The sequence below is a fragment of the Noviherbaspirillum pedocola genome (assembly GCF_016632335.1).
GTDB lineage: Bacteria > Pseudomonadota > Gammaproteobacteria > Burkholderiales > Burkholderiaceae_D > Noviherbaspirillum_A > Noviherbaspirillum_A pedocola.
In genome coordinates this window covers 168,114-224,383 of the sequence record NZ_JAEPBG010000001.1, presented here as the reverse complement: position 1 = coordinate 224,383, position 56,270 = coordinate 168,114, and the positions used below count along the sequence as shown (strand labels likewise).

Annotated in this window: 51 protein-coding genes (2 of these 51 cut by a window edge); 24 read left to right on the top strand and 27 right to left on the bottom strand. The window is 63.5% G+C overall.

Translation table 11 applies throughout. The features are described from left to right. The 3 genes in view from JJB74_RS01020 to pgi are tightly spaced (at most 18 nt apart) and all read right to left on the bottom strand, a layout consistent with a single transcriptional unit that may run on beyond the window. Positions 1 to 200, bottom strand: the 5' portion of a protein-coding gene (locus tag JJB74_RS01020) for an SIS domain-containing protein (RefSeq protein ID WP_200589794.1). The gene continues 688 nt to the left of window position 1, outside the view; only the first 200 of its 888 coding nucleotides appear in the window; the start codon lies at positions 198 to 200; its stop codon lies beyond the left edge, outside the window. A gap of 7 nt (positions 201 to 207) precedes the next feature. Next, entirely contained in the window at positions 208 to 1,683 is a 1,476-nt protein-coding gene (gene zwf, locus JJB74_RS01015; protein WP_200589792.1) for a glucose-6-phosphate dehydrogenase, read from the bottom strand. An 18-nt stretch (positions 1,684 to 1,701) separates the two neighbouring features. After that, entirely contained in the window at positions 1,702 to 3,396 is a 1,695-nt protein-coding gene (gene pgi / locus JJB74_RS01010; protein WP_200589791.1) for a glucose-6-phosphate isomerase, read from the bottom strand. 248 nt (positions 3,397 to 3,644) lie between these two features. On the opposite strand from pgi, the gene edd reads away from it, so the two are divergent. The 3 genes from edd (at position 3,645) to JJB74_RS00995 (ending at position 8,706) form a co-directional block, all read left to right on the top strand. After that, a complete protein-coding gene (edd, locus tag JJB74_RS01005) occupies positions 3,645 to 5,576 on the top strand; it encodes a phosphogluconate dehydratase (RefSeq protein ID WP_200589790.1) in 1,932 nt (643 codons plus the stop codon). A 33-nt stretch (positions 5,577 to 5,609) separates the two neighbouring features. Beyond that, positions 5,610 to 6,257, top strand: coding sequence for a bifunctional 4-hydroxy-2-oxoglutarate aldolase/2-dehydro-3-deoxy-phosphogluconate aldolase (gene eda / locus JJB74_RS01000; protein ID WP_407672246.1), 648 nt, complete (start codon positions 5,610 to 5,612; stop codon positions 6,255 to 6,257). A 289-nt stretch (positions 6,258 to 6,546) separates the two neighbouring features. Further along, on the top strand, positions 6,547 to 8,706 hold the full coding sequence (locus JJB74_RS00995) for a sensor histidine kinase (protein ID WP_200589788.1): 2,160 nt from the start codon (positions 6,547 to 6,549) through the stop codon (positions 8,704 to 8,706). Between the two features lie 11 nt (positions 8,707 to 8,717). Here JJB74_RS00995 and JJB74_RS00990 read toward each other — a convergent pair whose 3' ends face one another. Beyond that, entirely contained in the window at positions 8,718 to 9,140 is a 423-nt protein-coding gene (locus JJB74_RS00990) for a VOC family protein (protein WP_200589785.1), read from the bottom strand. Positions 9,141 to 9,290: 150 nt separating this feature from the next. On the opposite strand from JJB74_RS00990, the gene JJB74_RS00985 reads away from it, so the two are divergent. From JJB74_RS00985 to JJB74_RS33640, 5 genes are all read left to right on the top strand, one after another. After that, complete coding sequence (locus JJB74_RS00985) at positions 9,291 to 10,625, top strand: hemolysin family protein (protein WP_200589783.1); 1,335 nt, start codon at positions 9,291 to 9,293, stop codon at positions 10,623 to 10,625. Positions 10,626 to 10,739: 114 nt separating this feature from the next. Beyond that, the gene (gene rpiA, locus JJB74_RS00980; RefSeq protein WP_200589781.1) at positions 10,740 to 11,411 is read left to right on the top strand and encodes a ribose-5-phosphate isomerase RpiA; all 672 of its coding nucleotides are present in this window, start codon (positions 10,740 to 10,742) and stop codon (positions 11,409 to 11,411) included. Positions 11,412 to 11,610: 199 nt separating this feature from the next. Then, positions 11,611 to 11,940: an ankyrin repeat domain-containing protein gene (locus tag JJB74_RS00975; RefSeq protein WP_200589778.1), complete on the top strand. Its 330-nt coding sequence runs from the start codon at positions 11,611 to 11,613 to the stop codon at positions 11,938 to 11,940. Beyond that, positions 11,873 to 12,103, top strand: coding sequence for an ankyrin repeat domain-containing protein (locus JJB74_RS34135; protein ID WP_407672245.1), 231 nt, complete (start codon positions 11,873 to 11,875; stop codon positions 12,101 to 12,103). Before JJB74_RS00975 ends, JJB74_RS34135 begins: the two co-directional genes overlap by 68 nt. An 88-nt stretch (positions 12,104 to 12,191) precedes the next feature. Then, positions 12,192 to 12,320, top strand: a complete 129-nt coding sequence (locus JJB74_RS33640; RefSeq protein ID WP_267913118.1) for a hypothetical protein — start codon at positions 12,192 to 12,194, stop codon at positions 12,318 to 12,320. Here the strand turns inward: JJB74_RS33640 and JJB74_RS00965 are convergent. Both JJB74_RS00965 and argA read right to left on the bottom strand, forming a co-directional pair. Beyond that, positions 12,299 to 12,571, bottom strand: a complete 273-nt coding sequence (locus JJB74_RS00965) for an oxidative damage protection protein (RefSeq protein WP_200589774.1) — start codon at positions 12,569 to 12,571, stop codon at positions 12,299 to 12,301. The two genes, JJB74_RS33640 and JJB74_RS00965, sit on opposite strands and share 22 nt — an antisense overlap. A 15-nt stretch (positions 12,572 to 12,586) precedes the next feature. Continuing rightward, positions 12,587 to 13,897 (bottom strand): amino-acid N-acetyltransferase, encoded by a 1,311-nt coding sequence (gene argA / locus JJB74_RS00960; RefSeq protein WP_200589772.1) that lies wholly within the window; start codon positions 13,895 to 13,897, stop codon positions 12,587 to 12,589. Between the two features lie 391 nt (positions 13,898 to 14,288). Here argA and hrpA point away from each other — a divergent pair, with 391 nt between their 5' ends. The 3 genes from hrpA to JJB74_RS00945 all read left to right on the top strand — a co-directional run bounded on the left by hrpA (position 14,289) and on the right by JJB74_RS00945 (position 18,991). Then, entirely contained in the window at positions 14,289 to 18,215 is a 3,927-nt protein-coding gene (gene hrpA, locus JJB74_RS00955; protein ID WP_200589769.1) for an ATP-dependent RNA helicase HrpA, read from the top strand. Positions 18,216 to 18,367: 152 nt separating this feature from the next. Further along, positions 18,368 to 18,598: a hypothetical protein gene (locus JJB74_RS00950; RefSeq protein WP_200589767.1), complete on the top strand. Its 231-nt coding sequence runs from the start codon at positions 18,368 to 18,370 to the stop codon at positions 18,596 to 18,598. 6 nt (positions 18,599 to 18,604) lie between these two features. Further along, positions 18,605 to 18,991: a type II toxin-antitoxin system death-on-curing family toxin gene (locus JJB74_RS00945; RefSeq protein WP_200589765.1), complete on the top strand. Its 387-nt coding sequence runs from the start codon at positions 18,605 to 18,607 to the stop codon at positions 18,989 to 18,991. A gap of 6 nt (positions 18,992 to 18,997) precedes the next feature. On the opposite strand, the gene JJB74_RS00940 is transcribed toward JJB74_RS00945, so the two are convergent. From JJB74_RS00940 to JJB74_RS00925, 4 genes are all read right to left on the bottom strand, one after another. Further along, positions 18,998 to 19,747, bottom strand: coding sequence for an ABC transporter ATP-binding protein (locus JJB74_RS00940; RefSeq protein ID WP_200589762.1), 750 nt, complete (start codon positions 19,745 to 19,747; stop codon positions 18,998 to 19,000). Positions 19,748 to 19,758: 11 nt separating this feature from the next. Next, positions 19,759 to 21,546 (bottom strand): branched-chain amino acid ABC transporter ATP-binding protein/permease, encoded by a 1,788-nt coding sequence (locus tag JJB74_RS00935; protein WP_200589759.1) that lies wholly within the window; start codon positions 21,544 to 21,546, stop codon positions 19,759 to 19,761. Next, positions 21,543 to 22,598, bottom strand: coding sequence for a branched-chain amino acid ABC transporter permease (locus JJB74_RS00930; protein ID WP_200589757.1), 1,056 nt, complete (start codon positions 22,596 to 22,598; stop codon positions 21,543 to 21,545). Before JJB74_RS00930 ends, JJB74_RS00935 begins: the two co-directional genes overlap by 4 nt. Before the next feature lie 81 nt (positions 22,599 to 22,679). Then, entirely contained in the window at positions 22,680 to 23,843 is a 1,164-nt protein-coding gene (locus JJB74_RS00925) for an ABC transporter substrate-binding protein (protein ID WP_200589754.1), read from the bottom strand. 279 nt (positions 23,844 to 24,122) lie between these two features. Here JJB74_RS00925 and JJB74_RS00920 point away from each other — a divergent pair, with 279 nt between their 5' ends. Together JJB74_RS00920 and JJB74_RS00915 are read left to right on the top strand one after the other, a co-directional pair. After that, positions 24,123 to 24,509: a COG4315 family predicted lipoprotein gene (locus JJB74_RS00920; protein WP_234483452.1), complete on the top strand. Its 387-nt coding sequence runs from the start codon at positions 24,123 to 24,125 to the stop codon at positions 24,507 to 24,509. A gap of 127 nt (positions 24,510 to 24,636) precedes the next feature. Next, entirely contained in the window at positions 24,637 to 25,122 is a 486-nt protein-coding gene (locus tag JJB74_RS00915; protein ID WP_200589751.1) for a hypothetical protein, read from the top strand. 212 nt (positions 25,123 to 25,334) lie between these two features. Here JJB74_RS00915 and JJB74_RS00910 read toward each other — a convergent pair whose 3' ends face one another. After that, a complete protein-coding gene (locus tag JJB74_RS00910) occupies positions 25,335 to 26,900 on the bottom strand; it encodes a PAS domain-containing sensor histidine kinase (protein ID WP_200589748.1) in 1,566 nt (521 codons plus the stop codon). Positions 26,901 to 27,048: 148 nt separating this feature from the next. Continuing rightward, on the bottom strand, positions 27,049 to 27,948 hold the full coding sequence (gene uvsE / locus JJB74_RS00905; RefSeq protein ID WP_200589745.1) for a UV DNA damage repair endonuclease UvsE: 900 nt from the start codon (positions 27,946 to 27,948) through the stop codon (positions 27,049 to 27,051). 144 nt (positions 27,949 to 28,092) lie between these two features. Here uvsE and JJB74_RS00900 point away from each other — a divergent pair, with 144 nt between their 5' ends. Beyond that, entirely contained in the window at positions 28,093 to 28,587 is a 495-nt protein-coding gene (locus tag JJB74_RS00900; RefSeq protein ID WP_200589740.1) for a hypothetical protein, read from the top strand. Here JJB74_RS00900 and JJB74_RS00895 read toward each other — a convergent pair. Further along, positions 28,566 to 28,832 carry a cupin domain-containing protein gene (locus JJB74_RS00895; protein WP_200589737.1) on the bottom strand — a complete coding sequence of 89 codons (267 nt, stop codon included), beginning with the start codon at positions 28,830 to 28,832 and terminating at the stop codon, positions 28,566 to 28,568. The two genes, JJB74_RS00900 and JJB74_RS00895, sit on opposite strands and share 22 nt — an antisense overlap. Positions 28,833 to 29,055: 223 nt before the next feature. Between JJB74_RS00895 and JJB74_RS00890 the strand changes: the two genes are divergently transcribed. Beyond that, positions 29,056 to 29,376, top strand: a complete 321-nt coding sequence (locus tag JJB74_RS00890) for a hypothetical protein (RefSeq protein WP_200589735.1) — start codon at positions 29,056 to 29,058, stop codon at positions 29,374 to 29,376. On the opposite strand, the gene JJB74_RS00885 is transcribed toward JJB74_RS00890, so the two are convergent. Then, positions 29,354 to 30,274, bottom strand: a complete 921-nt coding sequence (locus JJB74_RS00885; RefSeq protein WP_200589733.1) for a LysR family transcriptional regulator — start codon at positions 30,272 to 30,274, stop codon at positions 29,354 to 29,356. The two genes, JJB74_RS00890 and JJB74_RS00885, sit on opposite strands and share 23 nt — an antisense overlap. 225 nt (positions 30,275 to 30,499) lie before the next feature. Here JJB74_RS00885 and JJB74_RS00880 point away from each other — a divergent pair, with 225 nt between their 5' ends. The 7 genes from JJB74_RS00880 (at position 30,500) to JJB74_RS00850 (ending at position 37,896) form a co-directional block, all read left to right on the top strand. Continuing rightward, on the top strand, positions 30,500 to 31,360 hold the full coding sequence (locus JJB74_RS00880) for an FAS1-like dehydratase domain-containing protein (protein WP_200589730.1): 861 nt from the start codon (positions 30,500 to 30,502) through the stop codon (positions 31,358 to 31,360). A 22-nt stretch (positions 31,361 to 31,382) separates the two neighbouring features. After that, positions 31,383 to 32,543: an acyl-CoA dehydrogenase family protein gene (locus JJB74_RS00875; protein ID WP_200589728.1), complete on the top strand. Its 1,161-nt coding sequence runs from the start codon at positions 31,383 to 31,385 to the stop codon at positions 32,541 to 32,543. A gap of 11 nt (positions 32,544 to 32,554) precedes the next feature. Continuing rightward, positions 32,555 to 33,733, top strand: coding sequence for a CaiB/BaiF CoA transferase family protein (locus JJB74_RS00870; protein WP_200590708.1), 1,179 nt, complete (start codon positions 32,555 to 32,557; stop codon positions 33,731 to 33,733). Positions 33,734 to 33,760: 27 nt separating this feature from the next. After that, positions 33,761 to 35,116, top strand: coding sequence for an MmgE/PrpD family protein (locus tag JJB74_RS00865; RefSeq protein WP_200590707.1), 1,356 nt, complete (start codon positions 33,761 to 33,763; stop codon positions 35,114 to 35,116). Further along, the gene (locus JJB74_RS00860; protein ID WP_200589725.1) at positions 35,113 to 35,931 is read left to right on the top strand and encodes an HpcH/HpaI aldolase/citrate lyase family protein; all 819 of its coding nucleotides are present in this window, start codon (positions 35,113 to 35,115) and stop codon (positions 35,929 to 35,931) included. Before JJB74_RS00865 ends, JJB74_RS00860 begins: the two co-directional genes overlap by 4 nt. A 45-nt stretch (positions 35,932 to 35,976) precedes the next feature. Further along, positions 35,977 to 36,975, top strand: coding sequence for a TRAP transporter substrate-binding protein (locus JJB74_RS00855; RefSeq protein ID WP_200589722.1), 999 nt, complete (start codon positions 35,977 to 35,979; stop codon positions 36,973 to 36,975). A gap of 120 nt (positions 36,976 to 37,095) precedes the next feature. Then, the gene (locus JJB74_RS00850) at positions 37,096 to 37,896 is read left to right on the top strand and encodes an FRG domain-containing protein (protein WP_200589719.1); all 801 of its coding nucleotides are present in this window, start codon (positions 37,096 to 37,098) and stop codon (positions 37,894 to 37,896) included. A gap of 126 nt (positions 37,897 to 38,022) precedes the next feature. Here the strand turns inward: JJB74_RS00850 and JJB74_RS00845 are convergent, their stop codons facing one another. The 4 genes from JJB74_RS00845 to JJB74_RS00830 all read right to left on the bottom strand — a co-directional run bounded on the left by JJB74_RS00845 (position 38,023) and on the right by JJB74_RS00830 (position 42,151). Next, positions 38,023 to 38,301: a type II toxin-antitoxin system RelE/ParE family toxin gene (locus JJB74_RS00845; RefSeq protein WP_200589717.1), complete on the bottom strand. Its 279-nt coding sequence runs from the start codon at positions 38,299 to 38,301 to the stop codon at positions 38,023 to 38,025. Beyond that, positions 38,298 to 38,567: a type II toxin-antitoxin system Phd/YefM family antitoxin gene (locus JJB74_RS00840; protein ID WP_200589715.1), complete on the bottom strand. Its 270-nt coding sequence runs from the start codon at positions 38,565 to 38,567 to the stop codon at positions 38,298 to 38,300. Before JJB74_RS00840 ends, JJB74_RS00845 begins: the two co-directional genes overlap by 4 nt. 109 nt (positions 38,568 to 38,676) lie before the next feature. Next, positions 38,677 to 41,730: a bifunctional diguanylate cyclase/phosphodiesterase gene (locus tag JJB74_RS00835; protein WP_200589713.1), complete on the bottom strand. Its 3,054-nt coding sequence runs from the start codon at positions 41,728 to 41,730 to the stop codon at positions 38,677 to 38,679. Between the two features lie 166 nt (positions 41,731 to 41,896). Beyond that, on the bottom strand, positions 41,897 to 42,151 hold the full coding sequence (locus JJB74_RS00830; protein ID WP_200589710.1) for a DUF1488 family protein: 255 nt from the start codon (positions 42,149 to 42,151) through the stop codon (positions 41,897 to 41,899). A 156-nt stretch (positions 42,152 to 42,307) separates the two neighbouring features. On the opposite strand from JJB74_RS00830, the gene JJB74_RS00825 reads away from it, so the two are divergent. Further along, positions 42,308 to 43,837, top strand: a complete 1,530-nt coding sequence (locus tag JJB74_RS00825) for an MDR family MFS transporter (protein WP_200589707.1) — start codon at positions 42,308 to 42,310, stop codon at positions 43,835 to 43,837. A 148-nt stretch (positions 43,838 to 43,985) separates the two neighbouring features. Continuing rightward, complete coding sequence (locus tag JJB74_RS00820; protein WP_200589705.1) at positions 43,986 to 47,201, top strand: hypothetical protein; 3,216 nt, start codon at positions 43,986 to 43,988, stop codon at positions 47,199 to 47,201. Between the two features lie 12 nt (positions 47,202 to 47,213). On the opposite strand, the gene JJB74_RS00815 is transcribed toward JJB74_RS00820, so the two are convergent. The 9 genes from JJB74_RS00815 to xdhB form a co-directional block, all read right to left on the bottom strand. Continuing rightward, a complete protein-coding gene (locus tag JJB74_RS00815; RefSeq protein ID WP_200589701.1) occupies positions 47,214 to 47,636 on the bottom strand; it encodes a hypothetical protein in 423 nt (140 codons plus the stop codon). Positions 47,637 to 47,676: 40 nt separating this feature from the next. Further along, entirely contained in the window at positions 47,677 to 47,949 is a 273-nt protein-coding gene (locus JJB74_RS00810) for a hypothetical protein (protein ID WP_200589698.1), read from the bottom strand. 110 nt (positions 47,950 to 48,059) lie between these two features. Further along, on the bottom strand, positions 48,060 to 49,430 hold the full coding sequence (locus JJB74_RS00805) for an 8-oxoguanine deaminase (protein ID WP_200589696.1): 1,371 nt from the start codon (positions 49,428 to 49,430) through the stop codon (positions 48,060 to 48,062). 41 nt (positions 49,431 to 49,471) lie between these two features. Beyond that, positions 49,472 to 50,410 (bottom strand): LysR family transcriptional regulator, encoded by a 939-nt coding sequence (locus JJB74_RS00800; protein ID WP_200589694.1) that lies wholly within the window; start codon positions 50,408 to 50,410, stop codon positions 49,472 to 49,474. A gap of 694 nt (positions 50,411 to 51,104) precedes the next feature. Further along, complete coding sequence (locus JJB74_RS00795; protein WP_200589692.1) at positions 51,105 to 51,299, bottom strand: hypothetical protein; 195 nt, start codon at positions 51,297 to 51,299, stop codon at positions 51,105 to 51,107. A gap of 44 nt (positions 51,300 to 51,343) precedes the next feature. Continuing rightward, entirely contained in the window at positions 51,344 to 52,429 is a 1,086-nt protein-coding gene (locus JJB74_RS00790; protein ID WP_200589690.1) for a porin, read from the bottom strand. 263 nt (positions 52,430 to 52,692) lie between these two features. Further along, on the bottom strand, positions 52,693 to 54,000 hold the full coding sequence (guaD, locus tag JJB74_RS00785; protein WP_200589688.1) for a guanine deaminase: 1,308 nt from the start codon (positions 53,998 to 54,000) through the stop codon (positions 52,693 to 52,695). 32 nt (positions 54,001 to 54,032) lie between these two features. After that, entirely contained in the window at positions 54,033 to 54,992 is a 960-nt protein-coding gene (gene xdhC, locus JJB74_RS00780; RefSeq protein ID WP_200589686.1) for a xanthine dehydrogenase accessory protein XdhC, read from the bottom strand. An 11-nt stretch (positions 54,993 to 55,003) separates the two neighbouring features. Continuing rightward, positions 55,004 to 56,270, bottom strand: the 3' portion of a protein-coding gene (gene xdhB, locus JJB74_RS00775; protein ID WP_200589683.1) for a xanthine dehydrogenase molybdopterin binding subunit. It continues 1,076 nt past the right edge of the window; the window shows 1,267 of its 2,343 coding nt (coding positions 1,077–2,343); the start codon falls outside the window, past its right edge; its stop codon occupies positions 55,004 to 55,006.

The window sequence follows — 56,270 nt, the reverse complement described above, 5'->3', positions numbered from 1 at the left end:
AGCTTGAACTCATGCCAGCCGTCATAGCCGATCGCGCGGCAGAAGCGCACCACGGTCGGCTCGGACACCTGCGCGCTTCTGGCCAGCGCGCTGATGTTTTCCGAGATGGTCAGCTCCGGGTTTTCCAGCACCGCCAGCGCGACCTTGCGCTCGGACTTGGACAGGCTGCCGAGTCGGGTGCGTATGGCATCGAGCAACATCGGCGGCTCACATCTCCGGCAGCGCTTCTTCGCGCCACTGCAAACCGTCGCGCCCGATCAGAGCGCTGGCCGCGCCCGGTCCCCAGGAACCGGCGCTGTAGAACACCGGCTCGTTGTCTTCCTGGTCCCAGAATTCGAGGATGGGTTCGACCCATTCCCAGGCCGCTTCCAGCTCGTCGCTGCGCATGAACAGCGTCAATTGATTGCGCAGCACATCCATCAGCAGGCGCTCGTAGGCTTCCATGCGCGGCTTCTTGAAGGTTTCGCGGAAGTCCAGGCCGAGGTCGGCCGGACGCAGGCGCATGCCGTCGCCGGGCATCTTTGCCATCAGCGATAGCGACAGGCCTTCATCCGGCTGCAGGCGGATCACCAGCGAATTCGGCTGGAAGCTGCTGATCGGCTGCGCAAAGATCGAATGCGGTATCGACTTGAAGCGCACCACGATCTCGGCCAGCGAATCGGCCATGCGCTTGCCGGTGCGCAGGAAGAAGGGCACGCCGGACCAGCGCCAGGTATCGATCTCGGCCTTGACCGCGACGAAGGTCTCGGTGCGCGATTGCGGATTCGCATCCGGCTCGCGCCGATAGGCCGGCACCGGCTCGCCATGCACATGGCCGCTGCGGTACTGGCCGCGCACCACGTTCTGCACCAGGGTGTTGGGCGTGAAGCGGCGCAGCGCGCGCAGGACCTTCAGCTTTTCATCGCGCACCGCGTCCGGAGTGCTGTCTACCGGCGGTTCCATGGCGACGATGCACAGGAGCTGCAGCAGATGGTTCTGCAGCATGTCGCGCAGCGCGCCCGAGGTTTCGTAATAGCCCATGCGATTGCCCACGCCGAGCTCTTCGGCGATGGTGATCTGCACATCCGAAATCCATTCGCGCCGCCACAGCGGCTCGAACAGGATATTGCCGAAGCGCAGCGCCAAGAGGTTCTGCACCGCTTCCTTGCCGAGGTAATGGTCGATGCGGAATATCTGCTTTTCCTCGAATACCTTGCCGACTTCGGCATTGATCTGGCGCGCGCTGGCCAGGTCGCGGCCCAGCGGCTTTTCCAGCACCACGCGCGACTCCGGCGTGACCAGGCCGGCCTGCTTCAGGTTCTGGCAGATCACCGAGAACAATGCCGGCGGCGTGGCGAGGTAATACACCCGCGAGATGCCGGGCTCGCTGCGCATGTCTTCCTTCAGCGCGGCATAGGTGCCGGGATCGGTGGCATCGACCGACACATAGGAGATGCGGTCGCAGAAAGCGCTCCAGGCTTCCTTGCTCAGGCATTCGGGCGCGATATGGCACTTGGCCTGCTCGTCGAGCATCGCGATGTACTCTTCCTTGCTGAACGGATGCCGGCCCACGCTGACGATGCGCGCCGACGGTGGAAAGCCGCCCTTGGAGCGGGCCAGCATGTACAGCGCCGGAATCAGCTTGCGCATTGCCAGATCGCCGCCGCCGCCGAAGAGGACGAAATCGAAATCGTTGATTGCCATGGTTGAGTAAGGGTTCGCTCAGTTGGAAGGCTGCGACAGCGCGGCGCGGGCGCGCGCGATCAGGCCATTGGTGGAAGCGTCGTGGGCCTTCGTATTCGGGCCGGCGACCAGCTCGTTCATGATGGTCTTGGCCAACACCTTGCCGAGTTCGACGCCCCATTGATCGAAGCTGTTCACGCCCCAGATCACGCCCTGCACGAAGACCTTGTGCTCGTACAGCGCGATCAGCGCGCCCAGGCTGGCCGGGGTCAGCGCATCGAGCAGCAGCATGGTGCTCGGCCGGTTGCCGGGGAAGGTGCGGTGCGGCGCGAGCGCGGCGATGCGCTCGGCGGACATGTTCTGGCCGGCGAGTTCTGCGCGCACCTCGTCCTCGGTCTTGCCGCGCATCAGCGCTTCGGACTGCGCGAAGCAGTTCGCCAGCAGCGCTTCCTGGTGGCCGGGCAGCGCATGCGCAGCGGCGAGCGAGGCGATGAAATCGACCGGAATCACGTCCGTGCCCTGGTGCAGCAATTGGAAGTAGGCGTGCTGGCCATTGGTGCCGGTGTCGCCCCAGATCACCGGGCAGGTGGCAACGGTTAGCGGCTTGCCGTCGGCGTCGACGTGCTTGCCATTGCTTTCCATCTCGAGCTGCTGCAGATAGCCGGGCAGGCTGGCCAGATCCTGGTGGTAGGGCGCGATCGAGATCGAGCTCATGCCGAGGAAGTTGCGGTTCCAGATGCCGATCAGGGCCAGGATCGCGGGCAGATTGCGCTCCAGCGGCGCGGCGCGGAAATGCTCGTCCATCGCATGCGCGCCGGCCAGGAATTCGCGGAAGCCGTCGGCGCCCACCGCGATCGCCACCGGCAGGCCGATCGCGGACCACACCGAATAACGTCCGCCGACCCAGTCCCAGAAGCCGAACATGTTGGCCGGATCGATGCCGAAGGCGGTGACGGCCTCGGTGTTGGTCGATACCGCAACGAAATGTTTTGCCAAGTCCTTTTCTTCGCCATGCTGCAGAAACCAGGAGCGCGCCGATTGCGCATTCATCATGGTTTCCTGGGTAGTAAAGGTCTTGGAGGCAATAATGAAAAGCGTGGTCTCGGGATTTACCCGGGTGAGCAGCGCATCGAGGTCGTGGCCATCGACGTTGGACACGAAGTGCATGGAGAGGCGCGGATGCGCGAACGTGCGCAGCGCCTGGCACACCATCTTCGGTCCGAGGTAGGAGCCGCCGATGCCGATGTTGACCACGTCGGTGATCGCTTTGCCGGTGTAGCCGGTCCAGGCGCCGGAACGGATGGATTCGGCGCACTGTCCAAGTCGGTCCAGCACCGCGTGCACCTCGGCGCCGACCGGGCGTCCATCGACAGTGGCGCCGGCTACTTCACGGGGCGCGCGCAGCGCGGCATGCAGCACTGCGCGGTCTTCGGTGTTGTTGATGCGCTCGCCGCCGAACATCGCGTCACGCCGCGCTTCCACGCCGCGCTCGCGCGCCAGCGAAAACAGCAGACGCATGGTGTCTTCAGTGACCAGGTTCTTGGAATAGTCGAGGAAGATGCCCGCGGCCTGCTCGGACAGCGCATCGAAGCGCTCGGGATGCTCGGCGAAAGCCTGCCGCAATTGCAGGCCGCGCGTTGCATCGGCATGTTGCTGCAGCGCCTGCCAGGCGACGGAAGAGGCGGCGGTCGGGGAGGCGGATGGTGTGCTGCTGGCGAAGCTGGAATCGGACATGATCGGCAATGAAAATGATATTTCGATAACTATACAGCAACTTTAGGTAATTTCACTACATGAGGAATTTTTACCGGCTTTGTTGTCGAACAGGTAGCTTGCCCGGCAAATATAGAGGGAAGAGAGAAGATTGACAAGGCTGCTGTTATTTCTTGCGATCGATCAAGGTTTCGTTGCCTCAGACATGATGCGACGGACCTCGTCATTTTTGTAGTATTATTTCAGTACCTTTTTTGCACGGAACCATCATGCCGAAGAATCCCGTCCTGATTGCGGTCACGAACCGCATCGCCCAGCGCAGCCGACCCTGGCGCAGCGCCTATCTGCAGCGCTTGGAACTGGCGCGCAGGAATGGCCCGCAGCGCGGCGCGCTCGGCTGCACGAATCTCGCCCACGGCTTTGCTGCCTTCCCGAAGAACGACAAGCTGGTGCTGCGCGAGCAGAAGCAGCCGTCGGTGGCGATTGTTTCCTCGTACAACGACATGCTCTCCGCGCACCAGCCTTTCGAGCATTTTCCGAAGATCATCAAGGAAGCCGCGCGCGAAGCTGGCGGCGTGGCCCAGTTCGCCGGCGGCACCCCGGCCATGTGCGACGGTGTCACGCAAGGCCAGCCGGGCATGGAGCTGTCGCTGTTCTCGCGCGACACGATCGCGATGGCCACCGCCGTGGCCCTGAGTCACAACATGTTCGATGCGGCGCTCTACCTCGGCATCTGCGACAAGATCGTGCCGGGCCTGCTGATCGGCGCGCTGCACTTCGGACATCTGCCGGCGATCTTCGTGCCGGGCGGACCGATGAGCACCGGCATGGCCAATTCCGAGAAGTCGCGCATTCGCCAGTTGTATGCGCAGGGCAAGCTCTCGCGCGAGGAATTACTCGACGCCGAATCGCAGTCCTATCACGGTCCCGGCACCTGCACCTTCTACGGCACCGCCAACAGCAACCAGATGCTGATGGAAGTCATGGGCCTGCATCTGCCGGGCGCAGCCTTCATTCCGCCGTACACCGAGATGCGCGATGCGCTGACCGCCGAGGCGGCGCGGCGCGCGGTGCGCATTGCCGACGGCGGCGGCGAATATCTGCCGGTCGGCCATGTCGTCGATGAAAAGGCCATCGTCAATGCCATCGTCGCGCTGCATGCCACCGGCGGCTCGACCAATCACACGATGCACCTGGTAGCGATCGCCCGCGCGGCCGGCATCGTCATCGACTGGAACGACTTCAGCGAACTCTCGGCGATCGTGCCGCTGCTGGCGCGGGTGTACCCGAACGGCGAAGCCGATGTGAACCATTTCCATGCCGCCGGCAGCACAGGCTTTGTCATCCGCGAACTGCTTGACGCCGGCCTGCTGCACGAGGATGTGAAGACCATCCTCGGCGAAGGGCTGCGCCGCCACGCGACGGAACCGCTCTTCATCGACGGCCGACTGCAGTGGCGTGACGCGCCGGAAAAGAGCGGCGATGAGAACGTGCTGCGTCCGGCGGCTAACCCATTCTCGAGCGAAGGCGGGCTGCGGCTCATGACGGGCAACCTCGGCCGCTCGGTAATCAAGGTGTCGGCGGTCAAGCCGCAATACCGGGTCATCGAAGCGCCGGCCATTGTGTTCCATTCGCAGGACGCATTCCTGCAGGACTTCCACGACGGCAAGCTCGACCGCGATTTCGTCGCCGTGGTGACCTTCCAGGGTCCGCGCGCCAACGGCATGCCGGAACTGCATTCGCTCACGCCGGCGCTCGGCGTGCTGCAGGACAAGGGTCGCAAGGTAGCGCTGGTGACGGATGGCCGCATGTCCGGCGCGTCCGGCAAGGTGCCGGCGGCGATCCATGTGTCGCCGGAAGTATTGGCCGGCGGTCCGCTCGGCCGGGTACGCACCGGCGACATGATCCGGCTCGACGCCGAGGCCGGCACGCTCGAAGCCCTGGTGCCGCAGGAGCAATGGGCGGCGCGCGGCAGCGAAGCGGCGGACCTGTCGTCGAACCATACCGGCTTTGGCCGCGAGCTGTTTGCCGTGTTCCGCCAGCATGTGTCCAGCGCGGAAGAGGGCGCGGCCAACTTCAGCCTGCCGCCGCTGGAAGAGCCTTCGGATCTGCTGATCAACCAGCCGGGCGGCAACAACAGCGAAAAGGAATTCAGCGACGAAGACACCGTCGTGACCAATTCCGCAATCAATCCGCGTTGAGCAGAAAACGCAACCAGACAACGAGAGCGAACAATGAAAGAGAAGATGAGCGTCATCGACATCATGAAGGCCTGCCCCGTGATCCCCGTGATCGCGATCGATGAACTGGCCCACGCCGTGCCGCTGGCGCGCGCGCTGGTCGAAGGCGGCATCCGCGTGCTGGAAGTCACGCTGCGCACGCCGCATGGCTTGCCGGCGATCCGCGCGATTTCCGAGGCGGTGCCGGAGGCGATCGTCGGCGTCGGCACGTTGACCCGGCCAGAAGAATTCGATGCGGCGCTGGCTGCTGGTGCGGTGTTTGGCGTATCGCCGGGCTTGACGCCCACGCTGATCGGCGCAGCCCGCTCCAGCGGTCTGCCGCTGTTGCCTGGCGTAATGACGCCGTCCGAAGTAATGGCCGCGCGCGAAGCAGGCTTTCGACAATTGAAGCTGTTTCCCGCGGTGCCGGCCGGCGGCATCGGCATGCTCAATGCGATCGCCGGCCCCCTGCCGGACGTGGCGTTCTGTCCCACTGGCGGCATCTCGCAAGCCACGGCTGCGGAATTCCTCGCCTGCAGCAATGTCGCCTGCGTCGGCGGTTCCTGGCTTACGCCCAAGGCCGCGGTGCAGGCCGGCGACTGGGACAAGATCACCGCGCTGGCACGTGCCGCAGCCGGTTTGCGCATGTCCGGTACGGTATGAAACCGCGCGGGCGGCCGCTCTGCCGCGCCGCCCGCGATAATGTGCAATGCGCACGACTGATCGATTTTCGTAGGTGCGCATGCAAGCAATGCGCGGATGCGCAACATTTCGCATAAAAAAGTCCCTAGTCCGGGCATTCCGGTAGAGAGACCGTTTTTCCTGCCCTACAATCCAGCCTCAATCTCCCGCCAGCGATGGCGCAGCCAGCCTTGCAATGTATTTGCGCCGCTGCTGCGACGCTCATGTTCGACGCCCATGTTTGAAGCCTTCAGCGCCATTGGAGGAATTCATGTTGCGATCAGGTTTGCGCTTTGCGCGGTTTCCATTGCCGGCCCTGTTCGCGCTGCTGGCTGGGCTTTCCGCCAACGCTACGCTGTTTGTTCTCGTCAGCCGGCTCGAATACCAGCAGGAAGAAAGTCAGTTCAAGGAATATGCGGCGCGCCGTTTCACGGCGGTACAAATCGGTGTGAACAATGCGATGGAGGCGATTCATTCGGTCAACCGCTGGTTCGCGACGGTTGACAATGTCACGCCGGAGCAATTTCAGGCCTTCGTGCGCCCGGTTCGGGAAGTCCATCCTTACTTCATCGCCTTCGCTTATCAGCGCATCATTCCCGATAGCGAAAGAGCCGCGTTCGAAAGGCGCATGCGTCGGCGTTATCCGAATTATGTGATCAGGGACCGGTTGCAGGACGGCACATATATGCCAGCTCGACCCGAGAGTTCGTACCGGGTGATCGAAGAGATCGAACCGGCCACTGGCAATGAAATCCTGCTCGGTTTGAACACCCGGTCAGTGGGCGTGCAGGATGAGGCGGCGCATCGGGCGCAGCAGACGGGCATGCCGGCGTCGACGCGGCTGTTCGGCATGATCCAGATGCCCGTTAAACCCCAGGGTTTCCTGGTGTTTGCGCCGGTGTACCGCAAGGGCGCGCACCGTCATTCCGAGCAGGCCGCGCATGGTGACATCACTGGCTTTACCGTTGCCGGGTTTCATGCGCCGGAATTCTTCGAGCGTGTGCTGGCCTCGGCCAGTTTGCTGGAGGGGCCTAGCATTTCCATCAGCCTGTATGCCGGCGCACCGAACCCGAACGAAAGTCTCGTGTATCAATGGAAAACCACGGAACACGAAGACAGCTCCCGCTATGCCGGCTGGCTTTATGACACGCCGACTCATGAGCTTGCGCATGAGCTCAGGATTGCCGACGCCAGCTGGCGCGTCGTGGTTTCCGGTCGGGCCAAGTCCTGCCTCAAGTCACATATTGGTTCGCTGCTGTTGCTCGCGGTAGGGACTTTGGCCACGCTCATGGCAATGAGCTATCTGATCGTGCTGCACCGGCGCGCCCGGCAATTGGCCGATGTCAACGCCAGGCTGCGCGACAGCGAGGAACGTTTTCGACACCTGGTCGACATGTCTTCCGACTGGTACTGGGAACAGGATGCGGGCTTGCGCTTCACGATGATGGCCGGAAGGATGGTGCGGGAAAATCCCGGCCTGCTGGACCTGGTGATTGGCCGGACCCGCTGGGAAATCGTCGAAGCCGGCTTTTCCGCGCCGGAGATGGCCACGCACCGCAAGCTGGTCGAAGCGCGGCAGCCATTTCGCAACTTCGAATATCCGGTGCGCAGCCAGACCGAAAGGATGTTCTGGGTCAGCGTCAGCGGCGAGCCGCTGTTTGATGACGCCGGCGCATTTCTTGGCTATCGCGGCATCACAAAGGACATCAGCGAGCGCAAGGCTGCGGAGCTGAGCCTGCGCCAGCTGGCCGAGCATCGGGAAGCGATCAAGGAACAGGAACGCAAGCGCATCGCGCGCGAAATTCACGACGACCTGGGACAGACCCTGCTGGCACTGCGCCTGGACGCGGCCATGCTGCACGCCCGCACGCCCGCACATGCGCTGCTGCATGCACGCACAGCCCTCGCTCTGCAGCAGATCGACAGCACCATGGCAGCCATGCGCGCCATCATCAATGACTTGCGCCCGCCGGTGCTCGACCTGGGCATCGACGCCGCCATCGAATGGCAGGTGCAGCAATTCCAGCAGCGCACCGGCATCCAATGCGATCTGCTGTGGGCGAGCGATGCCATCACGCTTGACGAGCGCATTGCCACCGCGCTGTTTCGCATCGTGCAGGAGTCACTGAACAATGTGCTCAAGCATGCGTCTGCCAGTCGGGTGCAGATCGCACTCGAGCGCGCCGGGGACGAACTGATGATGACGATCACCGACGATGGCGTCGGCGCACTGGCGCACGCCTGCCGCAAGCCGAATGCATTCGGCCTGGCCGGCATCGGCGAGCGAGTGCATGCGCTTGGCGGTCAGTTCGATCTCATTACCGCGCCCGGCCAGGGCATGACCCTGCGTATCCGCCTGCGTGTTGGCGGGGCTTTCGCCCCGGCTGCCGACACGCAGGCGGATGCCTTCAATCTGTTCGATCCTTCCTGATGGGATGGGTATTACTTCGCAAACAGCTGGCTCATGTCGGCGAAGGCCTTGAACTCGAGCGCATTGTGGCTGGGATCATAGAAGAACATCGTCGCCTGCTCGCCGACCTGGCCCTGGAAGCGGATGTAGGGCTCGATCTCGAACTTCACGCCTGCCTTGCCGAGACGATCGGCCAGTTGCCGCCATTCCTCCATGCCGAGCACCACGCCGAAATGCGGCACCGGCACATGCTTGCCATCGACCTCGTTGGAATCGGGCGCATCATGCCGGGCCGGCGCCAGGTGCGCGACGATCTGGTGGCCATAGAAATCGAAGTCGATCCATTCCTCCGAACTGCGGCCTTCGGCGCAGCCCATGACGCCGCCGTAAAAGCGGCGCGCTTCCTCGAGATCGCGCACCGGGAAGGCCAGGTGAAACGGTTTCAGGTTCTCCATCGTGGTTCCTTGTTGTAAGTGTGTTGCGAATTTTAGAGCGTTTCCGGCGGTACCGGCCCCGCTTGCGCGCAAACGGCGCCGACGCGCGGAAAACGAGCAAACCCTCGCGAAGTCCCGGATAATGCGCATTTTTCAACACGCCTTTCCTGCATGTTCAATCTTTTGCTGGTCGTGCTGGCGCTGCTGCTCGTGGCGCTGAACGGCTTTTTCGTGGCGGCCGAATTCGCGCTGGTGAAGATGCGCCAGACCCGGGTGCGTGCCATCGCCAAGACCCAGGGCGTGCGCGGCCGTCTGCTGGCCCGTGTGCATGGGCAACTCGATGCCTATCTGTCGGCCTGCCAGCTCGGCATCACGCTGGCTTCGCTCGGCCTGGGCTGGATCGGCGAGCCGGCCTTCGCCGACCTGTTGAGCGGCGCGTTCACGGCCCTGGGCGTGACCTCGCAGCAGATCATCCACGGCGTGTCCTTCTTCTTCGCCTTCTTCGTCATTTCCTTCCTGCACATCGTCGTCGGCGAACTTGCGCCGAAGTCGATGTCGATCCGCTATCCGGAGCACATCGGCCTGTGGACCGCCACGCCGCTGTACGGCTTCTACTGGCTGATGTATCCGATCATTTGGATATTGAATGCCAGCGCCAACGGCGTGCTGCGCCTGTTCGGCCTGCATGCCTCGCCCGGGCACGATGCGCAATATTCCGCCGATGAACTGAAGCTGATCCTGCGCAGCAGCCGCAGCGGCAGCAAGTTCAACCGTGATGAATGGAATGTGCTGGCGCAGACGCTGGATTTCGGCGAGCTCGAGGTTTCCGACCTGATGCGGCCCATCCATGAAATCGCCTCGCTGCGACGCGGCCGCGCGCTTGAGGAAAACCTGGCCACGGTCTACCGCACCCGCTACAGCCGCTATCCGTATTTCGCCGAGAACGGCGTCGACGTGCTCGGCGTGATCCACCTGAAGGACCTGTTCCTGGCCGAGCAGGATGGCAAGCGGGTCACCGAGCTCGACAGCTTCCTGCGCCCGGTAGTGCATGTGTCGCCGCGCATGCCGGCGGTGGAACTGATGCGCCGCTTCCGCACCGGCGCGCCGCATTTTGCCGTGGTCGGCAGAAAGGGCCAGAAGCCGGTCGGTTTCCTGACGCTGGACAATCTGCTCGGCGCGCTGGTCGGCGAGATTCGCGACGAGTTCCGGCAAAGCGACAACGACTGGACCCGCCTGGACGACGGCACGCTGATGGGCAAGGGCAGCCTGCCGATCTTCACGCTCGAGCGCGCGCTCGGCATCGATGTCGAGAACGAGGAAGTCGATCTGGAAGAAGCCGACTCGGTCGGCGGCCTGATCATGGAAAAGCTCGGCGAAATACCGCGCGAGGGTCAGAAGATCGCGTTTTCGCAGTTCGACCTGGTGGTGAAGAAGATGAACGGCCCGCGCATCGTGCTGGTACGGGTGTATCCGCGCATCGGGCATGAGGAAGATACAGGCATATAGGGCGGTATGGATTCCTGTATGCCGTCATCGGTCCGTATGGGTGGGTAGGTCGGGAGGTCGTGCAGCGTACAATGCCGGCTTTTCCCCTTTTCCCCTAGTGCAGCAACGACAATCATGACCCAGGACGAACTGAAGCAGGCAGTGGCGCGCGCGGCGCTCGAGTACGTGGTGGAAGGCGCCATCATCGGCGTGGGCACCGGTTCCACCGCGAACTATTTCATCGATGAGCTCGGCGCCATGCGCGGCCGCATAGCCGGCGCCGTGGCATCGTCCGAGGCGACCGCCGCTAGGCTGCGCTCGCATGGCATACCGGTTCTGGACCTGAATGAAGTCAGCACGATGCCGGTGTACATCGACGGCGCTGATGAAATTGTCGAGTCGGGTGCGATGATCAAGGGCGGCGGCGGCGCATTGACGCGCGAGAAGATCGTCGCCTCGGTTGCCGACCAGTTCGTCTGCATCGCCGACGGCTCGAAGCTGGTGAAGACGCTGGGCAAGTTTCCCTTGCCGGTGGAAGTGATACCGATGGCTGGCGCAGTGGTCGCGCGCCGCCTGGGCGCGCTTGGCGGACAGGTGAAGCTGCGCATGAAGGATGGCCAGCCGCTGGTCACCGATAACGGCAACCACATCCTCGACGTTTCGGGGTTGTCCATCACCGATCCGGCCGCAATGGAAAACGACATCAATAACATCGTCGGTGTGGTCACCGTAGGCCTGTTCGCACGACGCGGCGCGGATGTCGCGCTGCTGGGCATGGAAGACGGCGTGAAAACCCTGCAGTTCTGATCGATGCCATTTCTACTCTGAACGCACGGCGCCGGCCATATCTCCGCATGGCCGCGCGCTGAACGCTCCCCCGCGCTGCGCCCGCAGCGCCTCGTTTCAACGCGCCTCCTCCTCCGATCACTCAGGCCCGCCTCGCCGCTACCGCGATGCGGACGCGTTGGCATTCCACGAACCCTGACCAGGCGGAGGAGCACCGATCATGCAAGCCAGCCGCACGCAGCCGCAGTATTCCTCGAACATCCTTCCCGCCGCGAGTCAGCAACGCGCGGCCAATCCCCCGCCGGCGGGCGCACCGCAACTGCAAATCCGCTCGGTCGAAACGCCGCAAGCCTTCTTCGATGCCGCGCGCAATGGCGACGTCGGCCTGCTCGCGACGATGCTGGCCACGCGCCAGGCGAGCGCGGCGGCGGTGGAGGCGAAGAGCGGCTTGACGGCATTGATGCTGGCGGCGAAACGCGGTCATGCCGATGCCGCGCGCTTTGCTGAAGGCGGGCGCCAAGGTGGAGTTGAGGGCGGGGGGCATCGGTAATAAGGAAGGCTTGACCCCCTTGATGCAGGCGGCGTACAGCGGACATGCCGAGGTCGTCAAGGCGCTGCTTGCGGCGAAGGCGAATGTGCATGCAAGGCTATCGAATTACGTTGAGAAAGGCCGGACCGCTCTGATGCACGCCGCGCAAGCAGGGCCACCATGAGGTCGCGGCGCTGTCGCAGAGCCATATGTAGAGAGCGTGGCCTATTGCTAAGCCAGCAGTGAGCGCCACTGTTTCAAGGCCTGCGCAGATGACGAAGACGCTGCGCAACAACAAGGGCCGCGAGGAAGAAAGGGCGGCCCTGTTCGGAGAAGATTCAAAAGACCCGTCCATTGCGAACGGGCCGGTGCGGCAGGCTCAGTCCGCCGGCGGCACGTAGCCTTGCGCCATGTCCGCGCCTTCGCCGAAGAAGTGGCGTTCCATCTGCGTGGCCAGGTATTTGCGCGCGCGCACGTCGGCCAGGTTCAGGCGGTTTTCATTGATCAGCATCGTCTGATGCTTGATCCAGCCGGCCCAGGCTTCCTTGGACACGTTGTCATAGATGCGCTTGCCGAGCTCGCCCGGGTAGGGTGGGAAATCCAGGCCTTCGGCTTCGCGGTTGAGTTTGATGCAGTGGACCATGCGGGCCATCGTATTCTCCATCGGTTAAAGATTCTTGATCAGCACCTGTGAGCGGCGCTGCCAGTTGTACATGTGCTTGCGGTTCTTCGGCAGGTCTTCGACGCCGGCCAGCACGAAGCCGCGTTTCAAAAACCAGTGCGCGGTGCGCGTGGTCAGGACGAACAGCTTCCTGAAGCCGGCGGCGCGGGCCCGGCTTTCCATGTGGCTCAGCATGCGCTCGCCATCGCCTTGTCCCTGCACTTCGGGATTGACGATCAGGCATGCCATCTCCGCCATCTTCTCTTCGGGGAAGGGATACAGCGCGGCGCAGGCGAAGATCACCCCATCGTGCTCGATCACGGAAAAGTAACCGATCTCGCGCTCGATCAGCTCGCGGCCGCGCTTGACCAGCGTGCCATCGGCTTCCAGCGGTTCGATCAGCTTGATGATGCCGCCGACGTCGTCGATGTCCGCATCGCGCAGCGTCTCGAGTCGCTCGGAAGAGATCATCGTGCCCACGCCGTCATGGGTGAACAGTTCCAGCAGCGCCGAGCCATCCATTGCATACGGCACGATATGCGCCCGCGGCACGCCCTTCATGCAGGCCTGTATCGCATGCTCGAGGTAGAAGGCCGCGTCCGGCGGCAGGCAGCCGCTTTCGATGATGGCGCGCGCCTGATGCGCCGAGACTTCGCGGATTTCCGCGCCGGTGGCGTCGCACATCAGCGGCGTCTCGGTGATGAAGATCAGCTTGTCCGCGCGCAGCGCGATCGCGGCCGACATCGCCACGTCTTCCATCGTCAGGTTGAACACTTCGCCGGTCGGCGAAAAGCCCAGCGGCGACAGCATCACCAGGCCGCCGGCATTGAGAATCGGGTGAATGGTCTCATATGCGATCTTGCGCGTAACCCCGGTCAGCTGCAGATCGACGCCGTCGATGATGCCGACCGGCCGCGCGGTGACGAAGTTGCCGGAGATGATGCTGATTTCCGCATGCGCCATCGGCGTGTTCGGCAGGCCCTGGCTGAAAGCGCCTTCGATATCCAGGCGCAATTCGCCGGCGGCTTCCTTGGCGCATTCCATCGCCGCGGCATCGGTGATGCGTATGCCGTTGTGATAATGCGGCTGCACATTGCGCAGCGCCAGTTGTTCCTCGACCTGCGGCCGGCTCCCGTGCACGATCACCACGCGTATGCCGAGCGCATGCAGCAGCGACAGATCATGCGCCAGCACGGGCAAGGCGCCAGCGGTCACCAGCTCGCCGGGAAAGGCGACGACGAAGGTCTTGCCGCGGAAGGCATGTATGTAAGGCGCGACCGAGCGCAGCCACTGTACGAACTGAAGGGGGTTATCCATGGGCGGCATTATAATTCGGCCGGGCGAGGTCAGGCCTCGGGCAAGCAAGTCAGTAAGGCAATCGCGCAAGACATGGCTCCAGGCAATCGACGCCTTTGCGCATGGACCTTTGGCTGATTGCATGAGTCTCGGGTTCAATGCGAACGAACAGGAAGGCCTTTACGCCAAAATGAAACGGCGGCCATCAGGTTTTCCATTGGCGCGATCATGGAGGTCTCCATCGTAGGGTGGGCGCAGGCCACGCGTTACCCAGACCGATTTTTACGCGTGGGCTGCGCCCGCCCTACACACCGCGAAACAGAGCCCTTGCTTCGCCAGAAAGAACAAACCCGTTTTTCAATCAGAGCGAGGATGCCAGCCAACAAGCCCGCATCCGGTATTCAGGAATTTCATGCAGAACCAAGCTCAGGGCGAAGCGCTCCGGAAAACCTCCGCATCGCCAGTCCGCAATCCACTGCCTGCCATCACCTTTCCCGAAGAGCTGCCAGTCTCCGGCCGCCGTGAGGAAATCATGGCGGCGCTGGACAAGCACCAGGTCATCATCGTCTCCGGCGAGACCGGCTCGGGCAAGACCACGCAATTGCCGAAGATCTGTCTCGCGCTCGGTCGCGGCGAGCGGGGCTTGATCGGCCATACGCAGCCGCGCCGCATCGCCGCATCGTCCACCGCGCGCCGCATCGCGCAGGAACTCGGCACGCCTTTGGGCGAGCATGTCGGCTTCAAGGTGCGCTTCAATGACAACCTGACCCGCGGCGCCTGGGTCAAGCTGATGACGGACGGCATCCTGCTGGCCGAGACGCAGACCGATCCGCTCCTGAAGGCCTACGACACCATCATCATCGACGAGGCCCACGAGCGCAGCCTGAACATCGATTTCCTGCTCGGCTATCTGCGGCAATTGCTGCCGCGCCGGCCGGACCTGAAGATCATCATCACCTCGGCCACCATCGATGCCGAGCGCTTCGCGCGCCACTTTGGTTCACCCGAGCGGCCGGCCCCAGTCATCGAAGTCTCGGGCCGGCTGTATCCGGTCGAGATTCGTTACCGCCCGGTCGAGCCGGAAGAGGCCGCAAACCGGCCCGGCGCGGCGCAGCAGACCGCAGCCCAGAAGGAGCGCGGCGCGCGCGAGCTGATGGATGCCATCGCCGACGCGGTCGATGAGCTGTGCCGCCTCGGTCCCGGCGATGTGCTGGTGTTCCTGCCCGGCGAGCGCGAGATCCGCGATGCCGCCGAGACGCTGCGCAAGCATCATCCGCCGCATGTCGAGATCCTGCCGCTGTTCGCGCGGCTATCCGCGCAAGAGCAGGAGCGGGTGTTCAAGCCGTCGAACGCGCGCCGCATCGTGCTGGCCACCAACGTCGCCGAAACTTCGCTGACGGTGCCGGGCATACGCTACGTGGTCGACGTCGGCACCGCGCGCGTGAAGCGCTACAGCTACCGCAACAAGGTCGAGCAATTGCAGATCGAGCCGGTGGCGCAATCGGCGGCGAACCAGCGCGCCGGCCGCTGCGGCCGCGTCGCCGCGGGCGTGTGCATACGGCTGTATGACGAAGAGGATTTCGGGAAGCGCCCGAAATTCACCGACCCCGAGATCCTGCGCTCGTCCCTGGCCGCGGTCATCCTGCGCATGAAGTCGCTGCGCCTGACGGATGTCGAGACCTTCCCCTTCATCGAGCCGCCGCCGGGCCGCGCGATCGCCGACGGCTATCAATTGCTGCAGGAACTGGGCGCAGTCGATGAAGCCAATGCGCTCACGCCGCTGGGCAAGCAGCTTGCCAAGCTGCCGCTCGATCCGCGCGTGGGCCGCATGATCCTCGCCGCGCAAGCCAGCGATTGCCTGACTGAGATGCTGATCATTGCCTCAGCGCTGTCGGTGCAGGACCCGCGCGACAGGCCGATCGAAGCCCAGGCCGCGGCGGACCAGGCGCATAAGAAGTTCGCCGACGACAAGTCCGAGTTCAACAGCTTTCTGAAGATCTGGGCCTGGTTCGAGGACGCGATCGACCACAAGAAGAGCAACCGCCAACTGCAGGACAATTGCCGCGCCAACTTCCTGTCGCAATTGCGGCTGCGCGAATGGCGCGATGTGCACAGCCAGCTGATGACGCTGGTGAAAGAGCAGGGCTGGCGCTTGAACGGCGCACCGGCGACCTATGAGCAATTGCACACGGCGCTGCTGACGGGCCTGTTGGGCAACATCGGCTTCAAGTCGGAAGAGGATGGCATTTACCTCGGCGCGCGCGGCATCAAGTTCCATATCTGGCCCGGCTCGCCGCTGCAGAAGAAGGCAGGCCGCTGGATGATGGCGGCCGAGCTGGTGGAAACCTCGCGGCTGTATGCGCGCACTGTGGCGCAGATCCAGCCGGAGTGGCTGGAGCGCATCGGCGGCCATCTGCTCAAGCGCTCGCATGGCGAGCCGCGCTGGGAAAAGCGCGGCGCGCAGGTGGTGGCTTCGGAGCGCGCGACGCTGTATGGCCTGGTGGTCTACAGCCAGCGCCGGGTACGCTACGGCGCGTTCAATCCGCAGCATGCGCGTGAAATCTTCATCCGCGAAGCGCTGGTCGGCGGCGAGTTCGACACGCGCGCGCCTTTCCTCGCGCACAACCTGAAGCTGATGCGCGAGATCGAAAATCTCGAGCACAAGTCACGACGCCTTGATGTGCTGGTGGATGAGCACCTGATCGAAGCCTTCTACGATCAGCATCTGCCCGAGCATGTGCATGCCGGCGCGACTTTTGAATCCTGGTATCGCAAGGAAGCGGCCGAGAATCCGAAGCTGTTGTACCTGAACCGCGAAGACCTGATGCGGCATGAAGCGGCCGGCATCACTACCGAGCTGTTTCCGAAGAACTTGCGTGTGGCCGGCATCGAAATGGGACTGTCGTACCACTTCGAGCCCGGCGCGCCGCGCGATGGCGTCACGCTCACCGTGCCTCTGTATGCGCTGAACCAGGTTTCAGCCGAGCGCGCCGGCTGGCTGGTGCCGGGCATGCTGAAGGAGAAGGTGCATCTGCTGATCAAGTCGCTGCCGCAAAAGCTGCGGCGGCATTGCGTGCCGCTGCCCGAGTATGCGGCCGGCTTCGTCGACCGCATCGAAGCGCGCAAGCTCTACGGCCGCGGCGAACTGCTCGACGCATTGATTGCCGATATCCGCGAGCAGACCGGCGTGATGGTAAAGATTGCCGACTTCAAGCTCGAGACGCTGCCGGCCCATCACTTCATGAACTTCAAGGTGATCGACGAGCATGGCCGTCAGCTCGACATGGGCCGCAACCTGGCCGCGCTGCAGGCCGAACTCGGCGGCCGCGCGCGCGAGCAATTCCAGAAACTCACCGCCGAGGCCGCGATCACGGATGGCGATGCGGATGGCACGGCGCAGGTTACGGTACCGAACGGCAAGCCGGGCAAGGGCGGGCAGAGCGCCAAAGCCGGCAGAGTCGAAGCGACCAGGGATGACGGCAAGCCCGGCGCCTATCAGAACCTGATCTCATGGACCTTCGGCGAACTGCCCGAGCTGCTGGAAATCCAGCAGGGCAAGCAGACTTTGATCGGCTTTCCGGCATTGGTGGATCGGGGCAGCCATTGCGAACTCGAAGTTTTTGACGATCCGGCTGAAGCCGCGCGCATCCACCACGACGGCCTGCTGCGCTTGTTCGCGTTGCAGTTGAAGGAGCAGATCCGCTTCCTGGAAAAAAACATTCCGGGGCTGCAGGCGATGGGCATGCAATTCATGGCCCTGGGCACGCAGGAGGAGTTGCGCGACCAGATCATCCGCGCCGGCATCGAGCGCGCCTGCATGCAGGACCCGCTGCCGAAGAATGCCGAGGAATTCAATGCCAGGAAGGAAGCGGGCAAGGGCAGGGTCGGTCTGCTGGTCAACGAGATCGCGCGGCTGGCGTCGCAGATCCTGGCCGAATACCATGCGCTGCCGAAGAAGCTGCAGGGCGCGCGCGCGCATGCGCAGGCCGTGGCTGATATGCAGTCGCAGCTCGCGGCGCTGGTGGCCAAGCGCTTCATCGCCGACAACGACTATGCGCAGCTCGCGCATTTCCCGCGTTATCTGAAGGCGATCAATGTGCGCCTGGACAAGCTGCGCGCCGACCCGGCGCGTGATGCGAAGCTCATGGCCGAATGGCAGGCTGCTGCCGCGCCCTGGCAGCGCGCGCAGAAGGGCGCGGCGGCGCGCGATCCGAAGATGGTCGAGTACCGCTGGCTGCTGGAAGAATTGCGGGTGTCGCTGTACGCGCAGGAGCTGAGGACGCCGATGCCGGTGTCGACGAAGCGGCTGCAGAAGGTGTGGGAGGCGATGCAGAGGTAGGCGGCGCTGGGAAACCGCTCACCTCTGCGCCTTACAGGTTGGTGGACGAATGACCGTTGCCTTGGCCTTGGCCTGCTGTGAGGCCCATGCCGCAAGCCAACGACCACCCGTTTGAATTATCATGGCCCGTCGATCCAAGAATGGAGATACCCATGGCAAACCCGGTGCGCGAAAGCTTTGTTTCTCAAGCTGAGCCAGAACTCCTGGAGAAGTTGCGGCAGATAGCGAAGGATCAGGGACGCGAAGTTCAGGCTGTGATGGATGATGCCCTGCGCGAGTATGTCGAGCGCCAGCAGGAGGGCGGGGGACGCAAGCATGTGATGGACGCTTTTGCATCCAGCCTGGAAGAATTCGATAGCCTGTATCGAGAACTCGCCAAGTAAACCACCATGTCCCGCCGCGATTACCTCAGGGTTAGCGATGTATTGGGCATGCACGCGCTGCTTTTGCAGCGCTACGGCGGAGCAAAGGGCTTGCGCGATCCTGCTGCATTGGAAGCTGCGCTGTTCCGTCCTCAGTCCGGCTACTACGCCGATATCCTTGCCGAAGCAGCTGCCCTGTTCGAGAGTCTCGCGATCAATCATCCTTTCGTGGACGGCAACAAGCGCATTGCCTTTGCGGTCGTGGACGTCTTTCTAAGAATCAATGGCTGGCGTTTGCGCAGGGCGCCTTTGCAAATCCACGCCGAGATGATTGCAATGCTGGAAGCCGGGACCTTCGATCTTGCTCATATCGACCCCTGGTTGCGAGAGTTTGCGCAACAGCTGGGGTCGTAGAACCGCTCACCCTTCCGCTTTCCGCGTCAACCCAAGATAGGTATCAATCACTTTCGGATCATTCGCCAGCTGCGCCGCCGGGCCTTCCATGGCGATGTCGCCGGTCTCCAGCACATAGGCATGATCGGCCGCCTGCAACGCCGCGCGCGCATTCTGCTCGACCAGCAGGATGCCAACGCCGGTGGCCTTGAGGCCAACGATGATGTGGAAAATTTCCTTCACGATCAGCGGCGCCAGACCCAGCGACGGCTCGTCCAGCATCAGCAGCTTCGGCTTGGCCATCAGCGCGCGGCCCACGGCAAGCATCTGCCGCTCGCCGCCGGACAGGGTGCCGGCGTCCTGCTTGCGCCGCTCCTTCAGGCGCGGGAACAGGCGATAGACTTCATCGAGCTGATCCATGTGGCCGCGCTCGCGCGCGCGGTAGCGCCGGTAGCTGCCGAGCTGCAGATTGTCTTCCACGCTCATCGTGGCAAACAGTTCGCGCGTCTCGGGCACCAGGCACATGCCGCGCGCAACGCGGCTTTCTATGGCCACGCCGGCCATATCATGTCCATCCAGCCGTACCGAGCCGCGCATGGCGCCGTTGGCTGGCAGCGCGCCGGCAATCGCGTTCATCATCGTCGACTTGCCCGCGCCGTTGGGGCCGATCACGGTGACGATCTGGCCCGGATGCACGGTGAGATTGGCGCCGTGCAGCGCTTCGACCTTGCCATAGGCCACATGCAGGTCGGTCACTTCGAGTATGGGTGTGCTCATTGCTTGTGCGTTCAATCTATGCCGCCGAGATAGGCTTCCAGCACCGCCGGGCTCTGACGCACTTCTTCAGGCAGACCCTCGGCGATCTTGGTGCCGAATTCCATCACCACCAGGCGGTCGGTCAAATTCATCACGAAATCCATGTCATGCTCGACCAGCAGAATGCTCATGCCTTCGGCGCGCAGCTTCCTCAGCAATTCCGCCAGCGCCACCTTTTCCTTGTAGCGCAGGCCCGCGGCCGGCTCGTCGAGCAGCAGCAGCGTCGGATCGCAGCACAGCGCGCGGGCGATCTCGAGGATGCGCTGCTGGCCCAGCGCCAGGCTGCCGGCTTCCTCATACAGCATGTGCCCAAGACCGACGCGCTCGAGCTGCGTCTTCGCTTCGAACAGCAGCGCGTCTTCTTCGGCGCGGTTCAAACGCAGGATGCCGGTGGCAAGGCCCGCGACATCGCCATGGCTGCCGCGCAGATGCGCGCCGATGGCCACGTTTTCCAGCACCGTCATGCCCGGCATCAGGCGCACATGCTGGAAGGTGCGTGCAATACCGAGGCGCACGATGCTGCGCGAAGGCATGCGGTCGATGCGGCGCAGCGCGCCGTCGCTGGCGAAGCGGATTTCGCCGCTGGTCACCGGCAGTACGCCGGTGACCAGGTTGAACATGGTCGACTTGCCGGCGCCGTTCGGGCCGATCAGGCCCATGATCTCGCCGGAGCGCACTTCGAACTGCATGTCGTTGACCGCGACCAGGCCGCCGAACTGCTTGCGCGCGCGGTCCACCTGCAGTACCACGCCGCCCGGCTCAGGTTGGGCGCGTTTCTTCAGCGCAGGCGCGGCTTCCGGCGCCACGGCCTGCGGCCGCTGTGGAAACAGCCGGCGCACATACGGCCACAGGCCTTCGCGCGCGCGTTGCAGCAGCAGCACCATCAGGAGGCCGAACACGATGGTTTCGAAGTTGCCGTTCGCGCCCAGCAGGCGCGGCAGCACGGTTTGCAGCTGGTCCTTCAGGATCGTGAGCACAGTCGCGCCGAGCACCGCGCCCCACAGGTGGCCGGCGCCGCCGATGACGGCCATGAATAAGTACTCGATGCCCTGGTTCAGGCCGAAGGGCGTCGGGTTCACCGCGCGCTGTAGGTGCGCATACAGCCAGCCGGAAATGCTTGCCAAAAGCGCCGCGATCACGAAGCTCGCGACCTTCATCCACGCGGTGTTCACGCCCATGGCTTCGGCCATCACGCCGCCGCCGCGCAGCGCGCGGATTGCGCGCCCCGGGCGCGAGTTAAGCAGGTTGGCCAGCGCGATCACGGCGACGATCACCACGAACCAGATCAGGTAAAACATTTCACGGCCGCTGTTCATGTCGTGGCCGAAGAGCGTGATCGGCGGGATGCCGTTGATGCCGTCGTACTTGCCGAGGAAGTCGAGATTGCCGAACAGGAAGAACAGCGACAGGCCCCAGGCGATGGTGCCCAGCGGCAGATAGTGGCCTGACAGCCGCATCGTGATCGCGCCTATGGTGAGCGCGGCGATAGCGGTGATGGCCAGTCCAGCCAGCAGGCCCAGCCAGGGCGAGACGCCGAACTGCGTGCCGAGCCACGCGGTGGCATAGGCGCCAAGGCCGACGAAGGCCGCCTGGCCAAAGGAGGTGAGGCCGGCCACGCCGGTCAGCAGCACCAGGCCGAGCGCGACGATGGCGTACAGGCCGATGTAATTGGCCAGCGTGATCCAGAATTCCGGCGTCGGCAGCACCGGCAGCAGCGCCATGACGATGACGAAGGCAAGGAAGGCGATGCGGTTCATCATTCGTCCTCCTCTTCGACATGCTTGGAGGTCAGCGAGCGCCACAGCAGCACCGGGATGATCAGGGTGAACACGATGACTTCCTTCAGCGCCGAAGCCCAGAACGAGGAAAACGATTCCAGTAGGCCGACCAGCAGCGCGCCGGCCGCGGCGATCGGATAGCTGCCGAGCCCGCCGATGATGGCGCCGACGAAGCCCTTCAGGCCGATCAGGAATCCGCTGTCGTAATACACCGTGGTCAGCGGCGCGATCAGCACGCCGCACAGCGCGCCCATTGCGGCAGCCACGGTGAAGGCGAGCCGTCCGGCTTCCTTGGTGCCGATGCCGACCAGGCGCGCGCCGAGCCGGTTCACCGCGGTGGCGCGCAAGGCCTTGCCCGACAGGGTGCGCTCGAAATACAGGTAGAGCGCAGCGATCAGGATCGCCGCCACCGCCAGGATCACGATGCTCTGGCCCGAAATCGCCAGCGAGCCGATCGTGATCTGCGCATCGGAAAACGCCGCGGTGCGCGAGCCTTCGGCGCCGAACATCACCAGACCCAGGCCGGTCATGGCGAAATGCACGCCGACCGACACGATCAACAGCACCAGCACGCTCGATTCGGCCAGCGGCTGGAAGGCCAGGCGATAGATCATCGGGCCCATCGGCGTGACGATGGCCAGCGTCAGCAGCACCTGCAGCGGCATCGGCAGCGACGCATGGCCGAAGGCGCGGGTGGCGAACCAGACTGCCGCCGGCAGCACCAGGAACTTGATGATGGCCAGCGGCAGCGTCCTGCCGGCGCCGCGGCGCAGCTCGGCATTGGACAGCGTGTTCCAGGCTTGCTGCACGAAGCTCACCAGTCCAAGCGCAACCAGCAGGCTGGCCGTTTGCGGAAAGCGGTCCGACTGCAGCGCGGCAATGGTCAGCGCGCCATAGGAAACGAATTCGCCCTGCGGGATGAAGATCACGCGCGTGACCGAAAACACCAGCACCAGCGCCAGCGCCAGCAGCGCATAGACCGCGCCGCTGGTAATGCCGTCCTGCGCCAGGATGGCGGCGATAGAGAAATCCATGTTCAGATCCTCATGTCGAGGAAAGAGGTTGAAACAAAAAAGGGCGCGACTCGCATCGCGCCCGGAACGATCTAGAACACCTTATTGCGCATCGCCGCCCAGCTTCCACTTGCCGTTGACGATTTCCACCATCACGCGGGCGCGCTGGTCCAGGCCGAGGTGATCGGTCGGGCTCAGGTTGAACACGCCATGGGCGCCGGCGACATCCTTCGTATGCTCGATGGCGTCGCGCAGGCCGGCGCGGAATTCCTTCGTGCCCGGCTGGCCAGCCTTGAGCGCGGCGGGCACGGCGTTGGCCAGCAGCTTGCCGGCATCCCAGGCATGGCCGCCAAAGGTCGATACCGAACCGGCGCCATAAGCCTTTTCATAGGTTGCCTTGTATTCCAGCGCCGATTTCCTTACCGGGTTCGATGCCGGCAATTGCTCGGCCACCAGGATCGGACCGGACGGCAGCCAGGTGCCTTCGCAATCCTTGCCGCACACGCGCAGGAAGTCGTTGTTGGCCACGCCATGGGTCTGGTAGATCTTGCCCTTGTAGCCGCGCTCCTTCAGCGTCTTCTGCGGCAGCGCGGCCGGCGTGCCGGATCCGGCGATCAGCACCGCGTCAGGGTTGGCGCTCATGATCTTCAGGATCTGGCCCGTGACCGAGGTGTCCGGGCGGGCGAAGCGCTCGTTGGCCACGACCTTGATCTTGCGGGTGTCGGCCAGCTTGCTCAGTTCGCGATACCAGCCTTCGCCGTAGGCGTCATTGAAACCGATGAAGCCCACGGTCTTCACGCCGTGGTCGGCCATATGGGACAGGATCGCGGTGGTCATCTGCGAATCGTTCTGCGGCGTCTTGAATACCCAGTGGCGCTTGGCATCCAGCGGCTCGACGATGGAAGCCGAGGCGGCCATCGAGATCATCGGCGTGCCGGACTCGGCTGCGACGTCGATCATGGCCAGCGAATTCGGGGTGACGGTGGAGCCGATCAGCAAGTCGACATGGTCTTCACTGACCAGCTTGCGCGCGTTCTTGACCGCGGTAGTCGGATCGGTCGCATCGTCGAGCACGATGTATTCCACGGTCTTGCCGGCGATGGTCTTGGGCAGCAGCGCGATGGTGTTCTTCTCGGGGATGCCCAGCGAGGCAGCCGGGCCGGTGGCCGAAACGCTGACGCCAACCTTGATCTGCGCATGGGCGGCGCCGGAAAAGGCGAGCGCGAGCAAGGCGGGAAGGGCAGCGATGGCGAACTTTATTTTCATGAATGTCTCCGAAGCTTCGGGGATGACCGGTGGTCCGGTCTCGAATGGATTGCGGGTGGTTCGGTTCCGGTTGCGCCGCGGTCGCCATGATGAAACCGGCGCCGCGAGCGTTACGCCACCCGCGAAATTTGCAGGCAGCACTATAGCATCAAAGACAAGGGCTTCCGCATGCTGTGCGGAATCATGTCGCGCTTGGTGGAACCGTCGTCACCTGTGAACGCTGAGACTTGGTTTTGTGGTCTGCAGAACCGTCGTTGCGCTTATGAAAAGGGAACTCCAATGCAATTCAATGAAACGCGGCCCGTGGCTGGTCGCATCGTCGCCATGCTCGCAGCCGTGCTCGCGCTCGCAACCGAGGCGCATGCCGCCGAGCCGGCGTCCATGCGTGATGGCCTGCTTGTTTCCTCCAATGGCATGGCGCTCTATACCTTCGACATGGATGCCGATGGCGAGAGCGCGTGCAGCGGCACTTGCGCTGAAAACTGGCCGCCGTACGCGGCGCCGCGCGACGCGACCGCCAGCGGCGCTTTCAGCATCATCGAGCGCAAGGATGGCGGACGGCAGTATGCTTATCGGGGCAGGCCGCTGTATTACTGGGGTGGCGATGACAGGCCGGGAGAGGCGAAGGGAGAGGGATTTCAGGGCAGATGGCATGCGGTGAGGTAGTGTGCCGGGCGACATGATGTCGATGCCGGTAAACTCTGCCCCGGCGTGCTGTGTGGCCGAAGAAATGTCAGCCGGCGGCAACAAGCGTCCGAATTCGGCCGAGCACGGTTAGGCCAGGAGTTTGTGCATGGCGGCCGAGGGGTCGAAGGTGAAGAATAAGATTGCTGGCGCCCAGTTGGAGAGCATCGTCGCATTTGTCGATGCGCATCCAACTTCGGGAAGCCGCGAAACAAACAAGTGTGCTTTGCGTAGTTTCCTCAGGTTGGGAGATCTCCTGCTGCTGGATAGAAGCAGGGAACAGCTGCCAAAGCTCCTCGATCATTTGAGCAACAATGTTGACCTCATACAGAGAGCGATCGCGTTTTCGAAAGCTTGGCTGACGGCGCGTTCCAGATTGGGTAACGGCATTACGGATTGTCCGAAACTGCCAGACGCTTATGGCAAGGCGTTTGACTGCTTTGCTGTCGGTGTCTTGCGCCAGCTTACGTTAGACGACGATGAGGCTCCTCTTATCGTTTCCGAATTCGAACGGTTGAACAAAGAGGCGGGCACTGAATTGAAGGCCGCAAATTCGATCGGAAAAACCACGACCATATTGCAACCCCCCGCCTGATTTTTCGGATGGCGAAATGTTCATCCCCATGCCGTCTGGCACAGTCAATTCCAGCACTGCAGACAATGAAACCGAAGAGCCGTTCATTGAATTAGGCGAAGCATTCGCGGCTGAGTCAAACCTCATGCCTACAAGCCTTCGCGCGGATCACTGATAGGTCAGCCACAGTAACGGCAAACCGGCCGCGTTTGCAATGAACACCATGCCGGGCATTAATGTAGTTCCCGCAAGCTCCTCACGATATCTACCAGCCGATAAGGCTTGGCCAGCATCGTGAACTCATCCAGCGCGCCATGCGCCTCCTGCAGTGCCGGCAACGGATAGCCGGAAGCCAGCGTGATGCGCATGTCCGGCGCCATCTCGCGCGCGCGGCGCGCCAGTTCGATGCCGCTCATGCCGCCCGGCATCATCACATCCGAGAACAGCAAACCGATGTTCCTCTCGCGCTCCAGCACCTCGAGCGCCTCGCGACCGCTGCGTGCCTGGAGCGCTTCATAACCCAGGTTGCGGAAAAGCTCGACCGTCATCTCCAGCACATCCGGTTCGTCGTCAACCACCAGCACCCGAAACCTTTCGGTCGCGTGCTGTTGCGCCGGCTCGGTCGGACCTGCCTGTGGCGGCGTGTCCGACGCGGACTCGGCGCCAGCGGGCAGATACAGCGACAGCGTCGTCCCTTTCCCAGGTGCGGTATCGAGCACGACATCGCCGCCGGACTGCGTGACGAATCCATGCACCTGCGACAGACCCAGGCCTGTGCCCTTGCCGATTTCCTTCGTCGTGAAGAAAGGCTCGAAGGCGCGCGCAGCGACCTCGGGCGTCATGCCGGCGCCGGTATCGCTGACCGTGACACGCACATAGTCGCCGGCAGCCAGATTGCCGACTTCGTTCTCGGCCAGGCTTGCGCGCGCGGTGCGAAGCGCTAGCCTGCCACCGTCGGGCATCGCGTCGCATGCATTCACCACCAGGTTCATGAGCACGGATTCAAAGCGCGCCGGATCAAGCAGCACGCCAGGCAAATCGCTGCCCAGGTCCATATCGAAACTCACCTCCGCCGGCACGGCTCGCCGCAGCACCGTCTCAAAGTCCCGGATCACGCGGTTGATGTCGCTGATCTGCGGATGCAGTGACTGGCGCTGCGCATACGCAAGGAGTTGCTGCGTCAGAGTCGAGCCACGCTCGGCAGCGCGGCGCATGGCCTCCAGCACCCGGGCGATGCCTGGCGTGGGCGGCTGCAGCGCCAGCAGATCGAGTCCATTGACGATCACCGCGAGCAGGTTGTTGAAGTCATGCGCAATGCCACCGGTGAGCTGTCCCAGGGCTTCGAGCTTTTGCGCCTGGTACAGCGCGGTATTAGCGCGTTCCAGCGCGAGTTGCGCTTCGCGCCTTTCGGTGATGTCGCGGGTGATCTTGGCGAAGCCGATCAAGCCGCCGTCCTTGTTGCGGATCGCATCGATCACCACATGCGCCCAGAAGCGGCTGCCATCCTTGCGCACGCGCCAGCCTTCGCCTTCGAAGCGGCCGGCATTGCGCGCCGTGGACAATGCGCGCTCCGGCAAACCGGCAGCGCGATCCTCATCCGTATAGAACATGGAGAAGTGCTTGCCGAGGATCTCTTCCTCGTCATAACCCTTGAATGTCTGGGCGCCGGCATTCCAGCTGCTGATATGGCCGCTGGGAGAAAGCAGGTAAATCGCGTAATCAACGACATTGGCCACCAGCAGGCTGAATCTTTTTTCCATGTCGAGGCGTGACAATGGATCGTCGCTGTCTATGCTCATGGTCTTTGCGGTAGTTTTATTGCCTGTTTCCTGCTGCGTGGCGCGCCGTCGGAGCCAGCCACGCTTGAAAGGAAAACCTCATCTTAGGTGCGCGCGCCGCGGCCGCTATCGAGCCACGCAAGCTTCGGTTGTGTGAAAAGGCTTGCGCTTACCCCACATGCGCCAGCGAGCCGGATTCCTCGCGCAGCTTGCGTATGGCCAGCTCCTTCGATTTCGCCTCGATCTCGATCCACGGCGCACGCGCGTAGGAAGACGGCATCACTTCGATCAGATCGGAATGCTGGCGATCATTGAAACCGTTGCGGCCATTGGAAATATGCACGAGCTGCCAGTCGGGATCGGGCCAGGTCTCGCGCGCCCGTTCGAGCATGGCCGCCACACTCGGGTCGTCGTAACTCGACAGGTTCTCCTTGACGATGTGGTGATGCGCATCAAACACCATCGGCACGCCGGCTTCCATGCAGATTGCATGGATCTCGGCGGCGCCATACGCATATTCATCGTTTTCCAGCGCCAGGCGCGTGCGTATGCCTTCGGGCAGCGCGCGTATGTTCTCGATGAGCGCCTCGGCGCGATTGCCCTTGCCGCCGTGGATCTCGAGCAGCGCCCACGGCGAACGCGGCTGCGCCAGCAGATCCATGATGTCGGCATGCATGGCCAGGATCTTCACGCTGTTGGCGACCACGCCGGCGGAGTCGGAGTTGAGCACCACGAACTGATCCGGATGCATCACCAGGCGGATGCCCGCGGTCGTGGCGCGCGCGCCGAGCTGTGCCAGCGTGGGAGCGAAACCGGCCAGGGTTCCACGGCCTATCTCTTCATCGGCGAACGGGAAAATGCTCGACGGCAGCCGGTACAGCGAGATTGCCTCGCGTTCGCAATAGTCCAGCGCTGCGGTCAGACGCTGCAGATTGTCGCGGTAGAGGTCCGTCAGCAGTTCGCGCTGCTGCGGCAGTTCATGCTGCAGCAGGCGCTTGCGTGTGAGCGCGCGGTAGCGTACTTCCTGTGAATCCGTCACGCAAACCAGTCCGAGTCGGGATGCTTTCATAGTGTTGGCGCAAGAAGAGAAAACCAGTTGGATGCAATGCGCGCCGTCACGTTCAGCCGATTCCTTGCGCCGACGCGATTTTTCCGACAACTGCGATGGTGTTGCACGGTCGAAGCCGGAATGCCTTGATGAAGGAAACCTCGCATGCAGCATCTGATTGCGCGCGGCAGGATGGCATACAACCTGCCGCCGATCGCGTCCAAAAAGTCCTACGCCAAACGCTCGCTGGTGGCGGCGCTGCCGCGGGACGACCTCGACTTGCTGTACCAATGGTTCATCGAGCGCCAATACGGCCAGGCGATGCGCCTGAACCGCCCGATGTTCGGCACCCACGTGACCATCGTCACGCCCGAAGAAGACGTGCCGGACATGCGCGCCTGGGGCAAGTACGAGGGCAGGGAAGTCGATATCGAGTATGACGTGGTGCTGCGCCATCACGGCCCGTTCTGGTCGCTGCCCGTGTACAGCGACTGGTTCCAGGAAGTGCGACGTGAACTCGGCATGGCGCCGTCGGCAGATTTTCATATCACCGTCGGCCGGCAGTTCAGCTGGCAGCCGATACCACAGAGCGCGCGGCGCACGGCAGCGTCGATACGCCGCGAACGCGAGCTGCTTGATCATTTCCTGCCGACAAGGTAACGCACGCCCTGCGGTCCGTAGAACTCCTGGTGCGGTTCCCCGGCCTGCAGATGAAAGATGTCGCCGGCGCGGCAGCGTTGCTCGCGCGCCCCGCAGCGCAGCAGGATTTCACCTTCCAGCACCAGCGCCTTCGCCTCGAACGGATGCGTATGTTCGTCGAGCATGCCGTCGGCTTCCCGTTCGACCGTGAGAATGTCGCTGAAGCCCTCCTGCTCCAGCTGTCGCTGAAATTGCGCGCTGTCCATGCCTTGTCCCTTTTCCATGAGATGAAGCAATGACTATACTGGGTTCGTGCGTTCGGTGATGGGAGCCACGATTTGCCCGCGATCATTACTGCCTGCTCAGCCTTTGGCGGTGCGCAAAGAGTGACATCAATTGAAGGCTACCGTGCAATGGTTGATGGTTATTATTCTTGCAACCCGTGCGCAGGAGTTTGGGCAAACGGATGTTTCACATGGCGAGGATGTGATGCGGAAGCTTGCGAAGTCGATATTGATATTGGGAAGCCTGGCCACTTGCATGGCGGCACAGGCGCAGAACCGCGTTTTCAGGTCAGTGGGCGCGGACAACTATGCGGATGTGACGCCATCGCTGAATGTGGATACCTCATTGCGCAAGGACCTGGAAAGAGCCGGCGTCATCAGTCGCACCGGGCCGTTTCGCGTCGCCTTACCGTTGGCGCGCTTTGGCGAAAATGGCCCGAAGCTGATGTTTACCTATGTGCCGCACATGAAGGACGATGCCGGCAGCAAGGTGTTCATGCTGTTCATGCGTTTCGATCTGGACTGATGGCGCGCGGCGCCTGGCCCGCCCGTATTTCCTCCACCAGTTCCCGGGCATAGTGGGGCAGGGCGTCCAGGCTTTGCACGACGATGCTGCGCTCGCGCACTGCCCAGGGATCGTCAAGTTCCACCAGCGCCAGCCCCATGGTCTGGCTGTGCCGCAGCGCTGCTGACTGCGGCAGGATGCCGATGCCGACATCGGCCTCGATCATCAGACACATCGCTTCAAAGCTGCGCACCCGGATGCGCAATTCCAGCCGCTGCCCGCTTTGCGACACGATGCGCGACAGGAAGTGCCACAGGCTGCTGCCTTCGTGCAGGCCCACATGCGCATAGGCCAGCGTATCGGCGAAGGCAATGCGGCCACTGCCGGCCAGCGCATGTTCGCGCGGCGTCACCAGCACCAGGCGGTCGGTGGAGAAGTTGATGATTTCCAGACCCTGTCCCTGCACCGGGCCGGCGGCGATCCCAATGTCCGCCGTGCCCTCGGCCACGCCGCGCACGATGTCGGCATTGAGCCGCTCCTCCAATGCCACGTTCACCTGCGGATGGCGCGCCAGAAAGCTGCCCAGCACCTGCGGCATGAATTCGGTGACGGCGGTGGTATTGGCGAAGATGCGGATATGGCCCTTGATGCCGCTGGAGAACTGCTGCATGTCGCTCTTCATGCGCTCGAGCTGCTGCATGAACTGCTGCGCATGGATGAGCAGCGCTTCCCCGGCCGGCGACAGCTGCACGCCCTTGTTCTCGCGGTAGAGCAGGCGCATGCCGAAGCGCGATTCGAGTTCCTTGACGCGATTGCTGGCCGCGCCCAGCGACAAGTGCATGCGCTCGGCGGCGCGCGTCAGGCTGCCGCTTTCGGCGATGTGGATGAACAAGCGCAAATCGGTGAGGTCGAACAGCATGAGGCGATTCCAAAGGCGAGGGCAGACATTGTAATGGCAGGGTTCGTAGGGCGGGCGCAGCCCACGCGGTGGTCGAACAACTGCGTGGGCTGCGCCCACCCTACGAGAATTCCTGCCTTCTCCCGAACTTCACCAATACCAAAGCCCCCCTTCCAAAAATCCGAATTGCGGCGGGCCGCGCCGGCACGCACACTGGCCGTGATTTCAGAAACGACAAGGACAACGATGAGTCAGACCGCTTTCGACCTGCCGCTGCTGCAGCAGTGGGTGGGCAAGACCGAAACGCATCAGGACATCATTCAGCCCGCGCTGGCCGGCGCGCTGGCCGCCACGCTGGAGCGCGCCATGCCGGCCCCGGGCGACGGCCTGCCGCCGCTGTGGCACTGGATCTATTTCTGGAGCGTGGCGCCGCAATCGAGACTGGGTGCGGATGGCCATCCGCAGCGCGGCGGCTTCCTGCCCCCGGTGCCGCTGCCGCGCCGCATGTGGGCCGGCGGCCGCCTGACGTTCACCGCGCCACTCGTCGTCGGCAACGAAGCCACGCGCACCTCGCGCATCGCCAGCGTCGAAGCCAAGAGCGGCGCCACCGGCCAGCTTGCCTTTGTCACCGTGCGCCACGAGATCGCGCAGGAAGGCCGCATCGCGCTGACCGAGGAGCATGACATCGTCTATCGCGACCTGCCCGCGCCGGGCGCGTCGCAACCGGCCGGCAAGCCGGCGCCGCTTGGCGCCGCATTCTCGCGCGACATCACGCCTGACCCGGTGCTGCTGTTTCGTTACTCGGCGCTGACCTTCAACGGCCACCGCATCCATTACGACCGCAGCTATGTGACCGGCGTCGAAGGCTATCCCGGCCTGATCGTGCACGGCCCGCTGATCGCCACGCTGCTCCTGGACCTGCTGCACCGGAACATGCCGGGCGCGCGCGTGGCTTCCTTTGCCTTTCGCGCCGTCGGCCCGCTGTTCGACATCGATCCCTTCCGGGTCTGCGGCAAGCCGACCGGCGACGGCAAGACCATCGCGCTGTGGGCGCAGAACCACCGCGGCGATCTGGCGATGCAGGCCGAGGCGCAGATCGCCAATTGATACATCGAGGTTTGGAGGAGACATGAACCGACACAATGAAAGCCATCAGGACATCCGCGATGCGGTGCGCGCGCTGTGCGCCGAATTCCCGTCTGAATACTTCCGCAAGATCGATGAGGAACGCGGCTATCCGGAAGCCTTCGTCAATGCGCTGACCGGGGCCGGCTGGCTGGCCGCGCTGATCCCGCAGGAATACGGCGGCTCGGGCTTGGGCCTGACCGAAGCCTCGGTGATCATGGAAGAGATCAACCGCAGCGGCGGCAACTCCGGCGCCTGCCACGGCCAGATGTACAACATGGGCACGCTGCTGCGCCACGGTTCCGAAGAGCAGAAGCGCCTGTATCTGCCCAAGATCGCCAGCGGCGAATTGCGCCTGCAATCGATGGCGGTGACCGAGCCCACCACCGGCACCGACACCACCAAGCTCAAGACTACCGCGGTGAAAAAGGGCGACCGCTATGTCGTCAATGGCCAGAAGGTGTGGATCTCGCGGGTGCAGCATTCGGACCTGATGATCCTCCTGGCGCGCACCACGCCGCTGTCCGAGGTGAAGAAGAAGTCCGAGGGCATGTCGATCTTCCTCGTCGATCTGCGTGAAGCGATAGGCAAGGGGTTGACCGTGAAGCCCATCCTGAACATGGTCAACCACGAGACCAATGAGCTCTTCTTCGACAACCTCGAGATCCCGGCCGAGAACCTGATCGGCGAGGAAGGGAAGGGCTTCAAGTACATCCTCGACGGCCTGAATGCCGAACGCACGCTGATCGCGGCCGAATGCATAGGCGACGGCTACTGGTTCATCGACAAGGTCAGCCAGTATGTGAAGGAGCGCGAAGTCTTCGGCCGGCCGATCGGCCAGAACCAGGGCGTGCAGTTTCCGATCGCGAAAGCCTACGTCAACATCGAAGCCGCGAACCTGATGCGCTACAAGGCATGCGAACTGTTCGATGCGCACCAGCCCTGCGGCGCCGAAGCCAACATGGCCAAGATGCTCGCCGCCGACGCGTCCTGGGAAGCGGCGAATGCCTGCCTGCAATTCCACGGCGGCTTCGGCTTCGCCGCCGAATACGATGTCGAGCGCAAGTTCCGCGAAACCCGGCTCTACCAGGTCGCGCCGATCTCGACCAACCTGATCCTCTCGTATGTGGCCGAGCATGTGCTCGGGCTGCCACGTTCATTTTGAAAGGGATGATGATGCGACCGCTGGAAGGCATTACCGTCGTCACCCTGGAACATGCGATCGCCGCGCCGTTCTGCACCCGCCAATTGGCGGACCTCGGCGCCCGCGTGATCAAGATCGAGCGCCCCGGCGTGGGCGACTTCGCGCGCGCCTACGATACGCGGGTGCGTGGCCTGGCTTCGCATTTCGTCTGGACCAACCGCAGCAAGGAAAGCCTGACGCTGGATGTGAAGCATGCGGAAGCGCTGCCTATCCTGAAGAAGCTGCTGGACGGGGCCGATGTGCTGGTGCAGAACCTCGCGCCCGGCGCGGCCGAGCGGCTCGGGCTGTCGTATGAAGCACTGAAGGAAGCGCATCCGCGCCTGATCGTCTGCGACATTTCCGGCTACGGCGCCGACGGCCCGTATCGCGACAAGAAAGCCTACGACCTGCTGATCCAGAGCGAATCGGGCTTTCTGTCCATCACCGGCACGCCGGACGAGCCGGCCAAGGCCGGCTGCTCGGTGGCCGACATCGCCGCCGGGATGTATGCGTACTCGAACATCCTCGCGGCGCTGCTGCAGCGTGGCCGCACCGGGCAAGGTTGTCGCATCGATGTGTCCATGCTCGAGTCCATGGCCGAATGGATGAGCTATCCGATGTATTACGCGATCGATGGCGCCACGCCGCCGCCGCGCGCGGGCGCTGCGCACGCGACGATTTATCCGTATGGTCCGTTCCCGGCTGGCGATGGCAAGGTGGTGATGCTGGGCCTGCAGAACGAGCGCGAATGGGTCAGCTTCTGCGACGAGGTGCTGCGCCAGCCCGAACTGGCGCGCGATCCGCGCTATGGCTCGAATGCGGCGCGCAGCGCGGCACGCGCGGAACTGCGTGCACTGATCGTCGATGTATTTTCGAAGCTCACTGCCGAGGAGGTCATCGAGCGCCTGGACCGCGCGCAGATCGCCAATGCGCACATGAACACGATGCACGACTTGTGGGAGCATCCGCAGTTGAAGGCGCGCCAGCGATGGGCCGATGTCGCCACGCCGGCCGGCGAAGTGCCGGCGCTGCTGCCGCCGGGCGTGCCGAACACCTGGACCGCGCGCATGGACCCGGTGCCGGCGCTGGGCCAGCATACCGATGCGATCCTGCAGGGCCTGGGCTACGGCGCTAACGACATCGCGCGGCTGCACGCGGAAAAGGCCGTGTAGGAAAACGAAAAGATGGAGGAGACCATGATGCAGGAACATCCGAGCGCAACGCTTGCGCATTTCGCCGCGACGCTGCAGTTCGAAGACATACCCGAGCCGGTGCTGCGCCGCGCGGAAGACCTGATGCTCGACTGGTTCGGCTCGGCGCTGGCCGGCAAGGCGGGACGCCCGGTGCAGATCATCGAAGCCTTCGCGCGGCAGATGGGGCCAACCGAGGGGCCATGCGAAGTGCTGGTCTCGCGTGCCGGCACCACGCCGCTGTTTGCGGCGATGGTCAACGCCGCTTCCTCGCACTGGGCCGAGCAGGACGATGTGCACAACGGCTCGGTGTTTCATCCGGCCGCGGTGGTGTTTCCGGCGGTGCTGGCGCTGGCGCAGGCGAACGGGGCCTCGGGCCGGGAACTGCTGACGGCAGCCGTCGCCGGCTATGAGGTCGGCATTCGCATCGGCGAATTCCTTGGCCGCTCGCATTACCGCATCTTCCACACCACCGGCACTGCCGGCACGGTGGCGGCTGCCGCTGCGGCGGGTCGCATCCTCAAGCTCACGCCGGAACAAATGCTCGATGCCTTCGGCTCGGCTGGCACCCAGGCTGCGGGCCTGTGGGAATTCCTGCGCGACGCGGCGGATTCCAAGCAGCTGCATACCGCGAAGGCCGCATCCGACGGCCTGATGGCCGCCTGCCTGGCGCAAGCCGGCTTCACCGGCGCCAGGCGCATCCTCGAAGGCAAGCAGGGCATGGCGGCCGGCATGTCGACGGACGCCGATGCGGCGCGGCTGACCGACAGGCTCGGGCAACGCTGGGCCCTGGCCGAGACTTCGTTCAAGTTCCATGCCTCGTGCCGCCACACGCATCCGGCCGCCGATGCCTTGCTGCAGGTGATCAACGAGCATCATCTGCGTCCCGAGCAGATTGCCCGCGTCACCGCGCATGTGCACCAGGGCGCCATCGATGTGCTGGGCCCGGTCACGAATCCGCAGACGGTGCATCAGGCGAAGTTCTCGATGGGCACCGTGCTGGGGCTGATCGCGCAATTCCACGCGGCCGGCATGAAGGAATTCAACGATGCGTTTAATGACATTGCCATCCGCGCCTTCCGCGACCGCGTGACGATGCAGCTCGACGAAGAAGTCGACACCGCCTATCCGCTGCGCTGGATCGGCAAGGTCACGGTCGAGACCGTGGATGGTGAGCGTTTCGAGGGCAGGGTAGACGAGCCTAAGGGCGACCCCGGCAACACGCTGTCGCGCGAGGAATTGGAAAGCAAGGCGCTGCGCCTGGCCGAGTTCAGCGGCGCTGCCAGCAGCGACGAAATGCATGCGGCCTTCGAGCGGCTCTGGCATATCGCGCGCGCAGACGTTGTTGGTCGGCTCCTGCCATGAAGCGCTCGTATCTTTTTGTGCCGGGTAACCGGCCCGAGCGTTACGCCAAGGCGCTGGCCGCAGGCGCCGACGCGGTCATCATCGACCTGGAGGATGCGGTCGCGCCCACCGACAAGGGCGCGGCGCGCGATGCGCTGTCGGGCTGGCTGTCGAGCTTGCCGGCTGGGGCGCCACCGGTGCTGGTGCGCATCAATGCCGCCGGCACCGACTGGTTCGACGAAGATCTGGCGCTGGCCGGCATGGCGAATGTAGCCGGCGTGGTATTGCCCAAGGCGGAAAGCGTGGACGACATCGAGCGGCTGCTGGCCGCGGGCGCCCCTTCGGTGCTGCCTCTGATCGAGTCGGCGCTGGGTTTTCATCACGCGCTCGAGCTGGCGCGCGCGCCGAAGGTCGAGCGGCTGCTGTTCGGCAGCATCGACTTCAGCGTCGATATCGGCATGGAAGAAACAGTCGAATCGCTGCAGTATTTCCGCTCGCAGCTGGCGCTGGTATCGCGCCTGGCCGGCATTGCCGCGCCGGTCGATGGCGTCACCACCGTACTCGACGATGCCGAGCGCATCCTGCAGGACACGCGCCGCGCGCGACGCGATGGCTTCGGCGGCAAGCTGTGCATCCATCCGAAGCAGGTGGCCGCGGTGAATGCCGCCTTCATGCCTGCGGCTGATGAAATTGCCTGGGCCGAACGGGTACTGGAAGCAGCCGCCGCAGCGCAGGGAGCGGCAGTGGCTGTGGATGGCAGGATGGTCGATCGGCCGGTGATACTGAAGGCACAATCGATCCGGGAAGAAGCGCGCATGCGGCAGGCGCGCGGGTAAAGAGCATCACAACACGACACAACACAACAAGCAAAGGAGACAGGTATGAAACTCAAGCATCTGGTATTCGCCATTCCGCTGTTCCTCGCCGGCGCTGCGTATGCGCAGTCACCCATCGTCATCAAGTTCAGCCACGTGGTGGCCGATGACACGCCCAAGGGCAAGGGCGCAATGAAGTTCAAGGAGCTGGCGGAAAAGGCCACCAATGGCAAGGTCAAAGTCGAGGTCTATCCGAACAGCACGCTGTACAAGGACAAGGAAGAGCTCGATGCGCTGCAGCTGGGCGCGGTGCAGATGCTTGCGCCTTCGCTGGCAAAGTTCGGCCCGCTCGGCGTGAAGCAGTTCGAAGCCTTCGACATTCCCTATATCTTCCCGTCGCGCGAAGTGCTGCGCCGGGTCACGCAGGGACCGGTCGGCAAGGACCTGTTCAAGAAGCTCGAGCCCAAGGGCATCGTCGGTCTGGCTTACTGGGACAACGGTTTCAAGGACATGACCGCCAACAAGCCGCTGCATCATCCATCCGACTTCCGCGGTCTGAAGATGCGCATCCAGTCTTCCAAGGTGCTCGATGCGCAGTTCCGCGCGCTGGGCGCCAATCCGCAGGTCATGGCTTTCTCCGAGGTGTACCAGGCGCTGCAGACCGGCGTGGTCGATGGCACCGAGAACACCCCGTCCAACATCTACACGCAGAAGACGCATGAGGTGCAAAGCGACATGACGGTGTCCGAGCACGGCTATATCGGCTACGCGGTCATCGTCAACAAGAAGTTCTGGGAGGGCTTGCCGGCGGATGTGCGCGGCCAGCTCGAGGGCGCGATGAAGGAAGCCACCGACTACACCAACAAGATCGCGGAGAAGGAGAACCAGGACGCGCTGGAAGCGATCAAGAAGAGCGGCAAGACCAAGGTCTATGTGCTGACCGATGCCGAGAAGGCCGAGTGGCGCAAGGCGCTGCTGCCGGTGCGCAAGGAAGTGGAAGGCCGCGTCGGCAAGGAAGTGCTGGATGCGGTGGACAAGGAGAGCGCTGCGGCCGGCGTCAAGTAAGCTTCCCGCCTACCTCGATTTCCCGTAGGGTGGGCGCAGCCCATGCGATTGCCGGTTGAACGACCGGACGCGTGGGCTGCGCCCACCCTACGTGTTTTCAACCATCGGAACTGTCGCGTCATGGAAGAAGTTCAGATCGACACCTGGAGCGAATTCGTCGCGCTCAGCACCGAGCTGGACGGCTGGGCCTTTCGCGGCCATCGCGATGCCTACTGGCCGCTGTACAGTTCGCTGTCGCGCCATCTGCAGAATTTCGTGCCCGACCGCCGCAGCTGGCAGGGCAGGGAAAAGCGCGCGATCCGCATCTTCCGGCGCAAGGCCCACAACTACCTGACCGATGAATCGGTGCTGGCCGAAGACTTGCGCTGCGCGGCGCTGATGCAGCATCACGGCGCGCCGACGCGCCTCTTGGACTTCACCAAATCACCCTTCGTTGCCGCCTTTTTCGCGCTGGAGCGCGCGGTCGGCACCGCGGTGGTGTATGCGCTCAATACGCCAGCGCTGTGGAATGCGGCGCCCAGCGCGCATCCGGGCCTGACGCGCGAACGCATCGACCCGCGCGAGCCGGGCAATTTCGAGCGCTACTTCATCCAGAACACGCATGAAGTGGTGTGGATAGGCGAGCCAATGCAGATGGACCGGCGCCTGGTGGCGCAATCGGGCATGTTCGCAGTGCCGGGCGTGCTCGACAAGTCGCTCGACCAGATCCTGAGTGGCTATGCGTCCGATGGTCCGCTGATGCGCAAGCTGCTGCTGCCGCCGTCGCTGCGAGACGAAGCGATGCGCTCGCTGTACCGGATGAACATCACCTATGCGCAGCTGTTCCCGGACCTGGATGGCCTGGCGCGTTCGCTGGCTTTCGAGCTGGAGACGGTGTGGGCGGGGGCGGGGAATGATCCGGATATGGGGATGGGGAGCTGAATTTCTGGCGTCGCCGCTGTCTGCAGTTGGCGCAGGAAAGCGATTGCTCAATCCATGATTGGATTTCTTCGTTATAAAGCGCAAGCTGCTGCGCGCGGTTCCAACATGGGTCGAGCCGCTTGCCGCTCAGCGATAGATATCGTCGTGGTCGCCGACGTTGATCAGGACGATTTCGTGATCGCGGATGACCATTTCCAGCGAAATGCGAAAGCTCATGTTGATCGAGACGCTGTGCAAGCCTTCGAGCTTCCCCTTGAGCGCATGAAGGCGCAAGGAAGGATGGTGCGGATTCGCTTCAAGCAGCTTGAGTGTCTTGGCATAAAGGCTTTCCAACTCGGGATGACGTTTCAGAAAGCGTGCGGCGCGCTTGTTGTAGTGCTCGGTGAAAAGCAGCTCCCACTTCATTTGCCGTCCGCGTCGAAGGATTTGATGCGGACCAGATGCTGTTCGACTGTTTCCCTGACGAATCGGCCGGCATCGAGGTCGGCCTGCGATTCGGCCAGTGCGACGCTCAATTCACATTCCCGCAGGTATTGGTAATGTTCCTTGCTCATGACCACGTACTTCACCTTGCCTCGTACGGTAACCGAGGCTTCGGTTTGTTCCTGCAAGGCTTGATCGATCGCGCCTACACCCCTGGTTTTGAGATCGTTTGCCGAAATCGTATCCATGATCGTGTCCTTAATCGTACGGTGGAGCGCATTCTAGGCGTTCAGTCCAAGGTCTACAAGCGTTTCGAACCGCAGGCTCGCGACGATACGATGGACTTCATGGGTGCCACTACGCCGCCTGCGCGCAGCGATCCCGCATCCAGCCTTCCACTTCCTGCGCCGGCAGCGGCCGGCTGAAATGAAAGCCCTGCAATTCATCGCAGCCGTATTCACGCAGCATGCGCGCCTCGCTTTCCTGGCTCACGCCCTCGGCCACCACTTGCCGGCCCAGCGTATGGCCCAGGCCGATGATGGCGTGGATCAGCGCCAGGTTCTGCGGCGCCGCAGCCATGTTCTGGATGAAGGAGCGATCGATCTTCAGCTTGTCGACCGGGAAGCGGTACAGGTAATTGAGACTGGAATAGCCGGTGCCGAAGTCGTCGATCGACAGCGATACGCCCAGCGCCTTGATGGCATTGAGCCGGGCGATCGCGGCATCGCCGTTGTCCATCAGGACCGATTCGGTCAGCTCGAGCTCGATCTGCGCGGCGTCGATCGCATGCCGCTTCAATGCACCGCGCAGCGTGTCGCACAAGCCGTTGTCGCGCAGCTGCACCGCCGACAGGTTGATCGATACCGGCACCATGCCGAGGCCGCGTTCCCGCCATTGCGCATGCTGGCGGCAGGCTTCGTCGATGATCCAGGCGCCGATGTCGACGATCAGGCCGGACTCCTCGGCGATCGGAATGAACTCGGCCGGCCCGATCAGGCCGCGCGTCGGATGCTGCCAGCGCACCAGGCTTTCCACGCCAGCCAGCGTCAGCGTGGCGGCATCGATGCGCGGCTGGTAATGCAGTAGCAGTTCGCCGCGCGCCACCGCGTGGCGCAAATCGTTTTCCAGTTGCAGGCGCTGGGTGACGCGTTCGTTGAGTTCTGCGGTGAAGAACTGCAGATTGTCGCGGCCGCTGTTCTTGGCCTGGTACATCGCGGCATCGGCATGGCGCATCAGGGCGTCGATGTCTGCGCCGTCGTCCGGATACACCGCCGCGCCCACGCTGCAGGAGATGTGCAGCTCGGCGCCGTCCAGCGGGTAGGGCTGCCGGACCGCTTCGATCAGGCGCCCCTTGGCGATCTTGCCGATTTCTTCCACGTCGGCGACGTTGTTGAGGATCACGATGAATTCATCGCCGCCGAGGCGGCTGACGGTGTCGCCTGGCCGCACCGAGGCCGACAGGCGCTGCGCTACCGAGGACAGCAGCGCGTCGCCGACATGATGGCCGAGGGAATCATTGATGTTCTTGAAGCGATCCAGGTCGACGAACAACACTGCCACGCGACTCCCCGCGCGCTGCGACTGCGCAATCGACATCTGCAGCCGCTCTCGGCACAGCAGACGGTTCGGCAGGCCGGTCAGCGCATCGTGATGCGCCATGTAGCGGATGCGTTCCTCGTTCTTCTTGCGCTCGCTGATGTCGGTGACGATGGCGATGTGATGGGCCACCGCGCCGGACTTGTCGCGCGCCGCGTTCAGCGACAGCCACGCCGGCCACGGCTCGCGTCCGCGCCGCTGTATCCAGGCTTCGCCCTGCCAGGCGCCTTGCCGGGCGGCGGTGTCGAGCATGGTCTGGTACAAGCCGGCGTCGTTGCGCGCGTCGAGCAGGTCGCGTGGATGCATGCCGGCGAGGTCGTCGACGCCGAGATTGGCGTTGCGGCAGAACGCGGCATTGGCTTCGACGATGCATCCTTCGGCGTCGATCAGCAGGATGCCTTCCGATGCCGCCTCGAATACCTTGGCCCACAGCTCCAAATGCTGCTCCATTGCCTTCATGCGGTTGATCGGGGTGAAGGTAGACAGCACCGCTGCGCGGCCGCCATATTCGATGCGCCGCGCCGACACCAGCGCCCAGCCCGGTGCACTGCCTGCGAGCCAGCGCACTTCGAATTCATCCACTGCGCCGAGGTCGGCCAGCGTCTGGAAGAAGCGGGCGCGGGTCGGCGCATCCATGCCGCGGCTCCATGGATCGCCGCGTCCGCGCAGCCAGGATTGCGCAGCCGCATTCGCGTGCAGCACTTCATGGTCCGGGATGGCGGTCACGAGCAGCGGCATCGGGATGGCTTCGGCCAGCCGCTTCTGGGCATTGTCGGCATGATGGCGCGCGACCAGTTCCTGCTGTTCCAGGCGATGCCGGTCCAGCTGCTGCAGCATCGCGTTGAAGCCGGTGACGAGCTGACCGATCTCATCGCCGCTTTTCCATGCGGCGCGCAGCGCGTAATTGCCCGAGCGCGACACATCGGCCGCGACGCCGGCAAGCTGGCGCAGCGGCGCGCTGATCTGTCGGGCCACATAGAACACGACGGAAAGAATGACGAGCAGCAGCAGCACGGCGGTGCCGAAATGCTCGGCCATGCGCGCATAAGCCGCCCGTTGCCGCGCGTGCAGCAGCCGCGACAATTCGTTTTGCGCCATGCGCCAGGCATCGTTCAGCGCGACGATGGCAAGCTCGCGCCGGGCGGCATCCATCGGTCCGGCCCCGTAGCGTTGCAGCGCATCCTGCAGTGCCTGGCGCGATGGGTTCAGGCGCTGCGCGAGCGTGGCGTCGCCGGCTGCGAGCGCTTCCCGGTAATCGCTGGCGATGCCGTGCGCCGCTGCGTCGAGCCGGCCCTGCAGGAGCGCCATGTCATGCGCCGCGTTCGGATTCGGCGTGGTGCGCAACAGCTCCAGCAATTCCGGAAAGCGCAGCACCGCCAGCGACATCGTGTAATAACTGTCGAGGTCGGGGTCGAGGATCAGGTTGGATTGATTGCCGATGCGGGTCAGCAGCGCACGGCCGCGGTCGAAAGCGTGGTCGGTGCCATGGCGCAGCGCATCGGCGTAGTCGCGCGCGAGGTCCGCGCCGCGCATGGCCTCGCCGTGTCGCGCTTGGGCCGCCTCGATTTCGCGCGCGGCTGCTTCCATGGCTTGCGGTGACGGCCTTGCGCCCGCCAGCGGTGTGAAGCTGGCGCGGATGGCATCGATATAGGCAGCGCCGGCGATTTCCTTGGCGGTGAAATCGATGGCGATGTATTTCTCGTTGATCAGGATGCCCGATACGAAGATCACCGCAGTCAGGTCGAGGAGGTAGATGAGCGCGAGCTTGCGACCGACGTTGAGCCGGCCGATCAGGCGCGAAAGGAAATTCTGCATGGCATGGCACCGGTATGGGCATTAGCCACAACGGAGCAATGCCCGTGCCAGCAGTTTCCGTGGTGAAACGGTGTCGCTGCGCCATGTCGGATCACGTCTTGCCGCAAGCAGTCAGGTACGTGCCTTTTCCGGTGCGATCCGCGCCATCGCAGGGCGGCTTCTGCCCTCAGTTGAAGCAGGCAGTGGAAAGCACCAGCGGCGTATCCTGGTTGCCGGCCGCGGCAAGCCGGCGCGCAACGCTGTGTATCCGCGCTTCGCAGGCGCGGTAGGTGTTCATGAAGTCCATTGTGAAGCCCTGCAGCTTGCAAAGATGGGCAAGCGCGCTCTTCAGGATCAGGCATTCCCGCTCCACCGCATCCACTTCCACCGAGAAGCGCACACCCTGCTCGGTGAGTCCCGGTTCCAGCACGATTTTTCCCATGGGGGTCATCCTTCTCCGATTGTTGTCATGCGCGTCCTATGCAAGAAGAAGGCCAAGCGCATCAAACGGAGGAAGAGGGCGGTCAGCGGCGCTTGCGTTGATCTGCGATACTTGCCGCCTCCTTACCGTCCTCCTTTCCCGTTCCCCGCAACAGCCATGACTGAAGCCGCTTCCCCGCCCACCCCAGCCTCGACGTCAGATCATCCCGCCTTTACTCATGCACAGGTACGCTCCGTGATCACCGGCGTGCTGCTGGCAATCCTGATGGGCGCGCTGGACCAGACCATCATCTCCGTGGCGCTGCCGGTGCTGGGCGCGGAACTGCATGGTTTCGACTGGCTGGCCTGGGTGGTGTCCGGTTATCTCGTGGCCAGCGCGGTGACCACGCCGATCTACGGCAAGCTCGGCGACCTGTATGGCCGGCGCGCGATGCTGCTGGTGTCGATTGCCATCTTTCTCGCGGCGTCAGTGATCTGCGGTGTCGCCAACTCGATCGGCATGCTGGTGGCCGGTCGCATTCTGCAGGGCATCGGCGGCGGCGGACTGATCTCGACTTCGCAGGGCATCATCGCCGACGTGATTACGCCGCGCGAGCGCGGCCGCTACCAGGGCTATGTCAGCGGCACCTATGCGGTGGCCAGCGTTGCCGGTCCGCTTCTGGGCGGCTTTCTCACGCATTACCTGTCCTGGCGCTGGGTGTTCTGGATCAACCTGCCGCTGGGCGTGGCAGCCTTCCTGGTGTCGCGCCGCGCGCTCGCGCAGCTGGCGCCGCCGCGCATCGCCCGCAAAATCGATGTCGCCGGCGCGCTGCTGCTGTCGCTGGGCCTGTCGGCCTTTCTGATCGCGGTAACGCGGGTCGGGCAGGGCGTGGCCTGGCTGGAGCAAACCAATGCATCGCTTTTTGCCGGCGCTGCCGTGGTGCTGGCGATTTTCGTGTTCCAGCAGAAGCGCACGGCCGAACCAATCCTGCCGCTATACCTGTTCCGCATACCGACCGTGGTGCTGTGCTGCGGCATCCTGTTCATCGCCTTCGCCCAGGTGGTGTCGCTGTCGGTGCTGATTCCGCTGCGGCTGCAGATGCTGCTGGGCGTGGGCGCCGACGGCGCGGCGCTGCAGCTGGTGCCCTTGACGCTGTCGATTCCGCTGGGAGCGTATACCGGAGGCCAGGTGATGGCGCGCATCGGCCGCTACAAGCCGCTGCAGCAGGTCGGTAGCGCAATCGTGCCGTTCGGCCTCATCGGCCTGGCGCTGCTCGATCCGCAGCATGCCTTGGCGACCGGCGTGCTGATGGTGGCGGTCGGCATCGGCATCGGTCTGCAGTTTCCGACCGCGCTGGTGGCGGTGCAGAATGCCGCGCCGCGGCGCGACATGGGCGTGGCTACCTCCACCGCCTCGTTCTCCCGTTCGCTCGGCGCGGCGCTGGCTGTGGCGGTGCTGACCGCCTTGCTGATGGCGGCATTGCAGGCAGCGGCGCCGGGCTTGTCGCCATCGCTGTCCGGCGCCGAAATGATGAAAGAGCTGGTCGGCGGCGCGCTGGCGCAGATGGGCCCGCAGGAGCGGCAGGCGATGGCCAGCGCGGTGCGTGGCGCTTTCGAGCGCACTTTGTTCATCAGTGCGGCAATCGCAGCATGCTCCTTCGTGATGGCGATGCGCCTGCCGGATACGGTACTGGCGGCAAAGAAATAGGCCAATGCGCAGGCTTGACGTAGCGCCAGAAAAGTCACGAGTGCGCTGAACCCTGTCGACACCTTCGTTACATAACGTCCCGGTTTTCAATTCAACATCAGGCGGCTTGTGCGTGAGCGCGAGCCGCCGTTCTTTTGCGGGTGACTTTATGGGCGATAGAAGGAATTCGATCAGTAAGCGCAATCTCAATTCAAGCGTCAATGCCAACACGAGCGCAAGTCTCAGCCCCACCAATACCGCGAATCTGCCGACGCCGGCGAGTACCGCGGAAAGCGCTTACGACGTGATCCGAAGCGGCGTGCCTTCAGGGCACCGAAGGATGGCGAGCGCTCCGGTGACGCCCGTGGTGCAAGCGCAAACCCTCTCCCGGACCGATGCCGGCCTGCAAAGTCCGATCGGCAAGGCGGACAAGCCTGGTGCTGCAAAGAAGCTGCATCTGACACTGCTGCCAGCTGTTTCGGATCAGAGTCCGGGCGCTGCGCCATCGACAACGCCGCGCAAACCCGCCCATGGGGTGCCGGTATTGCCTCTGGTGCCTTCCTCAGCCAGAGGTCCAGCGGACATTGCTTCCCCGTTTTCGGGAGCGAAAGGCGCTCAACACAGTCCCGCTTCACCCCGCCCATCGGTGCCGCCGGGCGATCTGCCGCCGCAGTTGCCCACCTTTGTTCCGCCGCCAGCGGATGCACCTCCACCGCTTAGCCTGCCAGGAAGCCAGGGCAAGCCCGATTCCCTGTCCATCGGCATGGGCGCGTCAACGGGCGATATCGTTTCCGGCACAGAGGCGCCGAACGATGGCAGCCTGGCCGCGCAGATCGAGCAGATGGCCGACGATGTGGTCACCGCCGAGGTCGAGCAGATGCAGCGCAAAAGCCCGAGCGACATGGCCGGCATGGCTGGCAAGGAAAATTTGCATCGTCATGGCAAGCCGGTCTACACGCCGGTACGGCAGTTCCTGATGACGGAATTCGAAAAGGACAAGCGCTTCATCGCCGAGGTGAAGAAGCAGGGTGGGCTTGTCATGCAGGTCTTTGCGCAAGATCCGGATTCGATGCGTCAGAAGTCTGGCAATGACATCGGCGGCGCTGCGAACAAAGTGAATATCGAAGCGTTCAAGCCCTACACCCAGCCGATCTTCCACATCGTTTGCGGCGAACGCCTTGATTACCGTGATTCCAGCCTCAGTCCCGCGACAAAGAGGCTGCTGGAAGCCATCGACGGCAAGCTGCATGCAGAATTGCTGAAAAACAAAAAGCTTTCGCTGCGCGAGATTGAGAAGATCCGCGCCAATCTGTTCAAGGGAATCTTGTTTACCCGCGGCATCTCGCCGTTCCTGCTGAAGGCGCACGACGGAGACAATGCCGAGGAGGTCAAGACTGTGAAAGAGGTCAACAAGAACTGGTCGGCCGCCGCCAATCGGAATTTCAACCTCGACTACAAGGAATTTGCGAAAAGCTTTGTGCGCCATGGCAACGAGAATCTTTCCGGAGAATCGGAGGAGCTCTACAAGGCCAGAAAAGACGAGATCAAGGCAAAGCGTGCGCAGGAACTGATGGCAACCAAGCGCAGCAAGAATCCCAAGGCGCGCAGCCAGCCCACGCTGCCACAAGGTGAAGATTTTCGGCGGGCGTTGCAACTGGAAAAGCAGCGCCACAAGGCCGAGCCTGTGCGGCCGCGGGATGATGAGGGAGACGACTCGCCGCAAGGCACGATCGACAGCTACCGCGCGCTGTACGCGGAGAACTGGACTGGCACTGAAAAGGCGCGCTTCGAAAAGTTTTATGACAGCCGGGTCAAGAAATGGATGAACGCGCATGGCGATGACTGCGACATCGGCGCGCTGGAGAGCGAACTGAAGGCCATCCTCAGGGAATTCAGAAGCCGGCATAAGGAATCCAGTGTCCAGTCGAACTCTTCCTCGTCAACGCCGAGCACGACGAACAGCCTGCCGAAGGCGGCGCCATCGTCAAGCGCAACGCCGCTCAGCCCACGTGGCGCGGTGCGCGAAAAATACGGCATCGCCGAGACCGCGAAACGGCAGCGGCAACGGGAAGCGACATCCGAAAAGAATCTGCAGGACTTCCTGAAACGGCCCGACTGCGCCAACGATTTTGAAGATGAGCGTTTCAAGCAAGCCTTCGTCACGGCGGCATGGGCGGATTTCGATCCGGATCGAAGCGCCAAGGATGCGCCTGCGATCCTGCGTCGCGTCTTCGAGGAACAGCTGGTTGCGCATTTCAAGCGTTACAAGATTCCAACTGCACAGTCCGAAGAGCATGTTGGCAAGCATCCCAGGATGAAGCAACTGGATGACGGGATCGCCGCATGGAAAGAAGCACAGGGCGACAACGGCCGCATGTTGAACAGCGAAGTGCTTTCCTCGCTGTGGATGCGTCTCGAGAACGAAGCGACCATGATTGCGACATTCAAGACCGTCGTGAGCAACCAGGACAAGTCCGCGATCGGCCGCTTCAAATCGTTCGATGCCGTGATCCAGCGCTGGCGGAAGAAGCCGGAGAATGTGCAGAAGCCGCTGACCGAGGAAGTCTTGCAGAAGCTCTGGTCGGAGGAGTCGCCACTGAAAAGCCCCACGAGCGCCGAGTCCGGCAGAGGCGTGCCGCAAAGCCCTCTTTCGAGTGAGGCCGAAAGACGCGCTGCGCAGGAAAGGGCTCGTGAGCGCATGCGCGATCAGCTCAAGGAATTCCTTAAAGACCCGGCCAACAAGGACTTTGTGAAGCAAGGTTTCGAGCGCGCGTTTCTTGACAGCGCGATCAAACTCAAGAGTACGAGCGGCCTGGCTGCGCTGACGCCGGATAAGCTGAAACAGCTCTATACCGACACGCAGATAACGCGGTACTGGGCCAGCAGGAAGGAGGCGGGATGGCCGGATTCGGTGCGCGATGCCTTCGCCATCCAGGTTCGTGCACGATGCTTTGAGGCAGGCAATCACGTGGCCACCGAAGAGCATTTCGAGGATTACCGCCGCCGTGCCATGGACAATGCGCTGGGCGAGATGCTCAACAGTTTCCTGCGGGGCAGAAGCTCCTTGGACTTCATGGATGCGACTGAAAAATTCTCTTTCCGTAAAGCCGTGTCCGACCGGCTGCGCACGTGGATCCACAATGGCGCACTGGGCAAGGTGCATGAACAAATCCAGGCAACCTACCAGGACAAGCTGCTCGAGCAATTCATGCAGCACAAGAAAGCCGAAGGGAAAGGCCAGAAGCTCGTGCTGCTGCATTCCTACATGGCGAACTGGCGCAAGCAACATTGCGACGAGGTTCTCGAATGGGATGCTCTCGAGCGCATTTATGAGAGCTTGACCGACACCGGTTTCCTCGATGAACTCACGCAATCTTCGCACTAAAGTCGGGGGCGGCTATTCGAACAGGCTGCCCTGATCGCGTTCCCGCCCCGCCTTCCTGTTACGGGTAGGCCGGGCATAACCCGCCTCGCGCATCGCGCGCACCAGCTCGGCCATCGCATCCCAGATATCGGCGCTTTGCTGCGACGTCAGAGCGGCGCCGTCATCCAGGCTTTCGCAGGCGCCACGGATGTTGGCGGCCAGCGCGTTGATGTAATGCTGCCGGTTCAGGCCCAGTGCGAGCCTGCGCCGGCGCTGCCATTCGGCTTCGAGCTCGTCGCGCTGTTCGGGCGTGAGCTTGTCGAGCAGGCCTGGTGATGGCTTATAGGTGTACTTGTTGAAGGAGCCGACGCTCTTGACGATCGGCGCGTTCTTCGCTTCGTCGAAGCCGATGTACAGCAGCACCTGGACCTTGCTGCCCTGTTCCTTGAATTGCACTGCGATGGTCCTCGATGAATGCGCGGCAAGCCGTTGCGGCTCAGGCTACCTGGGTATAGCCCTGTTTCTGGTGACGGCGGGCAATGGCGCGCAATGCTTCAATGCCTTCTTCCAGGCTGTTGCAGGGCCGAGGCCTGCCGCCGCCGCAGCGATCGAACTTGCCGGCCCAGCCCTGAATGATGATCCACTGCTCGAACAGGTCCTGCATCAGCACCACGGTGTGCAGGCAATCTGGCCCGGAAAACTGCATCCGGATCGGAGAGCCTGTTGCAATGGGAAGAGGACGGGTGACGCGGTCGACGGGATCGATCATGGTGGGCGGCATGATAGCAGGCGAGGGCGGGGATTTGTAGCGGGATGGCCGCTGCTCCACGCAAGCAACGCTGCGATGCGCGCAGCAGCAGTCCCGCTGTTCGATGTCAATCAGCGCGCTACCCGTGCCGCCTCCGCCAGCTCCCGCGCCAGCCGGTTATGCCGCTCCACCACATTCCCCAGCGATACCGTCAGCAGTTGCCCATCGCGGATCACCACCCGCCCGTGAACGATGCTGCAATCCACCTGCGCCGGACTGCAGAACACCAGCGCCGCGACCGGGTCCAGCAGGCCACCAGCGAAGTTCAGCCCATCGAGCCGATACATCACCAGGTCCGCCGACATGCCCGGCGCCAATGCGCCGATGTCGTCACGGTTCAACACCTTCGCGCCGCCCAGCGTGGCGACTTCCAGCGCCTGGCGCGCGCTCAGCGCGGCCGGCCCGAAACCCACGCGCTGCAGCAGCATCGCCTGACGCGCTTCGCCCAGCATGTGCGCGCCGTCGTTGGACGCGCTGCCATCCACGCCCAGGCCAACCGGCACGCCGGCGTCCAGCATCTTCCTTACCGGCGCGATGCCCGAAGCCAGGCGCATGTTCGAGCACGGGCAATGCGCCACGCCGGTGCCGGTATGGCCGAAGAGGGCGATGCCGGCGTCATCGAGCTGCACGCAGTGCGCATGCCAGACATCGTGCCCGACCCAACCGCAGCTTTCCGCGTATTGCGCCGGCGTCATGCCGAAGCGCTCGCGACTGTAGGCGACGTCGCCGGCGGTCTCGGCCAGGTGCGTGTGCATGGATACGCGATAGCTGCGCGCCAGGTTCGCCGCTTCGCGCATCAAGTCCTGCGACACCGAGAACGGTGAGCAGGGCGCGACCGCAATACGCAGCATCGCGTGGCGGGACGGGTCATGCCAGGTTTCAATCAGACGCTGGGTATCCTTGATGATCGCATCTTCCTCTTCCACCACCGAATCCGGCGGCAGGCCGCCGCGGCTTTTTCCCACGCTCATCGCGCCGCGCGTGGCATGAAAGCGCATGCCGATTTCCTGAGCGGCTTCGATGCTGTCGTCGAGGCGGCAATCATTCGGGTAGATGTACAGATGGTCGCTGCTGGTGGTGCAGCCGGAGAGCATCAGCTCGGCCATCGCGGTCTGCGTCGATGCATGGATCATCTCGCCGCGCAGATTGGCCCAGACCGGATACAGGCTGGTGAGCCAGTCGAACAGTTCCCCATCCTGAGCGCCGGGGAAGGCGCGCGTCAGGCTCTGGTACATGTGGTGATGGGTGTTGACCATGCCCGGCATGACGAGCTTGCCCTTCGCATCGACGATTTCATCCGCCGTTTGCGGCAGCTCGCTGCTCGGGCCAACGGCTTCGATCACATGGCCGCGGATGAATACCGCGCCATCGGCGATTTCGCGGCGCTGTTGATCCATGGTGACGAGCACTTGCGCATTGCGCACCAGCAGGGTTTTGGTCATCGATCGACTCCTGGGTAAAACGGGAATAAGGGGGGGGAAGGTCAGTGTTCAACGAGCTCGCGCGCGGCCGCGGCGATCAGATCGCGCAGCCACTTGTGCTCGCTGGCATGATGCACGCGGTCATGCCAGAGCTGATAGAAGCGCATGGGCGGCAGCTTCAGCGGCACGGTGTAGGTTTTCAGCGGCAGCTTCTGATCGTAGAAGCTCAGGAACTGGCGGCCAGTGGTCAGCACTAGGTCGCTTTGCAGCAGCATGTAAGGCATCTGCCCGAAATAGGCCGACTCAACCACCACGTTGCGGCGCATGCCATGGCGCTCGAGCCAGGATTCGATCACGCCGTGATAGCCGTGCATCATCTGCGACGGCGCCACATGCGGCAGCGATAGGTAATCCTCCACCGTCATCGCATCCGGCGCGGTGCGTTTCGCATAGGCGCAATCGGCGCGCATGCTGCAGGCGATCGGGTCCTGGAACAGTTTGGCCAGATGCAGATGCGGCGGCGGCTCGTCCCAGTTGGCGATGACGAGATCGAGGTCGCCATCCGAGAGCAGGCGCACATGGTCTATGTCGCGGTTGACGTTATGAATCACCACGCGGCTTTTTGGCGATTCGCGCCGCACCCGCGCCACCACGTTCGGCAGGAAGCGGGTATCGAGATAATCCGGCGCGGCCAGATGAAAGGTACGCGCTTCTTCGCGCGGCTCGAACGGCAGCTTCTGCACGAACAGGCGCTCGGTTTCATCGAGGATGCGCTTGGCGGGCTTGAGCAGGCTTTCACCATGCTGCGTCGGCACCATGCCGCGCGAGCCGCGCACCAGCAGCGGGTCGCCGGTGAGTTCGCGCAGCTTGCGCAGCGAGGCCGAGATCGAAGGCTGCGGCTGGTTCAGCTTCATCGCCACGCGCGAGACATTCTTTTCCGACAGCAGCATGTAGAGAATGCGGATCAGGTGGATGTCGATGTGGGAGGGAAGCTTGGACATGGGCTGCGGGTAGCGGTGCTGAAGACTGGGGAATATACCGGATAAGGCGTTGGGGATGCGATGTTCTTGGTCGGGTGCGTTAATGGTCTGCAGTTGCAGTTGCAGTTGCAGTTGCAGTTGCAGTTGCAGTTGCAGTTGCAGTTGCAGTTGCCGTTGCCGTTGCTTTTAAACCCCCGTTGATTGCGCCGTGACGGCGATGCCCGGAGCGGGAAAAGGTGCGGCGTCTGTCTGAGCGAAGCGCAGCGCAGCGAGTTTAGCCGCGCCCCGTTCCGGGCGTCGCCGGCACGGGAACCCCGCGTAGCGGGGCGCAATCTCCGGGGGCGCCTTTTCTTGCCTACTTCTTTTGGCGCGCAAAAGAAGTAGGCCGGCTGCCGGGCCGGGACCCGGCTAGGTCGAGGGGGCGCTGAACGTATTGCATCACCGGAGTGATGTCGTTGAGGGGGCAGGCTCTTGCCTTGGTCGTCGTCGCGTTGGTCGAGGCTTGAATTGAAAGGCCCGCCCGGTCGAAATCCGAGGCCCGATGACCCAAAAAGGCCAGCGCACTTGGCGAACTAGCCGGGTCCCGGCCCGGCAGCCGGGTTACTTCTTTTGCTTCGCCAAAAGAAGTAACCAAGAAAAGGCGACCCGGAGATCGCGCCCCGCTGCGCGGGGTTCCCGTGTCGCCGGACCCTGAAGCGGGGCGCGGCTAAACTCGCTACGCTGCGCTTCGCTCAGACAGACGCCGCACCTTATCCGCTTCAGGGTCCGGCGACACGGCGCGATCAACGGGATTAAAAACAACGGCAACGGCAACGGCAACGGCAACGGCAACGGCAACGGCAACGGCAACGGCAACGGCAACGGCAACGGCACAAGTCTTCGTCAAACAAAAAAGGGGCCATGTTTTCATGGCCCCTTTTGCTGTCCGGCCGAGGCCGGAAGGATCAACGCTGATCAGAACTTGTGACGCACGCCCACGCCTGCGCTGGCGGCGCTGTCGTTGCCGCTGACCTTGTCGTTCATCAGCATCGCGTACGCATCGGTGCGCTTGGACAGGTTGTAGTCGTAGCCGATGGTGTAGGTGGTGCGGCGCTGCTCCGAGAACGCGCTGCTGGTGCGGCGGGTCTGGGCAATTTCGGCCAGCACTTTGCCAGCACCGCCGGTCGGGACCGACAGGCCCAGCATCGCGGTCTTGTCCTTCAGGTCGATGTCATGCTTGGCCTGGTTGTAGGTGGCATACACCTTCACGATGTTGAAGTCGTAGGCAGCACCCAGCAGCCACAGCTTCTGTTCGAAAGCCTTGACGTTGCCAACGGTAAGCATCGCCGACGGCGTTGCGGTGTTGTCGACCGGGTTGCCGACCTTCACGTCGTGGTAGGCCGCGGTCAGCGACAGCGGGCCGTTGAAGTACAGCAGGTTGCCGCCGAAGTTTTTCTTCGACGCGTTCGATGCCTGCTCGCCGAACTGGTAGTACAGGTCTGCGGTCAGGCCGTTGAAGGACTTCGTGGTGTAGCGAACGGTGTTGCTCCAGCCGGTGTCGCTGGCGGCGTAGGTTGCGGCCCAGGCGTTGGTCGGTACGGCTTCATGCAATACCAGCGGCGAGAAGGTGAACGAGTCACCCAGCGGGTTGAACAGGAACACCGGCAGGGTCACCGGGGAAATGCTGCGGCCCAGGGTCACGGCGCCGAAGTTGCCGGACAGGCCGACGTTGGCGTCGCGGGCGAACAGGGTGTCTGCGCCGGTCGGGCCGAAGCGTCCGCCCTGGCCGGTGTCGGGACGGAAGAACGCGCCCAGCGTGAAGTTGGCCTTCAGTCCGCCACCCAGGTCCTCCGCACCCTTGAAGCCGATGTAGGAGGTCGACATGCCGCCGCTATTGACTGCGCTGATGCGGCCGGTGTCGCCGCTGTTCTTCATCGAACCGGCGTACACGTCGACGATGCCCTCGACGTTGACACTGGTCTGGGCCATGGCGGGCGCGGCGAATGCGCCGGCGACTGCGGCTGCTACCAGCAGCTTGGCAAGGGTGGACTGGTGTTGCATGACTCCTCCGAGAATAAAGGCTGAATTAAATCGAGTGGGATAAGCAGATCGGCTTCTGGTCAGCCGTTTCCTGCTGGATACCGAATGTTTATTGGGGGCATTTTTTCATATTTACTCGGCATTTTGTGCGTTTATCAGTCTCCTTTCTCCGCATCGCATGGCACAGCGCGGCGCTGGCAAGGACGGTAAGGACCTTGCCAAAGTTACAGATTGGTATTTCCGGATAACGACGTCTGCCACCGCATCGCGCGGTGAAAAGCCGCTCAAGTCGCGGTTTTCGAAGAGAAATACTGCAATTTACCGGCAGAATAAGTGGCTGCGACGGCGCGATCATCGCCCAGCAATGCGAGCGCGAACAGCTGTTCTTCCAACGATTCAGCACGTGCGGATCGACGCGCGAGCATCTCGGTAGCCTGTGGGTTGATTACAACAAAGTCGGCTTCCGCACCCGGTGCGAAGCTGCCAATCACGCCTTCCAGACCCATGCTGCGCGCCCCGCCGAGCGTAGCCAGATAGAACATGCGCAGCGCCGGCAGGTAAGTGCCGCCCATGCGCGCGACCTTGTACAGCTCGTTCATCGTCTTCAGCATCGAGAACGAGGTGCCGCCGCCAACGTCGGTGGCCATGGACAGCGGCATCTTCACCGCGTCGGCGGCGGCGAAATCGAACAGGCCGCTGCCGAGGAACAGATTCGATGTCGGGCATAGCGCAGCGGCGGCGCCGGTTTCGGCCATGCGCGCGCGGTCGGTCTCGTCCAGGTAGATGCAATGCGCATACATGGCGCGCTCGCGCAGCAGGCCGTAGCGGTCATAGACATCGAGATAGCTGCGCGCGGACGGGTAGAGCGATTTCACCCAGGCGATTTCATCGGTGTTCTCGGCCACGTGGCTCTGGATGAAGGTATCCGGATAGGCGCGGGCCAGTTCGCCGGTAAGACCGAGCTGTTCTTCGGTCGAGGTCGGCGCGAAGCGCGGCGTGAGCGCGTACATTTGCCGGCCACGGCCATGCCAGCGCCCGATCAGCGCTTCAGAGTCGCGCGCGCCGCTCTCGGCGGTGTCGCGCAGGAAGTCGGGGCAGTTCCGGTCCATCAGCACCTTGCCGGCGACCATGCGCAGGTTGCGCGCGCTGCTTTCCGCGAAGAAGGCGTCCACCGATTCCGGATGCACGGTGCAGTACACCATGGCGGTGGTGGTGCCGCTTCTGGCCAGTTCATCGAGGAAGAAGCGCGCGACTTCGCCGGCATGCTCCGGGTCGCGGAATCGGCTTTCGGTTGGGAAGGTGTAGGTTTCCAGCCAGGGCAGCAGGCCCGGCGCGGGCGAGGCGATCATGTCCGTTTGCGGATAGTGGACATGAGTGTCGATGAAGCCGGGCAGGATCAGCTTGCCGGAATGGTCAGTGACTTGCGCATCCGGCGGCAGGGTAGCCGCGAGCTGCGCGTAATCGCCGGCGGCGCGCACGCGGCCGTCCTCGACGATCAGCAAGCCATCCGCATGCCAGGAATGGGCAGTTTCGCCGGCAAAGGCCGGGTCGTCATGAAAGTGCAGCACGCTGCCGCGATAGGCGTGAATCATCGGAGGTCTTTTGGTGTGGTGTAGGGAATGGGTTATTGACGGGCTTGCCAGATCCGCAGCAGTTGCGCCGCGACCGCGACCGCGATCACTGCCGGTTCCTTGCCGCTGATGCCTTCGATGCCGATCGGGCAGCACATGTCTTCGAGTCTTGCTGCCGAAATGCCGCGCTCCAGCAACCGGCGCTCGAACTGCACGCGCTTGGTCTGCGAGCCGATCAGGCCGAACCAGCCGAGGCGTTCACGGCGCAGGATCGCCTCGGCCAGACGCTGGTCGAGCGCGTGGCTGTGCGTCATCACCAGGAAGCTGGCGTTCGGCGGCGCCTCGGCCACGACGGCTTCGGGTATGTCGGTGGCTTCGATGCGCACATTCGCCGGCAGCGCTTCGGGAAACAGGTCTTCGCGCTCGTCTATCCAGGTGATCGCGCAGGGCAGCGGCGCCATCACTCGCACCAGCGCCGCGCCGACGTGGCCGGCGCCGAACAGGTACAGCTGCGCCGCTGGAGGCGTCAGGTGTTCTTCGAGCCAGCGCCGGCCCTGCGCGTCTTCGATCAGACGGGTATCGTTCGCGCCGTTCCACTCGGGATCGTCGAGCGCGGGCGCATCGATGCCATCCAGCGCCAGGCGTCGCCGCCAGCTGCGGCCCGCGCGCAAGCCCTCGCGCAGCGCCGCGAAATGCGCATGGGCGCGTGGCTCGACGCGCTCGAACGCGAGCCAGGCCACGCCGCCGCAGCATTGACCCAGCGCCGGGCCCAGCGGTATGCGCTGCAGCCGGCGCTCCCCGGCAAGCTCGCCGGGCGCGGCCGCGAGCATCTCGCGCGCGGTTGCCGCTGCGACGTATTCGAGATGGCCGCCGCCGATGGTGTCGTACAGGCGCGCCGCATCCACCAGCATGCGCGCGCCGGCTTCGCGCGGCACCGAGCCTTCGGCGCGCGCAACCGTCACCAGCACCGTAGTGTCACGGGCCTCCAGCAGGGCATCGAGCCAGTCGAGCATCGCGTTGACCTTCAGCGCGCGGCGCGCACCGCTTCGATCGCATCCAGGATCGCCTCGCTCGTCGCGGGCGCCTGCAGCGGCGGATTGATCCTGTTCTCGCCGACGCTGGCAATCGCATCGCGTATCGCGAAGAACACCGAGAACGGCAACAGCAGCGGCGGCTCGCCGGTGGCCTTGGAGCGGTGGATGCTGTCGGTGACGTTGCTGTTCTTGAAGAGCCGCATGCTGAAGGCTTCCGGGCAATCGGACACCGCCGGGATCTTGTAGGTCGATGGCGCGTGGGTCATCAGCTTGCCGGCATCGTTCCACCACAATTCCTCGGTGGTCAGCCAGCCCATGCCCTGGATGAAGCCGCCTTCGACCTGGCCGATGTCGATGGCCGGGTTCAGCGAATTGCCGGCGTCGTACAGGCCATCGGCGCGCACGAGTTTCCATTCGCCGGTGAGCGTGTCGACTACGACTTCGGACACCGCCGCGCCGTAGGCATAGTAGGAGAACGGATGCCCGGTCATGGTCTTGCTGTCCCAGGACAGGTTCGGCGTGGCATAGAAGCCGTCGGACCACAGCTGCACCCGCGCCAGGTAAGCCTGCGCAACGATCTCGGCGAACGGATGGACTTCGCCGTTCACATGCACCCGGTCGCCGGCGAAGCGCACATCGGCCGCCGCGCCGCCGTGGCGCTGCGCGGCGAACTCGGCCAGGCGCGCGCGGATCTGCCGCGCCGCATCCTGGGCCGCCTTGCCGTTCAGGTCAGCGCCGGTGGAAGCAGCCGTGGCCGAGGTGTTGGCGATCTTGGTGGTATCGGTGGCCGAGATGCGCACCCGTTCCAGCGATACGCCGAGTTCATGGGCGACGACCTGCATCACCTTGGTGTTCAGGCCCTGGCCCATCTCGGTGCCGCCGTGATTGACCAGCACCGAGCCGTCGACGTACACATGCACCAGCGCGCCGGCCTGGTTCAGGTGGTTGACGTTGAAGGCGATGCCGAACTTCACGGGCGTCAATGCCAGGCCGCGCTTCAGGACCGGGCTTGTGGCATTGAATTTGCGGATCGCTTCGCGCCGCGCCCGGTAGTCGCTGTCGGCTTCGAGCTGGCCGACCAGTTCATGCAGCACGTTGTCCTCGACCTTCTGGCCGTAAGGCGTGGTGTTGCGGCCTTCCTCTTCATTGCGGCCGTAGAAGTTCAGCTTGCGGATATCCAGTGGATCGCGGCCAAGATTGCGCGCGACTTCGTCGATCAGGTATTCGACCGCGATCGCGCCCTGCGGTCCGCCGAAG

Excerpts from the sequence above, each read along its gene's own strand:
- JJB74_RS00875 (WP_200589728.1), top strand. The coding sequence starts at position 31,383 with ATGAACCGACACAATGAAAGCCATCAGGACATCCGCGATGCGGTGCGC.
- JJB74_RS00975 (WP_200589778.1), top strand. The coding sequence starts at position 11,611 with ATGCAAGCCAGCCGCACGCAGCCGCAGTATTCCTCGAACATCCTTCCC.
- JJB74_RS00870 (WP_200590708.1), top strand. The coding sequence starts at position 32,555 with ATGCGACCGCTGGAAGGCATTACCGTCGTCACCCTGGAACATGCGATC.
- JJB74_RS00925 (WP_200589754.1), bottom strand. The coding sequence starts at position 23,843 with ATGAAAATAAAGTTCGCCATCGCTGCCCTTCCCGCCTTGCTCGCGCTC.
- uvsE (WP_200589745.1), bottom strand. The coding sequence starts at position 27,948 with ATGAAAGCATCCCGACTCGGACTGGTTTGCGTGACGGATTCACAGGAA.
- JJB74_RS00995 (WP_200589788.1), top strand. The coding sequence starts at position 6,547 with ATGTTGCGATCAGGTTTGCGCTTTGCGCGGTTTCCATTGCCGGCCCTG.
- JJB74_RS00945 (WP_200589765.1), top strand. The coding sequence starts at position 18,605 with ATGTCCCGCCGCGATTACCTCAGGGTTAGCGATGTATTGGGCATGCAC.
- JJB74_RS00990 (WP_200589785.1), bottom strand. The coding sequence starts at position 9,140 with ATGGAGAACCTGAAACCGTTTCACCTGGCCTTCCCGGTGCGCGATCTC.
- edd (WP_200589790.1), top strand. The coding sequence starts at position 3,645 with ATGCCGAAGAATCCCGTCCTGATTGCGGTCACGAACCGCATCGCCCAG.
- hrpA (WP_200589769.1), top strand. The coding sequence starts at position 14,289 with ATGCAGAACCAAGCTCAGGGCGAAGCGCTCCGGAAAACCTCCGCATCG.
- JJB74_RS00880 (WP_200589730.1), top strand. The coding sequence starts at position 30,500 with ATGAGTCAGACCGCTTTCGACCTGCCGCTGCTGCAGCAGTGGGTGGGC.
- JJB74_RS00985 (WP_200589783.1), top strand. The coding sequence starts at position 9,291 with ATGTTCAATCTTTTGCTGGTCGTGCTGGCGCTGCTGCTCGTGGCGCTG.
- JJB74_RS00860 (WP_200589725.1), top strand. The coding sequence starts at position 35,113 with ATGAAGCGCTCGTATCTTTTTGTGCCGGGTAACCGGCCCGAGCGTTAC.
- JJB74_RS00830 (WP_200589710.1), bottom strand. The coding sequence starts at position 42,151 with ATGGGAAAAATCGTGCTGGAACCGGGACTCACCGAGCAGGGTGTGCGC.
- JJB74_RS00915 (WP_200589751.1), top strand. The coding sequence starts at position 24,637 with ATGGCGGCCGAGGGGTCGAAGGTGAAGAATAAGATTGCTGGCGCCCAG.
- JJB74_RS00825 (WP_200589707.1), top strand. The coding sequence starts at position 42,308 with ATGACTGAAGCCGCTTCCCCGCCCACCCCAGCCTCGACGTCAGATCAT.
- JJB74_RS00930 (WP_200589757.1), bottom strand. The coding sequence starts at position 22,598 with ATGGATTTCTCTATCGCCGCCATCCTGGCGCAGGACGGCATTACCAGC.
- JJB74_RS00800 (WP_200589694.1), bottom strand. The coding sequence starts at position 50,410 with ATGTCCAAGCTTCCCTCCCACATCGACATCCACCTGATCCGCATTCTC.
- JJB74_RS00850 (WP_200589719.1), top strand. The coding sequence starts at position 37,096 with ATGGAAGAAGTTCAGATCGACACCTGGAGCGAATTCGTCGCGCTCAGC.
- rpiA (WP_200589781.1), top strand. The coding sequence starts at position 10,740 with ATGACCCAGGACGAACTGAAGCAGGCAGTGGCGCGCGCGGCGCTCGAG.
- JJB74_RS00885 (WP_200589733.1), bottom strand. The coding sequence starts at position 30,274 with ATGCTGTTCGACCTCACCGATTTGCGCTTGTTCATCCACATCGCCGAA.
- JJB74_RS00890 (WP_200589735.1), top strand. The coding sequence starts at position 29,056 with ATGCGGAAGCTTGCGAAGTCGATATTGATATTGGGAAGCCTGGCCACT.
- JJB74_RS00895 (WP_200589737.1), bottom strand. The coding sequence starts at position 28,832 with ATGGACAGCGCGCAATTTCAGCGACAGCTGGAGCAGGAGGGCTTCAGC.
- JJB74_RS00950 (WP_200589767.1), top strand. The coding sequence starts at position 18,368 with ATGGCAAACCCGGTGCGCGAAAGCTTTGTTTCTCAAGCTGAGCCAGAA.
- argA (WP_200589772.1), bottom strand. The coding sequence starts at position 13,897 with ATGGATAACCCCCTTCAGTTCGTACAGTGGCTGCGCTCGGTCGCGCCT.
- JJB74_RS00855 (WP_200589722.1), top strand. The coding sequence starts at position 35,977 with ATGAAACTCAAGCATCTGGTATTCGCCATTCCGCTGTTCCTCGCCGGC.
- eda (WP_407672246.1), top strand. The coding sequence starts at position 5,610 with ATGAAAGAGAAGATGAGCGTCATCGACATCATGAAGGCCTGCCCCGTG.
- JJB74_RS00845 (WP_200589717.1), bottom strand. The coding sequence starts at position 38,301 with ATGAAGTGGGAGCTGCTTTTCACCGAGCACTACAACAAGCGCGCCGCA.
- JJB74_RS34135 (WP_407672245.1), top strand. The coding sequence starts at position 11,873 with ATGCCGATGCCGCGCGCTTTGCTGAAGGCGGGCGCCAAGGTGGAGTTG.
- JJB74_RS00835 (WP_200589713.1), bottom strand. The coding sequence starts at position 41,730 with ATGCAGAATTTCCTTTCGCGCCTGATCGGCCGGCTCAACGTCGGTCGC.
- JJB74_RS00820 (WP_200589705.1), top strand. The coding sequence starts at position 43,986 with ATGGGCGATAGAAGGAATTCGATCAGTAAGCGCAATCTCAATTCAAGC.
- JJB74_RS00965 (WP_200589774.1), bottom strand. The coding sequence starts at position 12,571 with ATGGCCCGCATGGTCCACTGCATCAAACTCAACCGCGAAGCCGAAGGC.
- JJB74_RS00910 (WP_200589748.1), bottom strand. The coding sequence starts at position 26,900 with ATGAGCATAGACAGCGACGATCCATTGTCACGCCTCGACATGGAAAAA.
- xdhC (WP_200589686.1), bottom strand. The coding sequence starts at position 54,992 with ATGCTCGACTGGCTCGATGCCCTGCTGGAGGCCCGTGACACTACGGTG.
- zwf (WP_200589792.1), bottom strand. The coding sequence starts at position 1,683 with ATGGCAATCAACGATTTCGATTTCGTCCTCTTCGGCGGCGGCGGCGAT.
- JJB74_RS00935 (WP_200589759.1), bottom strand. The coding sequence starts at position 21,546 with ATGATGAACCGCATCGCCTTCCTTGCCTTCGTCATCGTCATGGCGCTG.
- JJB74_RS00790 (WP_200589690.1), bottom strand. The coding sequence starts at position 52,429 with ATGCAACACCAGTCCACCCTTGCCAAGCTGCTGGTAGCAGCCGCAGTC.
- JJB74_RS00940 (WP_200589762.1), bottom strand. The coding sequence starts at position 19,747 with ATGAGCACACCCATACTCGAAGTGACCGACCTGCATGTGGCCTATGGC.
- JJB74_RS00865 (WP_200590707.1), top strand. The coding sequence starts at position 33,761 with ATGCAGGAACATCCGAGCGCAACGCTTGCGCATTTCGCCGCGACGCTG.
- JJB74_RS33640 (WP_267913118.1), top strand. The coding sequence starts at position 12,192 with ATGACGAAGACGCTGCGCAACAACAAGGGCCGCGAGGAAGAAAGGGCG.
- JJB74_RS00900 (WP_200589740.1), top strand. The coding sequence starts at position 28,093 with ATGCAGCATCTGATTGCGCGCGGCAGGATGGCATACAACCTGCCGCCG.
- JJB74_RS00810 (WP_200589698.1), bottom strand. The coding sequence starts at position 47,949 with ATGATCGATCCCGTCGACCGCGTCACCCGTCCTCTTCCCATTGCAACA.
- JJB74_RS00840 (WP_200589715.1), bottom strand. The coding sequence starts at position 38,567 with ATGGATACGATTTCGGCAAACGATCTCAAAACCAGGGGTGTAGGCGCG.
- pgi (WP_200589791.1), bottom strand. The coding sequence starts at position 3,396 with ATGTCCGATTCCAGCTTCGCCAGCAGCACACCATCCGCCTCCCCGACC.
- JJB74_RS00920 (WP_234483452.1), top strand. The coding sequence starts at position 24,123 with ATGCAATTCAATGAAACGCGGCCCGTGGCTGGTCGCATCGTCGCCATG.
- JJB74_RS00805 (WP_200589696.1), bottom strand. The coding sequence starts at position 49,430 with ATGACCAAAACCCTGCTGGTGCGCAATGCGCAAGTGCTCGTCACCATG.
- guaD (WP_200589688.1), bottom strand. The coding sequence starts at position 54,000 with ATGATTCACGCCTATCGCGGCAGCGTGCTGCACTTTCATGACGACCCG.
- JJB74_RS00795 (WP_200589692.1), bottom strand. The coding sequence starts at position 51,299 with ATGAAAACATGGCCCCTTTTTTGTTTGACGAAGACTTGTGCCGTTGCC.